Origin of the sequence: Streptomyces sp. NPDC051567 (assembly GCF_044454165.1) — a bacterium.
Classification (GTDB): domain Bacteria; phylum Actinomycetota; class Actinomycetes; order Streptomycetales; family Streptomycetaceae; genus Streptomyces.
This window is the reverse complement of the sequence record NZ_JBITDK010000024.1, coordinates 54,892-104,962: the sequence shown is the minus strand read 5'-3', so window position 1 is coordinate 104,962 and position 50,071 is coordinate 54,892. Positions and strand designations below refer to the sequence as shown.

Below are 50,071 nucleotides of genomic sequence, written 5' to 3'. Positions count from 1 at the left end.
TCGGCCCCCGCCCGCCCCCCCCCCCCCCCCCCCCCACCCCCCCCCCCCCCACCCCCCCCCCCCCCCCCCCCCCCCCCCCCCCCCCCCCCGGCACCGGCCCCCACCCCGCCAAGGCCCGCCCGGACCCCCGCCAAGGCCAAGCCCGGCCCCGCCGCCCCGCCGCGGACCGTCAGGCCAGCGCCGCCCGCCACTCCGCGACCGCCGCCGCCGAGACCGGCTGCTCCCACCCCCGCGGCCTGGCCGCGCCGCCGATGTGGAACGCGTCGAGCCCGGCCGCGCGCAGCACCGGCAGGTGCGCCAGCGTCAGCCCGCCGCCCACCAGAATCCGCGCCTCGTACCCCGGCTCCCCCCGCCGCGCCGCCTCCGCGAGCAGCACCGGCAGCCCCACCTCGACCCCGGCCGCCGCACCGGCGGTCAGGTAGGTGTCCAGACCCGGCAGCTCCGCGAGCGCCTTCCGCAGCTGGTCCCGGTCCGTGGCGCGGTCGACGGCGCGGTGGAAGGTCCAGCGGCAGCCGTCCAGTTCCGCGACCAGGGCTTCGACGGCGGCCAGGTCGGGGCTGCCGTCCGGGTGCAGGAAGCCGAGGACGAACTCCCGCGCCCCCTCGGCCCGCAGCGCCCGCGCCTGGGCCACGAGGGCGTCGACGTCGCCCGCCGCGAACCCGTCCGTCTTGCGGAGCATCACGCGCAGCGGGATGTCGACCGCCGCCCTGATCTCCGCGAAGGTCTCGCGAGGCGGGGTGAGCCCGTCGGCGGCCATGTCGGTGACCAGTTCGAGTCGGTCCGCCCCACCGGCCTGGGCCGCGATCGCGTCTTCCACGTCGAGGGCGATCACCTCCAGGAGCGCACGGTTGCTCATTTGATCCCATCCTTCGGAAAACTGCTCGTGTGACCCTTATGAAAAATAGGTCTAGTCCAATGTCCAGGGTACGGGCCCGCGCCCGCCCTCCACCAGCACAATCACGCCACCCCCACAATGTGCGCATGGACACCGACGCCCCGCACACCGACACCCCGCCCGACCCCGCCCCACCCGCCGCCGGAACCGCCGCCGCGACCACCGCCCGGCTCCGCGCCGCCTGGCAGGCGACCGCCACCGCCGCCGGAGCGCGGCGCGACCCCGCCCCCTACGCGGAGCGGCTCCTCGCCGCCTGGGCCGAGCCGCAGCGCCGGTACCACACCACCGCGCACCTGGCCGACGTCCTCGCGCGGATCGACGTACTCGCCCCGCACGCCGCCGACCCCGTCGCCGTACGGCTCGCCGCCTGGTTCCACGACGCCGTCTACCGCCCCGACCGCTCCGAGAACGAGGAGCGCAGCGCGGCCCTGGCCGAGCGCGCCCTGCCCGAGCTCGGCGTCGGCGCCGCCCGCACCGCCGAGGTGGCCCGGCTGGTCCGGCTCACCGTCGGCCACGACCCCGCCCCCGGCGACACCAACGGCGAGGTCCTGTGCGACGCCGACCTCGCCGTCCTGGCCGGCCCCCCGCACCCCGACTACGCCGCGTACGCCGCGGCTGTCCGCGCCGAGTACGGATTCGTCCCGGACGACGCCTTCCGCACCGGCCGCGCCGCCGTCCTGCGCCACCTGCTCGACCTGCCGCGCCTCTTCCGCACCCCCCACGGCCGCGCCCACTGGGAGGCCCCGGCCCGCGCCAACCTCACCGCCGAACTCGCCGCCCTGCTGCCCCGCGCCTGACACGCCCTGACACGCCCTGCCCCGCCGCCGCCCCGGCCGGACGACCTGCCCGGACGACCCGTACGTACGCCGGCACACGGCCGACACACGGCCGACACGTGCGCGGGAATTCGATCCCGTTCGCGGCGGTTGACCACAGTCATGCCCGCAGCCGCCACACGCACCCGCATGCCCGTCGCCGTCTACGTCCTCGGCCTGTCCGTCTTCGCCCTCGGAACCAGTGAGTTCATGCTCTCCGGGCTCCTGCCACCCATCGCCGAGGACATGGACGTCACCATTCCGCAGGCGGGCCTGCTCATATCCGCCTTCGCGATCGGCATGGTCGTCGGCGCCCCCCTGCTGGCCGTGGCCACCCTGCGCCTCCCGCGCCGCACCACCCTCGTCTCGCTCATCAGCGTCTTCGGCCTCGGCCAGGTCGCGGGCGCGCTGGCCCCCACGTACGAGCTGCTCTTCGCCTCCCGCGTGGTCTCCGCCCTCGCCTGCGCCGGCTTCTGGGCCGTCGGCGCGTCCGTCGCCATCGCCATGGTCGAGAAGGACCAGCGGGCCCGTGCCATGGCCGTCATGATCGGTGGCCTCTCCGTCGCCAACGTCCTCGGCGTCCCCGCCGGGGCCTTCCTCGGCGAGCACTTCGGCTGGCGCTCGGCCTTCTGGTCGGTCGGCGCGGCCTCCGCCGTCGCCCTCGCCGGCATCCTGGCGCTGGTCCCCAAGATCCCGCTGCCCGCCGAGAAGCCCTCGCTCGGCCGTGAGCTGGGGATCTACCGCGACCGCCAGGTGTGGCTGGCGATCGGCCTCACGGCCCTCTCCGCGGGCGGCGTCTTCTGCGCCTTCAGCTACCTGTCGCCGCTGCTCACGGACGTGGCCGGGCTGGACTCGCAGTGGGTCCCGTGGGTCCTCGGTCTCTTCGGGGCGGGCGCGCTGATCGGCACCACCGTCGGCGGCCGGGTCGCGGACGCGCACCTGTTCGGCGTGATGATCTGGGGCATCACCGCCTCGACCGTCTTCCTGACCGCGCTGGCCCTGCTGGCCTCCGTACAGGCCGCGGCGATCGGCCTGTCGTTCCTCATCGGCCTCTCCGCCTTCTTCACCGCCCCGGCGCTCAACGCCCGGATGTTCAACGTGGCCGCCGCCGCCCCGACCCTGGCCGGCGCCACCACCACGGCCGCCTTCAACCTCGGCAACACCGGCGGCCCCTGGCTCGGCGGTACGGTCATCGACGCCGGGCTCGGCTTCTCCGCCACCGCCTGGGCGGGCGCCGCCATGACGGTCACCGCGATCGCCCTCGCCGTCGCCGCCCTGCGCCTGGACCGCCGTACGCCGCCCCGCGCGACCCGGGTGGTCACCGGCTCGGCCCCGGCCACGGCCCCGGAGCTGCCGGAACGGACCGCCCGCGCCTGACCCCGCCCACAAGCCCGGGCGCGGGCGCGGGCACCCGCCCACAGGCCCGGACCGCACGGCGACGGCCCCGCAGCACGTGGCCCCGTACGCCCCGTACGCCCCCGTACGGACCGGCAGCCACGGGGTGCACAGGGGCCACGGGGGCCACGCACCCGGTGCGCCACGGCCGGCCCGTAGGCCCCGCGCGCACCACCCGTACGCCCGCTACGCTGGCCGGCCCTTCGGCCTGCGGAGCCCGGCGGCCGTGAGGCGGCGGACCAGTTCCTTGCTGCCGACCTCCACCGCGCCCGCGTCCACCGCGCCCGGATACCGGTGCGAGGGGACGTCGTAGTGGTCCCCGTCGAACGCCTTCGGCGGGCAGCCGATGCCCGCCGCGAAGGCATGCAGCTCCTCGTACGAGACGTCGCTGACCAGGTGCGACCACATGCGGCCGTGGCCCGGCCAGGTCGGCGGGTCGATGTAGAGCGTCACCGGCGGCTCACCGGCCCGCGCCGCCGCCCGCGCCGCTCTCCCCACCGGCTCCGGCTCCGGCGTCGGCACCGCCGCCGAGGACGAGGCCCAGCGCGCCCACCGCCGCCACCCGGACCCCCGCCTCCGAGCAGACCCAGTGCGGGTCGGGGCCCAGCTCCGGCTCCACGTCCAGCGCGTGCGGGTCGCCGTGCCCGCAGACCGGGCAGAGCGGCCAGCGCCCGTACTTCTCCAGCAGCGCGTCCTGCACGTCCTGGGCGACGAGCCCGGCCAGGTAGCCGACCCCCTCGGGCCACTGCTCCACCCACCACCTGCGGTGCGTGACCGAGTCCTCCACGAGGGAGACGACATCGGCGTCGGCGACCTCACCCGCGGCGAGATCGGCGAGCACGAGGGCGCGGGCAACGTGCAGCGCCTGTTCCAGGGGGGTCGCGTGGTCCATGCGTCCATTGTGGCCCCCCGGCCGCCGGGTGCCGGCAAGTGACGAAGGCCCTCCTCCCGGGCCGCGGAGGTCCCCGGCAACCGGTGTCTTACGGCTTCTTGACGTCCGGCCACGACTGAAAATACGTTTCAGCCATGAGCACGGACGCGAAAGAAACTTTCAGCACCACCGCCGCGCAGGCCCCCCGGACCCCCCGGACCCCGCGGGAACCCGCCCGCACCCCGGCCCCGGCCCCGGCCACCACCCCGGCCCCGGTCCCGGCTCCTGCGGCGGCCCCCGCGACCACCCGCGTGACCACCCGTGCGACCGTCCCCGCGACCGCCCCGGCCCCCACACCCACCCCCGGCACGCTCCGCGCCCGCATCCGCAGCCTCGGCCCCTCCATGACCCGCTCCGTGCAGGCCGTCGCCGAGGCCGTCGCCGCCGACCCGGCGGGCTGCGCCCGCCTCACCGTCTCCGCCCTCGCCGAGCACACCGGCACCAGCGAGGCCACCGTCGTCCGCGCCGCCCGCCTCCTCGGCTACCCCGGCTACCGCGACCTGCGCCTGGCCCTCGCCGCCCTCGCCGCCCAGCAGGAGTCGGGCACGGCGCCCGCCGTCACCGCGGACATCACCGTGGACGACCCCCTCGCGGACGTCATCGCCAAGCTGGCCCACGAGGAGGCCCAGACCCTCGCCGACACCGCCGCCGCGCTCGACCTCGGCCAGCTCGCCGGAGCCGTCACCGCCCTCGCGACGGCCCGCCGGATCGACATCTACGGCGTCGGCGCCTCCTGCCTCGTCGGCCAGGACCTCGCCCAGAAACTGCTCCGCATCGGCCTCCTCGCCCACGCCCACAGCGACCCCCACCTGGCCGTCACCAACGCCGTCCAGCTCCGCCCCGGCGACGTGGCCGTCGCGATCACCCACTCCGGCTCGACGGGCGACGTGATCGACCCCCTCCGGACCGCCTTCGAACGCGGCGCCACCACCATCGCGCTCACCGGCCGCCCGAACTCCCCGGTCACCCACTACGCCGACCTGGTCCTGGCCACCTCCGCGGCCCGCGAGACCCAGCTCCGCCCGGCCGCCATGTCCAGCCGCACCAGTCAGCTCCTCGTCGTCGACTGCCTCTTCGTCGGCGTCGCCCAGCAGACCTACGAGAGCGCCGCACCCGCCCTCACCGCCTCCTACGAGGCGCTCGCCTCCCGCCACCGGGCCCCCGTACCCAGCAGCAGACGCGGCACCACCACCCGCTGAGCGGCACCACCACCCGCCGAACCGCCAGGAGCCCCCGCCATGACCGCGCGCACCGACCGCACCGACCGCACCGACCGCACCGACCGCACCGGCTTCCGTGCCCTCCGCGACCAGCTGGAGACCCTGACCACCGAGGCGTTCCGCCCCGAACTGGCCGGGATCGACCAGCTGCCCACCCTCGACATCGTCCGCCTCATGAACGGCGAGGACGCCACCGTCCCGGCCGCCGTCGCCGCCCGGCTGCCGGAGATCGCCGCCGCGATCGACGCCATCGCGGAACGGATGGCCCGGGGCGGCCGGCTGGTCTACGCGGGCGCCGGGACGGCCGGACGGATGGGCGTCCTGGACGCCAGCGAGTGCCCGCCCACCTTCAACACCGACCCGTCCCAGGTCGTCGGCCTGATCGCGGGCGGCCCCGCCGCCATGGTCAAGGCCGTCGAGGGCGCCGAGGACTCCAGGGAACTCGCCGCCGAGGACCTCACCGCCCTCGCCCTCACCGCCGACGACACCGTGATCGGCATCTCCGCCTCCGGGCGCACCCCGTACGCGATCGGCGCCGTCGAGTTCGCCCGTACCCGCGGCGCCCTCACCGTGGGCCTCTCCTGCAACGCCGGTTCCGCGCTCGCGGCAGCCGCCGAACACGGCGTCGAGGTCGTCGTCGGACCGGAACTGCTCACCGGCTCCACCCGGCTGAAGGCCGGCACCGCGCAGAAACTCGTCCTCAACCTGATCTCGACCGTCACGATGATCCGGCTCGGGAAGACGTACGGGAACCTCATGGTCGACATGCGCTCCAGCAACGAGAAGCTGCGCGCCCGCGCCCGCCGGATCGTGGCGCTGGCCACCGGGGCGCCCGACGAGGAGATCGAGGCGGCGCTCACCGCCACCGGCGGCGAGGTCAAGAACGCCGTCCTCGTCGTCCTCGGCGGTGTAGACGGCCCGGCCGCGGCCGGGCTGCTCACCGCCTCCGGCGGCCACCTCCGCGCGGCCCTCACCCTCGCCCAGACCCAGGCCCGCTGACCCGCACCGCCCTCCCCTCCCCTCTCCCCCTTCCTCCCTCCCCCGCCCGCATTCCCACAGCAAGGCGACCACCACATGTCCACGGACAAGAACCGCGCCACCGCCGCCGCGATCCTTCCTCTGGTCGGCGGCCCGGACAACATCACCTCGATCGCGCACTGCATGACCCGGCTGCGCATCGGCCTGCGCGACCGCTCGCTCGTCGACGACGCGGCCCTCAGGGCGCTCCCGGCCGTCATGGGCGTGGTCGAGGACGACACCTACCAGATCGTGCTGGGGCCGGGGACCGTCGCCCGGGTGACCCCCGAGTTCGAGGCGCTGGTCGCGGAGGGCCGCACGTCCGCGCCCCGCCCCGTCACCGCCGGCGCGCTGGCCTCGCAGGGCGCGGCGATCAAGGAGGCGCGGAAGGCGAAGAACTCCACGCCCTTCAAGCTGTTCCTGCGCCGCATCGCGAACATCTTCGTGCCGCTGATCCCGGCCCTGATCGGCTGCGGCATCATCGCGGGGCTGAACGGCGTCCTGACCAACCTGGGCTGGCTGCCCTCGATCGTCCCCGCGCTCGCCGCGATGGCCTCCGGCTTCATGTCGCTGATCGCCGTCTTCGTCGGCTACAACACGGCCAAGGAGTTCGGCGGGACCGCGATCCTCGGCGGCGCCGTCGCCGCGATCATCGTCTTCCCCGGTGTCGCGAAGATCGACGCCTTCGGCCAGCAGCTCTCCCCGGGCCAGGGCGGCGTCCTCGGCGCGCTGGCGGCGGCCCTGCTCGCCGTGTACGTCGAGAAGTGGTGCCGCAAATGGGTCCCCGAGTCCCTGGACGTCCTGGTCACCCCGACCCTCACCGTCCTGATCGCCGGCCTGGTCACCCTCTTCGGCCTGATGTTCGTCGCCGGTGAGGTCTCCACCGCCATCGGCACCTTCGCCACCTGGCTCCTCGCCACCGGCGGCGCCTTCGCCGGGCTGGTCCTGGGCGGGCTCTTCCTCCCGCTGGTGATGCTCGGCCTGCACCAGGCCCTGATCCCCCTCCACACCACCCTGATCGAACAGACCGGCTACACCGTCCTGCTGCCCATCCTCGCCATGGCGGGCGCGGGCCAGGTCGGCGCGGCCATCGCGGTGTACTGCCGGCTCCCGCGCAACGGCTCGCTCCGCACCACCATCAGGTCCGCGCTCCCGGCCGGCTTCCTAGGCGTCGGCGAACCGCTGATCTACGGCGTCTCGCTCCCCCTGGGCCGCCCCTTCGTCACCGCCTGCGTCGGCGGCGCGGCCGGCGGCGCCTTCGTCGGCCTCTTCAACCAGCTCGGCGTGGCCTTCGGCTCCACCGCCATCGGCCCCTCGGGCTGGGCGCTCTTCCCGCTGCTGGACGGCAAGGCCGGGATGGGTCTGACCATCGCGATCTACGCGGGCGGGCTGGCCGTCGGCTACCTGGTGGGCTTCATCGCCACCTACTTCTTCGGCTTCACCCGCCAGATGCTGACCGACCTGAACACCGACCCCGACCCGGCCACCGCGACCTCTCCGGCCCCGCCCACGGTCCCGTCCCCGGCCTCGGACGGCCCGCCGAAGGAACCGGCGACAGCCTGACGCCCTCCGCGGAAGGAGCAGGGCGGGGAGCCTCGTACCGACGGGGCTCCCCGCCCTCCGTCATCCCGGGACCCGCCCCCTCACCCCATCGGGCGAACCCGCCCTGGAACCCACCCGACGGTGCGCATATGCCGGAAACCTATGCGTATGCATTTCCTCAGCCCACACGCCGAACACGGCGGTAGCATCAGAAGTAGCATGGGTGGCATGAGTGATGCCACCCAGAAGTACTCGATCTCGATGCCCCGCGCCATCGCAGAGGCCGCCCGCGCCCGCAGCGGCCCCTCCGGCCTCTCCGCCTACGTCACCGCCGCCGTGGCCCGCCAGATCGAGCGGGACAACCTCAACGAACTCATCGCCGCGGCCGAGGCCGAAATCGGCCCGATCAGCCAGGAAGAGATCCAGGCCAAGGGGGACATCCTGCTCGGCGTACGCCGGGAGCAGACCATCCCCACCGATAGCCAGCACCCCAGCCAACACGGGGACCCAGCAGAGAGTGACCGAAACGCCGCATGAAGCCACTGCTAGTTCCCCCCGCGGCCACTCTCGTCCTCGACAGCGAGGGCCTCTCCAAGTACCTCCTCAGGGACCCTGAGGTCGTCGGATGGCTCGCGGCTGCCGGAGCCAGGGACGTACGCGTCATCACGAGCACGGTCACCCTGGTCGAGGTGATCCACCCTCGCATCAACCACGCGGCCCTCCAGTGGGCCCTGTCCCGCATCGTGGTCGAACCCGTCACCGAAGAGATCGCCCACCGGGCCACGGCCCTGCTGCGCGAAGCGGGCCTGCACGGGCACAAGTACGCCATCGATGCGATCCTCGCCGCCACCGCGCTCGCCGCGCCGGGGCCCGTCACCGTCCTCACCTCCGACCCCGAGGACCTCGCCGCACTCGGCGGCAAGGACCTCACCACCGTCAGGGTCTGATCCGCGCCGCGCCCGCCGGGACCCGGGCCGGCTCGGGGGCACGGGCCGGGTCCCAGCACTGGACGCCCCTCAGGTCCGGCATGCGGTCGCGGGTGAAGACCGGGTCCAGGCCCGCCCGGCGCTGCGCGAGGTAGTCGTCCAGCAGCCGGAAGGCGATCCCCGCCAGCGGCAGGATCGCGAGCAGGTTGACCAGCGCCATCAGGCCCATGAAGACGTCGGCCAGGTTCCAGACCACCGACACCGAGCCCAGCGAGCCCAGCACCACCGCGCACAGGACCAGCGCGCGGTACCCGGGCAGGACCCACCGCTTGCGGGTGATGAACTGGATGTTGGTCTCGCCGTAGTAGTAGTTCCCGATCATCGAACTGAAGGCGAGCATGAAGACGACCACCGTCAGCAGATGACCCGCCCAGCCGCCCAGCGTCTCGCTCAGCGCGGTCTGCGTGAGGTCCGCGCCCTGGCGCCCGGACAGCTCGGGATTGGTCACGAGCACGACGAAGGCCGTCATCGTGCAGACCAGGAGCGTGTCGAAGAAGACGCCGAGGGCCTGTACGAGGCCCTGCTTGACCGGGTGCGAGACCTCCGCCGTCGCACCCGCGTTCGGGGCCGAGCCGAGGCCCGCCTCGTTGGAGAACATGCCGCGCCGGATGCCCTGCTGGATCGCCACGCCGATCCCGCCCGCCGCCACCTCGCGCAGCCCGAAGGCACCGCCGACGATGTCCGCGACGACCCGGGGGAGCTCGGTGATGTTGAGGAGGACGACCGCGAGGCCCAGCAGCAGGTAGACCACCGCCATCACCGGGACGAGGACGGTGGTCACCGCCGAGATCCGCCGGACCCCGCCGAAGACGGCCAGTGCCAGCAGCGCCGCCAGCAGCACGCCCGCCACCGGCCCGGACCACGCCGTACCGGTCCCCGGCAGCGAGCCGGAGGCCACCGACGAGATGGTGTTGGCCTGCACGGCGTTGAAGACGAAACCGAAGGTGACGGTGATGGTCACCGCGAAGACGACACCCAGCCAGCGTGTACCGAGCGCGCGCTGCATGTAGTACGCGGGACCGCCCCGGTAGGCGCCGGAGGCGTTGCGCACCTTGTAGAGCTGGGCGAGCGCCGACTCCACGAAGGCGGAGGCCGCGCCGATGACCGCCATCACCCACATCCAGAAGACGGCGCCCGCCCCGCCCAGGGTGATCGCGGTCGCCACCCCGGCGATGTTGCCGGTGCCGACGCGCGCGGCGGCGGAGATGGTGAAGGCCCCGAACGACGAGACCTGCTTGCGGCCGTCCGCGCGCGGCGGGGTCTTCTCCTTCACCACGCGGAACATCTCGGGGAGCAGGCGCAGCTGAACACCACGGGACCGGACCGTGAAGTACAGTCCGGCACCGACCACCAGCGGAATCAGCAGGTAGGTCCAGAGGTGATCGTTCACCGCGACGATCAACGAGTCCAGGGTGTCCATGAACGGAAGTGTCCCCGGGGCGGAAGGCCCGCCGACAGGGACCTAGGTCCACGACCGGCAGGACCGAAGGCCCCACAAAAGCCCCCTTCGGTCCCGCACCGCTCCACCCGCCCCCCCGCACGCACTCCCTGCGCACACCCCCCGCACGCACCTCCACGTACGCCACCACCCGCACCCCGGCCACCTCGCGTACGGCCGCGGCGAGGAAGGGGACGCCCCATGAACCACACCCGCTGGAAGCCGGCCCGGGAGAAACGGCCCCCGGGAGAACGCACCGGGCCCGCCGGGGCCGAGGAGACCGAGGCCGAGGCCGAGCAGGCGGAGATCCGGCTGGCGATGGCCTTCGCCAAAGCCGTCTACGACCGCCGCACCGCCCTGGGCCTCTCCCAGGCCGAGCTGGCCGGGCGCGCCGGGCTCACGCAGGCGGAGGTCTCCCGCGTGGAAGGAGCCGACGCCGTCCCCGCGCTGCCCCTGCTGCGCCGCCTCGCCCACGCGCTGGACGCCTCCCTGCACATCACCCTGGGCGAGGGCCACGAGGAGGTCGTCCTCATCGCACGGCCCACCGCCCCGGCTCCCCCCTGACGCGAGCCCCCGCGGCCGACACCCGAGACTGGGGGCATGGGCGGCAACGGAATGAACGGCGCGGCCCACCGCGCGACGGACGGCACGGGCGGACGGTACGACGGACAACCGGGCGGACGGCGGGGTGGAGATCGTCACGGCCGGGGCGGACGCGGAGCTCGACGCGCGGCTGAGCAAGGAACTCGACGCCTTCAACCTCAGGGCGACCCCGGGCAGCGCGCAGGCCGAGTTCACCGTACGGATCACCGACGCGGCCGGTGGACTCGTCGCCGGTCTCAGCGGCTGGAGCTGGGGGGAGCGCGCGGGCATCGGCATGGTGTGGGTCCGTGACGACAGCCGTACGGCGGGCTGGGGCGGCACACTGCTGGCCGCCGCCGAGGCCGAGGCCCGTGCCCGCGGGTGCCGTACCGTCCTCGTCTCCTCCTTCACCTTCCAGGCCCCGGCCTTCTACGCCCGCCACGGCTACACCGAGACGGCCCGCGTCCCGGGCTTCCCCGGCGGCCACGAGGACGTGTACTTCCTCAAGCAGCTGTGAACCGAGGGGCCCGGACCCACCGGGACTCCAGAGGCGCCGGGTCCGCCCGGGAGTCACCCGGGCATCCCCCGGGAACCCCCGGGGCTCCCTGGAAACCGCCCGCCCCCGCCGGACTCAGAGGCCCCGGGCGGCGTCGGCGAAGGCGCGGATCAGCTCCGGCGACTTCACCCCGCGCTCCCGCTCGACCCCGCTGGAGACGTCCACGCCCCACGCCCCGGTGGCCCGTACGGCCTCCCGGACGTTCGCCGGGGTCAGCCCGCCCGCCAGCAGCCAGCGCCCCTCGGGGGCGGTGAACTCCGCAGAGCCCCAGTTCCAGGGCTTGCCCGAGCCCGGGTCGGGGGCGTCGAGCAGCAGCAGGTCCTCGCCCAGCTCGCCGCAGCGCCGGACGTGCTCCGCCGTGGCGCGGATCAGCGTCCGGCCCGGCGCGCGCAGCTCCTCGTAGTACTCGGGCCCCTCGTCCCCGTGGAGCTGCACGGCGAGCACCCCGCTCTCCTCGGCCAGCCGCCCGACCTCCGCCACCGGCTGCCCCCGGAACACGCCGACCGTGAGAATCCCGGCCGGGACCCGCCGGGCGAGCGCCCGCGCCGTGGCGGCGTCGACCGTACGCGGGCTGCCCGGGGCGAACACGAACCCGACGGCGTCGGCCCCGGCCTCCACCGCCGCCTCGACGTCCCGCGCGGTCCGCAGCCCGCAGATCTTGATGAACACGTCAGTCATGACCGCAGTCAACCAGGTCAGGCGGGCGCGTCGACGACGAGTCCGGCATCCCGCGCGGCATCGGCGAGCCGCTTGTCGTACGTGACGAACGAGGTGAGCCGCGCGCCGAGGCCGAGCGCCGTCGCGAGGTGGACGGCGTCCAGGCTGCGCACGGTGGCCGGGCGCACGGTCTGGGCGAGGATGCGGATGCCGGCATCGAGATCGATCAGCTCGATCAGGTCCAGGACCAGATGGAGCCGGACGGCCGCTTGCGGCGCGTAGCGGGCCAGCGCCCTGAAGGACTCCACCTCCGCCAGGACCGAGCTGACCCATCCGGTCTCCGCCCTCTCGTCGAGCCAGTCGCGCAACGCCTGCGACTCGGATTCGGCGTGGACCAGCTTCACGACCGCGGCGGAGTCGAGATAGATCATCAGCGCTCGTCCTCCCGGCTCCGGGAGAGCTCCGCCGCGATGTCGATGCCGTCGGGCTCGCCCAGCGGCATGCGGAGCACCGCGCGCCGCAGCGCGGCGGCGCGCTCCTTGCGCAGAGCCGCTTCGAGCACGGCGGCTCTTATGGCCACGGATCGCGAGCTGCCGTCCCGGGTGAGGACGTCCAAGGCGTGCTCGGTCTCGGAGTCGGTGCGGATCGTCACGGTGTCAGCCATGACAGAAGCGTAAGACGGAACGTCTTACAAGACCAGTCGCCCGTCCGGGGCACCCGGAAACACGCCGTAGCCCCCGGACCGCCCCCTCCGCCCGGGGACTCCCCCGTACCCCGGAGCCGCACCCCGGAGCCGCGCCCGCGAACGCCCGAGGGCGGCACCCCCCGCGGGGGGTGCCGCCCTCGTTCGAGAACAGCCGATCAGCCGGGGCCGATCAGAAGTCCATGTCACCGCCCGGCATGCCGCCGCCCGCGGGGGCACCGGCCTTCTCGGGCTTGTCGGCGATGACGGCCTCGGTGGTCAGGAACAGCGCGGCGATCGACGCGGCGTTCTGCAGCGCGGAGCGCGTGACCTTCGCCGGGTCGATGATGCCCTCGGCGATGAGGTCGACGTACTCGCCGGTGGCCGCGTTCAGGCCCCAGCCCGGGGTCAGGTTGCGGACCTTCTCCACGACGACGCCACCCTCAAGGCCGGCGTTGACGGCGATCTGCTTCAGCGGGGCCTCCAGCGCGAGCTTGACGGCGGCAGCGCCGGTCGCCTCGTCGCCCGTGAGCTCCAGCTTCTCGAAGACCGCGGAGGCCTGCAGCAGCGCCACGCCACCACCGGCGACGATGCCCTCCTCGACGGCCGCCTTCGCGTTGCGAACGGCGTCCTCGATGCGGTGCTTGCGCTCCTTGAGCTCGACCTCGGTCGCGGCACCGGCCTTGATGACGGCCACGCCGCCGGCCAGCTTCGCGAGGCGCTCCTGGAGCTTCTCGCGGTCGTAGTCCGAGTCGGAGTTCTCGATCTCGGCGCGGATCTGGTTGACGCGACCCTGAACCTGGTCGCTGTCACCGGCACCGTCGACGATCGTGGTCTCGTCCTTGGTGATGACGACCTTGCGGGCGCGGCCGAGCAGGTCGAGACCGGCGTTCTCCAGCTTGAGGCCGACCTCCTCGGAGATGACGGTGCCACCGGTGAGGATGGCGATGTCGCCGAGCATGGCCTTGCGGCGGTCACCGAAGCCCGGGGCCTTGACGGCGACGGACTTGAAGGTGCCACGGATCTTGTTGACGACCAGGGTCGACAGGGCCTCGCCCTCGACGTCCTCGGCGATGATCAGCAGCGGCTTGCCGGACTGCATGACCTTCTCCAGGAGCGGCAGCAGGTCCTTGACCGAGCCGATCTTGGAGTTGACGATCAGGATGTACGGGTCGTCGAGGGACGACTCCATGCGCTCCATGTCGGTGGCGAAGTACGCCGAGATGTAGCCCTTGTCGAAGCGCATGCCCTCGGTGAGCTCAAGCTCCAGACCGAAGGTCTGGGACTCCTCGACGGTGATGACGCCTTCCTTGCCGACCTTGTCCATGGCCTCGGCGATGAGCTCGCCGATCTGGGTGTCGGCGGCGGAGATGGAGGCCGTGGAAGCGATCTGCTCCTTGGTCTCGACATCCTTCGCCTGCGCGAGCAGGGCGGCGGAGACGGCCTCGACGGCCTTCTCGATGCCCCGCTTGAGCGCCATCGGGTTGGCACCGGCGGCGACGTTGCGCAGGCCCTCGCGGACGAGCGCCTGGGCCAGCACGGTCGCGGTGGTCGTACCGTCGCCGGCGACGTCGTCCGTCTTCTTGGCGACTTCCTTGACCAGCTCGGCGCCGATCTTCTCGTACGGGTCCTCGAGCTCGATCTCCTTGGCGATGGAGACACCATCGTTGGTGATCGTGGGGGCACCCCACTTCTTCTCAAGGACGACGTTGCGACCCTTGGGGCCAAGGGTGACCTTGACGGCGTCGGCGAGCTGGTTCATCCCACGCTCGAGGCCGCGCCGGGCCTCCTCGTTGAACGCAATGATCTTGGCCATCTGAAGTGGTCCTCCCAGGGGGTCCCTCCCATGCCGAAGGCCATGGGGGAAGGGGTGGATTGCTCCGGACCGCGCCCGCGCCCGCGACGGACGGCCTGCGTGTTCGGCGGTTCCTTCCCGCCGGACCCCGCGGGCCTCACCGGCCCGGTCCTGGTTCTGTTCTGGTAGCACTCTCACCTGGAGAGTGCTAACGCCAATGATTAGCACTCGACCCCCGCGAGTGCAAGCGGCTTGGGACAACGCCCGGCCGGGACACGGCCTCCGCGCGACCCGTACCGCCCGGCAACCGCACCGGAAACGGGCCGGAACCCGGCCGGAACCACCGCCGCCCCGGACCCCTGACGAGCGGCCCGGACCACCGGAGGGCGGCGGCACGACGAGGGGCCCGCATCCCGTGTCCAGGATGGGGCCCCTCGTATCCGTGCGTCTGTTTCCTGCGTCTGTACGCGTCGGTGGCCGATCGCGCCGGGACTAGCCGAGTGCGAGTTTGACCATGTCCGCCTGCGGACCCTTCTGGCCCTGCGAGATCTCGAACTCGACCCGCTGACCTTCTTCAAGGGTGCGGTACCCGTCCATCTGGATGGCGCTGTAGTGGACGAACACATCCGCACCACCGTCGACCGCGATGAAGCCGTAGCCCTTCTCCGCGTTGAACCACTTGACGGTGCCCTGAGCCATGCCTAACTCCCCTATTACTGGCCCTTGCGCAGGAACGCACTTCGCGCTCCCGGGTCAGAACTTGCGTCGGAACGCGTCGACCGAGGCTGAATGTATCCGCGCCAACGCGGTCTGCAACAGGCCGATCCGGCGAGAAATCCGGACACTCGGAAAGAAGGAAATAAAGTGAAAATTTGACATATTCCCGGGCAACTCGGGCCCGGCATATCTCGCCAAAGCCTCATAACGCGCTCGCACATTGACCCGATGTCGACCCTGGCGTGGCCGGCTCATATGCGGCCGGCAAGAACAGCGGAGGGGACTTCCCCAACTCTACCGTGCCCAATCACGCAGAATTGCCCCCTCCGCTTATCGGCGGAGAGGGCAATCGGGGGTCGGCCACGTATGTCCGGGTGGGTCAGCCGCCCGCGACGGCGGGGATGATCGAGACGCCCGCCCCGTCCGGGGTGACCGCGCCGAGCCCGCCCTCGAAGCGCACGTCGTCGTCGTTGACGTAGACGTTCACGAAGCGGCGGAGCTTGCCCTCGTCGTCCAGGACGCGCGCGGAGATGCCCGGGTGGTTCGCCTCCAGCGACTGGATGACCTCGGCCAGGGTCGCGCCCTCGGCCGGGACCTCGGCCTGGCCGCCGGTGTAGGTGCGCAGGATGGTGGGGATGCGGACGTTGACGCTCATGGCGCTGCTGCCTTTCCGGGTACGGGTACGGATGCGGGAGGGGAAGGTCGAGGAAGTGCCGCGCGGACCACTGTCGGCCGGTCGGCCGGAACCGGTCCGCCGGACGTCACTTCGAAGACACGACCTAGACCAGGTTGGCGGCGCGGAACGCGTCCAGGCTGGGGCGGATGACGGCGGTCTGGCCGCTGTCCGCGGCCACCGCCTCCAGCGTCTTGAGGCCGTCGCCCGTGTTCAGGACCACGGTGGTCAGCTCCGGGTCGAGCTGCCCGTTCTCGATGAGCTTCTTCGTCACGCCGACGGTCACACCGCCCGCGGTCTCGGCGAAGATGCCCTCGGTCCGCGCGAGGAGCTTGATGGCCTCGACGACCTGCTCGTCGTTGACGTCCTCGACGTAGCCGCCGGTGCGGCGGGCGATGTCGAGGACGTACGGGCCGTCCGCCGGGTTGCCGATGGCGAGGGACTTGGCGATGGTGTCCGGCTTCTGCGGGCGGACCACGTCGTGCCCGGCCTTGAAGGCGGTGGAGACCGGGGAGCAGCCCTCGGCCTGGGCGCCGAAGATCTTGTACGGCCTGTCCTCGACCAGGCCGAGCCTGATCAGCTCCTGGAGCCCCTTGTCGATCTTCGTCAGCTGGGAGCCGGAGGCGATCGGGATCACGATCTGGTCGGGCAGCCGCCAGCCGAGCTGCTCGCAGATCTCGTACGCCAGGGTCTTGGAGCCCTCGCCGTAGTACGGGCGGAGGTTGACGTTGACGAAGCCCCAGCCCTCGCCCAGCGGGTCGCCGATGAGCTCGGAGCAGAAGCGGTTGACGTCGTCGTAGTTGCCCTCGATGCCGATGAGGTCGCCGCCGTAGACACCGGCCATGACGACCTTGCCCTGCTCCAGGTCGTGCGGGATGAACACGCAGGAGCGGAAGCCGGCCCGCGCCGCCGCGGCGCCGACGGCGCCGGCCAGGTTGCCGGTGGAGGAGCAGGAGAGGGTGGTGAAGCCGAAGGCGCGGGCGGCCTCGACGGCGATGGCCACGACGCGGTCCTTGAAGGAGTGCGTCGGGTTGCCGGAGTCGTCCTTGACGTACAGCTTGCCGGTGACGCCGAGTTCCTTGGCCAGGTTGGCCGCGTCGACGAGCTGGGTGAAGCCCGGGTTCAGGCTCGGCTTGGAGGCCACGTCGGCGGGGACGGGCAGCAGCGGCGCGTAGCGCCAGATGTTCGCGGGACCGGCCTCGATCGCGGCGCGCAGGGCCTCGGGGTCACCGGTCGGAAGGTCGTAGGCGACTTCCAGCGGGCCGAAACACTCGACGCAGGCGAAGATGGGGCCGAGTTCGAATCGGGTGGAGCACTCGCGACAGGAAAGCGCGGTGGCGGGTCCGAGATCGACAGAGGTGGCGGCAGTCTGTGCAGACATGATGGAGAGCCCTTTCTCCTCATCTTCCCCATGGCGCACTTCGCCATGAGACGGAATTGGCACCTTTCCGAGCCGGGAGCTTCGCGGGTGAATCATCGCGAAAACCGACTGGAGGGTTGCCGGGGCTTCAACGGGCCGTGTCCCTCTGCCCCTCTGGATGAGCGGTATGGCACCGGGCGGCGCGCTCTACGGCGTACCCGGGCGTTTGTGCACGAGGACCCCCGACATGCGATGGTCCTTCGCGTTGTTCAAGACTGTAACCGAAGGCATGGGCGGTTGAGACAGTCGTCCGCACCGCGAGATGGATCACATACGGGTCACATCAGGATCGCATTTCGGTCGAAATCAGGCCGATGCCAGGCCGATGTCAGGCTGGAACCAGGCCGATGCCAGGTTCGACACCAGGGAGTACGGAACGTGCTGGAAGAGGTGGAGCGCTGGCTGACGGCCCGCTCCTGGGACGCGGCCGACCGACCGCTCGACCAGCTGCTCGCCAGGAAACGGGCGACGGGCACCACGGTCAGCGTGGTGCTGCCCGCGCTCGACGAGGAGGAGACGGTCGGTGACATCGTCGAGGTGATCCGGCGCGATCTGATCGACGGGCTCCCCGTCCCGCTGGTGGACGAACTGGTCGTCGTCGACTCGGGTTCGGCCGACGCCACCGCGCGGGTCGCGGCCGAGGCCGGGGCCCGTGTGGTGCACCGCGACGCGATCCTGCCCCGGCTGCCGGCGCTGCCCGGCAAGGGCGAGGTGCTGTGGCGCTCGCTGCTGGCCACCACCGGGGACGTCGTCTGCTTCGTCGACGCCGACCTGCGGGACTTCTCCTCCTCCTTCGTCTCCGGGATCGTGGGGCCGCTGCTGACCGAGCCGGACGTGCAGTTCGTCAAGGCGATGTACGACCGCCCGCTCGGCGACGCGCCGGGCCAGGGCGGCCGGGTGACCGAGCTGGTGGCGCGCCCGCTGCTGAACCTGCACTGGCCGCGGCTGGCCGGCTTCGTGCAGCCGCTGGGCGGGGAGTACGCCGTACGCCGCCGCCTGCTGGAGCGGCTGCCGTTCCCCGTCGGGTACGGCGTCGAGCTGGGCCTGCTGGTGGACGCGCTGCACACGGTCGGGCTGGACGCGCTGGCCCAGGTGGACGTCGGGGTACGGCTCCACCGGCACCAGGACGGGCAGGCGCTGGGGCGGATGGCCGCGGCGATCTACCGGACGGCGCAGCTGCGCCTCTCGCGCGGGCACCTCGTCCGGCCGGAGCTGACGCAGTTCGAGCGGGGTCCGGAGGGGTTCGTGCCGCACACGTACCCGGTGGACACCGAGGAACGGCCGCCGATGCGCGGGATCGAGGAGTACACGCGGCGCCGCGTGGCGTGAGCGGGCGTGGCCGGCGGAACGCATGGCAGAACGTTTGAGCGGGGGCGGGCCGGGCTAGGTTGGCCGCATGGCTTCCCAGGTGCTCGTCGCAGCGAACCGTGGCCCGCTCTCCTACGCCCTCGGGCCCGACGGCGCCCTCAGCGCCCGCCGGGGCGGGGGCGGGCTCGTCTCCGGCCTCTCGGCCGCCCTCGCGGAGCAGCCGGGGGCGGTGTGGATCTGCGCGGCCCTGTCGGAGGCGGACCGGGAGGCGGTCCGCCGGGGCGTCTCCGAGCCGGGCGTCCGGATGCTGGACATCGATCCCGCGGTGTACGACGACGCGTACAACGGCATCGCCAACTCGGTGCTCTGGTTCACCCACCACCACCTCTACGACATCCCGCGCGAGCCGGTCTTCGACGCGGAGTTCCGGCGGCGCTGGGAGTCGTACGTGGCGTACAACGGGGCCTTCGCGCGGGCGCTGGCGGACGAGGCGGCGCGGGGGGCCCGCGTCCTGGTCCAGGACTACCATCTGGCCCTGGTCCCGGGGCAGTTGCGGGAGTTGCGTCCGGACCTGCGGATCGCGCACTTCACGCACACGCCGTGGGCGTCGCCGGAGTTCCTGCGCATGCTGCCCGACGACATCCGCGAGCAGCTCCTGTGGGGGATGCTCGGCGCGGACCGGCTGGGCTTCCACACCTGGGCGTGGGCGGCCAACTTCATCGGCGGCGCGCACCTGGACTCCGCGAGCGGGACCGCCGAACCGTCCTACCCCCGCGACGGCCTGGCAGGGGTGTGGCAGCGCAGGACGCTCCCGGACGGCGGCGGGTCCGGGCCGAAGCGGTTCACCGCGGTGGGCCACTACCCGCTGGGCGTGGACGGCGAGGAGATCCGCGCGCTGGCCCACCGGCCGGAGGTGGCGGAGCGGCTGGCGGAGCTGCGGGCGGAGCTGGCGGGGCTGCGGACGATCGCGCGGGTGGACCGGACCGAGCTGTCGAAGAACATCGTGCGGGGCCTGCTGGCCTACCGGGAGCTGCTGGTCTCCCGTCCCGAGTGGCGCGGCCGGGTGGTCCACCTGGCCTCGGCCTACCCGTCCCGGCAGGACCTGGCGGTGTACCGGGAGTACACGGCGGCGGTGGCGGAGCTGGCGGACCGGATCAACGCGGAGTTCGGCACACCGGGGTGGCAGCCGGTGGTGGTGTCGGTGAAGGACGACTTCACGCGCTCGCTGGCGGTGTACCGGCTGGCGGACGTGGCGCTGGTCAACCCGGTGCGGGACGGGATGAACCTGGTGGCGAAGGAGATCCCGGTGGCCTCGGACGCGGGCTGCGTGCTGGTCCTGTCCACGGGTGCGGGGGCGTACGAGGAGCTGCGGGAGGACGCGCTGACGGTGAACCCGTACGACGTGACGGAGACGGCCGAGGCCCTGCACCGGGCCCTGTCCATGCCGGACGCGGAGCGGGCGGAGCGGACGAAGCGGCTGGCCGCGGCGGCGACGGCGCTCCCCCCGGCCCGGTGGTTCGCGGCCCAGCTCGCCGACCTGGAGGACTGACCCGGAGGACTGGCCCGGAGGACTGGCCCGGACAGGGCCGGGCCGGGCCGGGCCCGCAGAGCCCCGGCCCGGCCCTGACCCCGGCCGCGGCCCCGGCTCAGTCCCGCAGGGCGGTGGCCAGGGCGGCCAGGAGGGCGACGACCCCGGCCGGGCCGTCGAGGACGAGGTCCGCGCGGGAGGCCAGTTCCGGGACCTCGGCCGAGCCGCTGCACACCAGCAGCCCCGGCAGCCCCTCGGCCCGGCGCTTCTCGACGGCGGCGTACGCGGCGAGGTCGCCCAGGTCGTCCCCGGCGTACAGGACCGCCCGGGCGTCGCGCTCCGCGAGGAACTCCGTCAGGGCGACGCCCTTGTCCGTGCCCGGGGGCCGCAGTTCCAGCACGGCCCGGCCCGGTTCGACCGTCAGGCCGTGGCGCGCCGCCAGCTCGGCCAGGGGTTCGCGCAGGGCGGCGAAGGCGGCCACGGGGTCGGCGGCGCGGCGGGTGTGGACCGCGAGCGCCTGGCCCTTCTCCTCGATCCATGTGCCCTGCCAGGCCCCGATCGCGTCCAGGAACCCCGGCAGCTCCGCCCGGACGGCCGCCACCCCGGGGTGCGGGGCGGGGGCGTGGACGGTTCCGGTGACGGCGTCCCACCGCTCGGCGCCGTAGTGGCCGAGGACGACGAGGTGTTCGAGTCCGGGGACCCCGGCGAAGCCGCCGTAGCGGACGGCGACGCCCGCCGGGCGGCCGGTGACCACGGCGACGGAGTCCACCTCGGGGGCGAGCCCGGCCAGGGCCGGGACGGCGCCCGGGTGGGCGCGGGCCTGGTCGGGGTCCGGGACGATGTCGGCGAGGGTTCCGTCGAAGTCGAGGGCGACCACGGACCGGTCCGGCGCGCTGAGCAGGGCGTGCAGCCCCTCGCGTCCGGCGGCGGTGACGGGCATCGGCAGGTCGTGCGGACGGCTCCCCATGCGGACGACCCTAACGGCCCCGCCCGCCGACGGCTACGGCACGGCGGCGGCAGAGCCGAGGCCGTGGCGGCGGTCGGCTACCGGCGGGCGCGCTGGGCCTCGCGGATGCGGCGCAGGCGGTTGACGGTGCCCGGCGCGTGGGCCAGCGCGCGGGGGTCGTCCATCAGCGCGTTCAGCAGTTGGTAGTACCGGACCGGGGTCATCCCCAGCCCTTCCCGCACGGCCCGTTCCTTGGCGCCGGGACCGGGCCAGGTCCGTCCCTCGTACGCGAGCACCGCGGCCTCCGTGGCCGTCAGCCGCCCCTCGTCCGTCATACGGCCAGATTAACGCCGCGCACTGACACCGGCCCGGCCGCGGCCCCGGCTCCGCACGGGGCGAGAAGCGGGGGCGCGGCCGGGCCGGTGTCAGTGCGCGGTGGGGGCCGGTTCAGCGGGGGGCGCCGTCGGCCTTGCGGGCCGCCTCGGCGATGGCCTCCAGGACCTTCGCGGGCTGTCCGCCCGGCTGGACGCTCTTGCCGATGTTCTGCTTGATGTCCTCGCTGACGCCGGCCCACGACTTCTTGCCCACCGGGTACAGCCGGGAGTCGGGCAGCGTCGTCAGGAAGATCTTCATCTGCGCCGCCGCTTCGCCCGTGCTCGCCTCCATGGCCCGGTAGCCGCTGGTCGTGACGGGCAGCAGGTTGTACATGCTGGTGAAGGCGGTCACGTTCTTGGCCTCGTACAGGTAGTCCAGGAACTGTCCGGACTCCTTGCGGTGGCCGTTCTTGAAGGCCATGACCCAGTCCGTGACGCCCATCGCGGGGTGTTCGGTGCCGTCGACGGTCGGCATCGGGACCATGCCGAAGCGCACGCCCCGTTCCCCGGCCTGCTTGAGCAGTTTGGGGTGCCCGTGGAGCATGCCGACCTCGCCGCGCGCGAAGGCGTCGAAGGCGGCCTGCCGGTCCAGCTTCCCCGGCTCGACGGCCCCGGTGAGGTTCTGCCCGACGAGCTTGTCCCGCAGGAACTCCAGGGTGCTGATGTTGTCGGTGGAGTCGATGGCGTACGACTCCTCGTTGTCGGTGTAGCCACCGCCGCCCGCCAGCAGCCAGAGCATCGTCTCGGCCTGGGCCTCCTCGCGGCCCAGGGGCAGCGCGAAGGGGGTCGCGACGCCCGCGCCCTTGAGCTTCTTCGCCGCCGCTTCGAGGTCGGCCCAGGTCTTCGGCTGCCAGCCGCCCTTGGCGTCCTTGCCGATGACCCCGGCGTCGGTCAGCAGCTTCTCGTTGTAGAAGAGCGGCCGGGTGCTGGCCGTGAAGGGCATTCCGTACTGGACCCGCCGGACCTTGCCGGCGTCCGCGAGGGGGCCCAGGAAGTCGGCCTCGGTCTTGACGGAGAGGAGTTCGTCGACGGTGTGGAGCTTGCCCGCGTCGGCGTAGTCGGCGTAGGCGCCGATCTGGGCTATGTCGGGTGCCTTGCCCGCCTTGACCATCGCGGCGACCTTGGCGTCCACCTCGGTCCAGGGGTAGACGTCCACCTCGACCTTGGTCCCGGGGTGGCTCTTGGAGAACTCCTCGGCGAGGTTCTTCCAGTACGGCACCGAGGAGTTCTGCGGATTGTCCCCGTAGTCGGCCGCCACGACCCGCAGGGTCACCTCGTTGTCCCCGGTGAGTCCGTCGACGGCGCCGCAGCCCGTCAGTGTCACGGTCAGGCACAGCGCGGCGACGGACGCCGCCAGGCTCAGGTAACGGCCCTTCACAGTTCTCCATCCACCCCTAGTCGTACGTACGATCCACGTAAGGTCTACACCACTTTGGCGGCTCGTTCACATCCAGATCCCGCACTGGTGTCCGGTTCGTACCCGGCCCCGGGCCGGACCTGGGCAGGACGGACGTCCCGAATTTGTATAACCACTCAACAATCCCCCCCAATGGACTAGACCTTTCCCTCCTGCGCACGCGAGACTGTCTCCTGTGAAACCCGTGAAACACGTCATCGCCCTCGATGTGGGCGGCACCGGGATGAAGGCCGCCCTCGTCGCCGAAGACGGCACCCTGCTCCACGAGGCGCGCCGGGCCACCGGCCGCGAGCGGGGAGCCGAAGCCGTCGTCGAGACGATCCTGGACTTCGCCGCCGACCTCCTCGTCATCGGCCGGGAACGCTTCGGCCGGTCCGCCTCGGCCGCCGGGGTCGCCGTGCCCGGCATCGTCGACGCCCCGAACGGGATCGCCGTCTACGCGGCGAACCTGGGCTGGCGCGACGTACCGATGCGCGAGCTGCTCAGCGAACGGCTCGGCTCGATCCCGGTGGCCCTCGGCCACGACGTGCGCACGGGCGGACTCGCCGAAGGCCGCATCGGGGCCGGCCGGGGCGCCGACCGCTTCCTGTTCGTCCCGCTCGGCACCGGGATCGCCGGGGCCATCGGCATCGCCGGCCGCATCGAGGCGGGCGCCCACGGGTACGCGGGCGAGATCGGCCACATCGTGGTCCGCCCCGGCGGCCCGGCCTGCGGCTGCGGCCAGTACGGCTGTCTGGAGACCCTCGCCTCCGCCTCCGCCGTCGGCAGCGCGTGGGCGGCGGCCTCCGGCGACCCCGAGGCGGACGCCGCGGACTGCGCCAAGGCCGTCGTCTCCGGGGACGCGGCCGCCCGTGAGGTGTGGCTGGCCGCCGTCGGCGCCCTCGCCGACGGCCTGGTCACCGCCATCACCCTGCTGGACCCCCGCACGCTGATCATCGGTGGCGGACTGGCCGAGGCCGGGGAAACCTTGTTCACACCACTACGGGCGGCAGTGGAGGAACGCGTGACGTTCCAGCGACTGCCCCACATCGTTCCGGCTGCCCTCGGGGACACCGCCGGATGCCTGGGCGCAGGGCTGCTCGCCTGGGACCTACTCGCCACGGAGGTACCTGCCTGATGTCCGGAAGCGCGCACAGCACCGTTCTCTCCGGCGCCAGAGTGGTGCTGCCCACCGGGACCGTGGCCAACGGCCGCGTCATCGTCGACGGCGAGCGCATCGCCGGCAGCGCACCGGAAGGCACCCGGACCCTCGACCTGTCCGGGCACTGGATCGTCCCCGGCTTCGTGGACATCCACAACCACGGCGGCGGCGGCGCCTCCTTCACCTCCGGAACGGCCGAGGAAGTCCTCAAGGGCGTCCGGACCCACCGCGAGCACGGCACCACCACCCTGGTCGCCTCCACCGTCACCGGCGAGCTCGACGCACTCGCCCGGCGCGCCGGGCTGCTCGCCGAGCTGACCCAGCAGGGCGAGATCGCGGGCATCCACTTCGAGGGGCCGTTCATCAACCCCTGCCGCAAGGGCGCGCACAAGGAGGACCTGCTCCGCGACCCCGACCCGGCCGAGGTCCGCAAGCTGATCGACGCCTCGCACGGCGCCGCCCGCATGTTCACCCTCGCCACCGAGCTGCCGGGCGGCCTGGACTCCGTACGGCTGCTGGCCGAGCACGGGGTCATCGCCGCGATCGGGCACACGGACTCCACGTACGAGCAGACCCGCGAGGCCATCGACGCGGGCGCGACCGTCGCCACCCACCTCTACAACGCGATGCCGGGCATGGAGCACCGCGCCCCGGGTCCGATCGCGGCGCTGCTGGAGGACGAGCGGGTCACCGTCGAGCTGATCAACGACGGCACCCACCTGCACCCGGCCATGCTGGAGCTGGCCTTCCACCACGCGGGCGCGCACCGCGTCGCGCTGATCACCGACGCGATGGACGCGGCCGGGTTCGGCGACGGGACCTACCACCTCGGTCCGCTGGCGGTCGAGGTCAAGGAGGGCGTGGCCCGGCTCGTCGAGGGCGGCTCGATCGCCGGTTCGACGCTGACCCTGGACACCGCCTTCAAGCGCTCGGTCCTCGTGGACCGGCTGCCGGTGGAGTCCGTGGTCCAGGCGATCTCCGCCAACCCGGCCCGGCTGATCGGCCTGGGCGACCAGGTCGGCTCGCTGGAGCCCGGCAAGTACGCGGACCTGGTCGTCCTGGACGACGCGTTCGACGTCAAGGGCGTCATGCGGCGCGGCGAATGGATCGTCACCCCGGCCGTGTGAGGTCCCCGACAGCCGGACGGCGGCGGCCCCGGAGAACCGGGGCCGCCGCCGTCCGCGCGTACGTACCGTCACCGGGTCGGGCCCGGTCGGCGCCGGTCAGTTCGGCGTGATCCAGAGCTGGTCGATGTTCACGTTGCACTTGTTGCCGGTCTCGCACGACATCTTGATCGTGTTGGTGCCCTTCTCCAGGGTCACCTGGCCCCACGTGCTCTGCCAGCCCTTCTCCCAGTCGCCCTTGGGCGAGTTGGCGAAGTTCCGCATGCTCAGCGGCGTGCTGTTGGCCTTGCCGTTCACGGCAAGGGTGCTGTTGGCCTCCTCGCCGGGGATGCCGAACCGCACGTAGAACCGGTAGGTCCCGGCCTTGGGCAGGTCCAGGGTCCAGGTCAGCGCCGCACCCGGCTGGCTGAAGTTGCCCACGTACTGGCCGCCCGCGCTCTTCGCGCCCGGGACCGCGTTCATCAGCACCGCGCCGCCGGTGAGGGCCATGCCCGTGCCCGAGGCGTCCGCCTTCGGCAGCGGGTTCTGCGACGGCTCCGGGGAACCGCTCGGCGGCGGGCCCGACGGTTTCTGGGGGGACACCGGCTGCTCCGGGCCGGTCGCGGCGGGGGGCGTCTCGCCCTCCTTGCCCTTGTCGTTGTCGCCGACGATCAGGGCCACGCCGATGCCGACCGCGACCGCGGCGACCACCGCGACGGCCGCGACGAGCAGCCCCTTACGGCTCGACCCGCCACCGCCGCGGGACCCGGCCGGCGGGGCCTGGTGCTGCGGCGGGGCGCCGTGGCCGGCCGCCTGGAGCGCCTCGGGGGACTGGTACTGCGCCTGGTAGGGCGGCGGTCCGGGCTGTGCGGGAACCTGGCCGCGCTGGCCTCCGTAGGTCCCGCCGACCGTACGCACCTGGTTGTACGAGGTACGGGGGACACCTGGCTGACCACCGGCCGTCGAGCCGGGGTAGCCGTATCCACCACCCGAGGAGGGCGGGGTGGCTCCGGCCGCCTGGCCGTCCGCGTAGAGATAGCCGAACGGGTCGTCGTCCTCGGGCTTGTTCGCCCCACCGTGCGGGCCGTTGTTCGCGGGCGTCGTCATCGCAGGTCACTCCTTTCGACCCACGGGAGCCTACCCCGAACACGTGCGCCCACGGGCGGCCGACCGGCTCAGCCGGCCCGCCGGTGGGCCTTGGAACGGGACCTCTTCTCGATGTACATCCGCTGGTCGGCGGAGCGCAGCACCTCGTCCGCCGACATGCCGCAACTGGCCCAGCCGATGCCGAAACTCGCCCCGACGCGGACCGCCCGGCCGTCCACCCGGATCGGCGGGATGATCGCGTTGCGCAGCCGGACGGCGAGGTCGGCGGCGTCGGCAGCGCCCAGCCCGTCGGCCAGGACGACGAACTCGTCACCGCCCAGACGGGCGACGGTGTCCCCGTCCCTGACCCCGGTCGTCAGCCTTCGGGCCACCTCGATCAGGACCGCGTCGCCCGTGTGGTGACCGAACCGGTCGTTGATCGACTTGAAGCCGTCGAGGTCGCAGAAGAGGACCGCGAGGCCCTTCGTCCCGTCGTCGGCCTCGGGCTCGGTGACGGGCGCGACCGTGTGCACGTGGTGGTCGTACGGGCCGTCCGCCTGGCCCGGGACCCCGCCCGGGTACTCGAAGGGCTCCGGATAGCCGTCGGCCGGGAAGCCGTGCTCGCCCGCGCCGCCCGGTTCGCCCCGGGTCCCGGACCTCTCGTGTCCCGCCCGCGCCTCCCGGCCCTCGCCGCCCTCGCGTCCCTCGAAGGCGGCGTCGAGCACCTCGACGGCGGTGGCCCGCACCGACTGCGGGCGCCCGCACAGCCGCGCCCCGAGCCGGGCGCGCAGCTCGGCGCTGTTGGGGAGGCCGGTCAGCGCGTCGTGGCTGGCCCGGTGCGCGAGCTGGAGCTCGTGCCGCTTGCGCTCCTCGATGTCCTCGACGTGGGTGAGCAGGAACCGGGGTCCGTCGGCGGCGTCCGCGACCACGGAGTTGCGCAGCGAGACCCACACGTACGTGCCGTCGCGCCGCCCCAGCCGCAGTTCGGCCCGGCCGCCCTCGGCGGAGGTCCGCAGCAGGGTGCCGATGTCCTCGGGGTGGACCAGGTCGGAGAAGGAGTACCGGCGCAGCACGGAGGCGGGGCGGCCGAGGAGCCGGCACAGCGCGTCGTTGGTCCGCAGCAGCCGGCCGTGCTGGTCCCCGCCCATCTCGGCGATGGCCATGCCGCTCGGCGCGTACTCGAACGCCTGCCGGAACGACTCCTCGCTGGCGCGCAGCGCCTGCTGCTCGCGCTCCAGCCGGACCAGGGCGCGCTGCATGTTCGCGCGGAGCCGGGCGTTGCTGATGGCGATCGCCGCCTGGAAGGCGTACATCTGGAGCGCTTCGCGCCCCCACGCGCCGGGGCGCCGCCCGTTGCGCGGCCTGTCCACCGAGATCACGCCCAGCAGTTCCCCGCCGGAGGCGTACATCGGGGCGTAGAGCCGGTCCTCGGGGTGCCACTCGTCGGCGAACCGGGGGTCGGGGCCCTCGGTGTGCCACTGGGGGACGTCGTCCTCCATGAGGACCCAGCCCTCGGTGTGCGGGATGAAGCGCAGACCGTCCCAGTCCTCGCCCATCGTCAGCCGGCGCTCCCAGGAACCGCGCGAGCCGACCCGGCCGGTGATGAGGGCCTCGGCGGCGGGGTCCCCGGCGAAGGCGGCGACGACCAGATCACCGTCCGGGCGTACGAGGTTGACGCAGGCGAGTTCGTAGCCGAGGCCCGCGACGATGCCGTCCACGACGGTCTGCAGAGTGTCCGCGAGGCTCCTGGCCGTATTGAGTTCGGCCACCACCCGGTGCAGCTGCCGCAGGGTCGCAAGACGGACGTACGGCTCCGACTCGGTCTCCATTGCTCGCTCTCCCCGAGACCTCGACAGCAACTCCAGGTTTGTCATCGGCGTTTCGTTGCGGTGTGCCGTCCACTGAATCACAGTGAGCTGTGCGGCAGGTACACAGGGTCAACAAATCTTGCCGTCTGTGACTCAAGTCACATGAACCGAATAATGGCGCGGAACCGCCCCTCCGGTGACGGGACGCGCCCCCCTGCCTTCCCGGGAGCAAACGGTGAGCGAGCGGACGGCGAAGGAACGGGGAAGGACTAGGACGAGGGGCGGGGGTGCGGCTCGGGCCAGCGCCCGATGTGCGGGGCGGGGGCGCGGGACTAGCGTTCCAGAGTGCCGAAGACGACCGCCGTACCCCACGTGCCCTCCGCAACCTCCCCGACCCCCGCGCCCGCCGGGGCCGCCGCGCCGCCGCCGGGGGTCCCGCTCCCCCGGCCGACCCCCCATCCTGAGGGGGTGAGCAACGACGAGTTCCGGGCGGCGATGTCCCGGCTGGCGGCGGGCGTGTGCCTGATCACCGCGCACGAGCCCTCGCTGACGACGGGCGGGCCGCGCGGCGAGGACGCCGGGATGACGGCGACCGCCTTCCTCTCCGTCTCCCTGGACCCGCCACTGGTCCTGGTGAGCCTGCGCGAGGGCTCCCGGATGGACGACCTGCTGGCCGAGCAGCCGCTGTGGGCCGTCTCGGTCCTCGCCGACCACCAGCTCCAGATCGCGGGCCGCTTCTCCATGAAGGGCCGCATCAGCGACCGCCTGCTCTTCGCGGACCTGCCGTACGTACGGGGCGAGGTCTCGGGCGCCCCGCTGCTGGGCGGCGCCCTCGCCACCCTCGAATGCCGTACGGAGAACCGGGTCACGGCCGGGGACCACACCCTGGTGATCGGCCGCGTCCTGACGGCCGCCCTCCCCGCCCCCGACGCGCCACCGCTGACGTACTTCCGGGGCCGCTACCGGCACCTGAGCGGCTAGCCGCACCCTGAACGGGTGACGGGCGGCGGGGTGGCGGACGTACGGGAGCCCGCGCGGCGACGGCCCGCGGGAGCGGGCGGCCCCGCGCGGCCGGTCGCCGCTACCAGTCCCGGCCGGTGCGCCCGCGCTTCGTCTCGGCCCGCGCCTTCTTCTCGCGCAGCCGGCGTTCGTTGATCCCGCGCGGGATCTTCGTCGCGCGCCGCTGCTTCGGCGGCGGCGCCGTGGCCTCGGCCAGCAGCGAGGTCAGCCGGACCAGCGCCATCTCCCGGTTGCGGAACTGCGAGCGGTGCTCGGACGCCTTCACCGTCACCACCCCGTCCACCAGCCGGGAGGCGAGCCGCTCCAGCGCCCGCTCCTTCCACACCTCCGGCAGCCCCTTCGTCGCCGCGAGGTCGAACAGCAGCTCCACACGGGAGTCCGAGGTGTTCACGTGCTGCCCGCCCGGTCCGGAGGACCGCGAGAAACGCCAGGCGAGCTCGGCCTCGGGGAGCACGACCGAGCCGCGGATGACATGGGGAGCAGACATGCCTCCTATGATCCGCTCCCGGCCGCCCCGGAGTCACCCAGATTTCCCGTGGGAACCCGAGCGCCTCCTCCTCTCGTTAGAGGGGGCAGCGGTAACTTGACCGCAGCTCGCGGTCTCTCCACGCACGCAGGACGAAGAAAGGGACATTCCGATGGCTGTAAGCCTGTCCAAGGGCGGCAACGTCTCGCTCACGAAGGAGGCCCCCGGCCTCACCGCCGTCACGGTCGGCCTCGGCTGGGACGTCCGCACCACCACCGGTGTCGACTTCGACCTGGACGCCTCGGCCATCGCGGTCAACGCGGCGGGCAAGGTCGTCTCCGACTCGCACTTCGTCTTCTTCAACAACAAGGCCACCCCGGACCAGACCATCGTCCACACCGGTGACAACCGCACCGGTGAGGGCGCGGGCGACGACGAGGCCATCAAGGTCAACCTCGCCGGCCTCCCGGCCGAGGTCGACAAGATCGTCTTCCCGGTCTCGATCTACGACGCCGAGTCCCGCAGCCAGAACTTCGGCCAGGTCCGCAACGCGTACATCCGCGTCGTGAACCAGGCCGGCGAGGCCGAGATCGCCCGCTACGACCTCTCCGAGGACGCGGCGACCGAGACCGCCATGGTCTTCGGCGAGCTCTACCGCAACGGCGCCGAGTGGAAGTTCCGCGCGGTCGGCCAGGGCTACGCGTCGGGCCTGACCGGCATCGCGCAGGACTTCGGCGTCAACGTCTGAGTCCGAGCGCCGGCCCGAGTCCGGGCCTGATTCCGCGTCGGAGCCGGAGCCTGATTCCGACTCCGAGTCCGAGTCCGAGGTTCTGACGACGGTGCCGGTGAAAGGCCCTCCCCGGGCGGGGAGGGCCTTTCGCTACCGTTCGGCAGATGTTCCTCCAACCGCTCGCCCCCCTGGACGGCGCCCTGCCGGGCACGGTCCTCACCGAGATCGCCGCCCTCTACGCCACGAACCACGCCTTCTTCCGGCTCAGCGGCGACTTCCCCGACCCGGACCGCATCACGGTCGAGCAGGTCGCCTCCGCCCTCGCCGACGAGCTCGCCCATGACGGCGCCGAGGTGCTCCTCGCCCGCTCGGCGGGCCGTCTCGTCGGCCTGGCCGCCACCGTCACCCACCACCCCGACCCGGCCTCCGACGACCCGGACCCCTGGATCGGGCTGCTGATCGTCGACGCCACCGCGCACCGCGCCGGGCACGGCCGCGCCATGGCCGACCTGGTCGAGGACCGGTTCCGCGCCGCCGGCCGGTCCGGCGTACGGATCGCCGTCCTGGACGACAACCCGCAGGGCCTGGCGTTCTGGCGCTCGCGCGGCTACCTCTTCCTGCGCCACGCCCCGAACCGCGAGCGGGGCCGCGCCTGCACGGTGCTGCGCAAGCCCCTCGAAGCCCCGTCACCGCGGAGCGACGTCACCCCGTAACCGTCGGGAGCCCGCACCCGACCCTGCGGAAGCGAACGGCAAACGCGCACGACGGCACCGGACGGGACGGGGCCGACCGGGTATCAGTACCGGACACCGGTACCAGCCATCGTGGCCGCTAACGCGGCCGTTCGGTGCCGTACAGCCAGACGTCCCAGACCTTCTTCAGGTCGTGGCCCGTCCGCTGCTCCGCGAAGGCGGTGAAGTCGGCCGTGCTCGCGTTGCCGTGCCGGTGCGCGGCGGCCCAGTCGCGGAGCAGGGCGGAGAACTTCTCGTCGCCCACCTCCTGGCGGACGCGGTGCAGCACCAGCGCGCCCCGGTAGTACACCGGGTTCGCCGAGATGTCCCGGGCCGTGGGCGGATCGGCCGGCGGGAAGGCGTACCAGTCGGAGCCGGCGTTCGCGTCGACGCGCGTGTCCCCCGCCAGGAAGGCCGTGAACCGCTGCTGCGCCGTGGTCCGGCCGTGGTCCTCGTCCCACAGCCACTCCGCGTAGACCGCGAAACCCTCGTTGAGCCACATGTCCTTCCAGGACTTCGGGGACACCGAGTCGCCGAACCACTGGTGGGCGAGTTCGTGCACGACGAGTTCCTCGTCGGCGGGCGCGCCGGGGAAGAGGGGCCGGGTCTGCGTCTCCAGCGCGTAGCCGAGGCTCCCGGCGGGCAGCACGATCGCGCCCGTCGTGCTGAAGGGGTACGGGCCGAACCGGCCGATGCCCCACTCGACCACCTCCGGCAGCCGCGCGAGCGGCCCCGCGCTGCGCGCCGCCTCCCCGGGCGCCACCGCGTTGCGGACGGCGATCCCGGAGGGGGTCCGTCCGGTGGTCACCTCGTACTTCCCGACGACGGCGGTGGCCAGGTAGCTCGCCATCGGCTCGGGGCTGTGCCAGGCGAACGCGGTCCGCCCGCCGCCGGCGTCGGTCCGGGAGCGCAGCTCGCCGTTGGAGACCGCCTCGTAGCCGTGCGGGACGGTCAGGGTGATGTCGTACGCGGCCTTGTCGACGGGATGGTGGTTGCCGGGGAACCAGGCCATCGACCCGACCGGCTCGCCGACGCCGACCGCCCCGTCGCCGGTGGTGATCCACCCCTCCTCGGAGCCGTCCGGGTCCGTGACCGGACCCGGCCTGCCGCCGTACTCCACCTCGGTACGGAAGACCTCGCCCTCCCTCAGCTCCTCGGCCGGGCGCACGGTCAGCTCGTTGCCGGTCCGGTTGTACCGGGCCCCCGCGCCCTGGACGGTGACCTTCCCGACGCGCAGTCCGCTGAGGTCGAGGTTGAAGGCGCTGAGCCGCTGCGTGGCGCGGGCGGTGATGACCGCCGTGGCGTTCAGCAGGCCGTCCGCGGGGTCGTAGTCGAGGTCCAGCGCGTAGTGGTCCACCTGGTAGCCGCCGTTGCCCGCCTTGGGGAAGTACGGGTCGCGCAGCCCCGCCGCGCCCGGCCGCCCCTGCACGGTGGTGCCGGTGCACGCCGTGGTGAGGGCGAGCAGGGCGGCGGCGGCAGGGGCGGCGAGACGGACGAGCGCGCGGTGTTCCACCCGCCGATCCTAGGTCGTGTCTTCAACGTTCCGTCTGGCCGGCGGGGTCCGGCACGCACGCCTGCCGCGTTGTCGTCGGTCGCCGATGCTCCGCATCGACTCCCTCCTCCGCCTTGCAGTCGCGCTCGGCATCCGAAGGATCAAGGCAAGAGCCGAGACGGAGCGAGCGCAGCGAGCGCAGCGAGCGCAGTGCACCAGGCCCCGCCGGCCACCGCCCTCCGGGCGGACGACGCCACTTCGAAGACACTCCCCAGGCCGTGCCGCGAGAGCGGCACCGGGCCCGCACGGCCGCCGGGCCGGTCGCCGGGCCCGCCATCGGGTCGATCTCCCGGACGGTCGGCCGGTCACCGGGTCAGGGAGTCGACGCCCGCCTTCGCGAACTTCTCGTCCAGGTCGCCGCTCGGGGCCCCGGCCACGCCGATGCCCGCGACCGGGGCGCCCTTGGCCTGCACCGGGGCGCCGCCCGCGAGGAAGAGGGTGCCGGGGATGTCCTTCAGGTTCGGGGTCTGGGCGAGGCGGCCCACGAGCACCGAGGTCGGGGCGTTCCAGGACACGGCGGTGAACGCCTTGCGCTGCGCGGACTCGTACGACTGCGGGCCCGCGCCGTCGCCGCGCAGGGTGACGACGGTGTTGCCGTTGCGGTCCACGACCGCGACCGTCACCTTCTGGTTCTCCTTCTCGGCGGCCCGGAGCGCGGCCTGCGCGGCGCGGGTCGCGGCGTCCACGGTGAGGTGGGAGGAGGTGGTGAGGTTCCTGTCGTCGCCCTTCTTCGCCGGGGCCGCGGCCGGGACGGCGCCGGTGGCGGCGCTGGCGCTGACGGCGCCGAAGGTCCCGGCGCCGAGCGCGACGACGAGAGCGGTACCGGTGAGAACGCGGGTGCGGGTGTTCATCTCTGCTCCTGGAAACGGGTACGGATACGGATACAGGTGGGACGCGGCCCGGCCGGGCCCGGCCCGCCGGGCGGCTGGTCCGCTGTTCCCAGCCTGCTGCCCGGCGCCCCGCCCCCTCGTCCCCGTACCGGCTCGCGCCGCCGACCGCACCGGCTGACCCGGGGGTCCTCCGATCGGTCGATGCGCGCCACCACCGCCCCCGTATTGGCTGGTGCGGTGACCGGTGACCGGCGCGGCCGGACACCGCCCGCCCCGCCCGCCGGGAGCCGCGCCCCCGCGTCCCCGGCCGCAGGGCACGATGGACGTACGCACCACCCACCCCAGGAGCACCCGTGAGCCACCCCCCGCGGAAACCCGACACCCGCGTCCTGGCCACCGTCATGCACACGGCGTTCTTCCTGCTCCTCGGCGCCTCCGTGGCCCGCTTCCTCCTGCGCCACCCCGGCGAGCCCCGCACCCCGTGGGTCATCGCCCTCAGCATCGCCCTGGCCCTGCTCTACGTCCTCGGCCCCGCCGTGGGCATCGGCGCCGGACGGGAGGACGACGCGGGGCAGGACGACGCGGGGCAGGGCGGCGCGGGGCGGGGTGGCGCGGGGCAGGGCGGCGCGGGGCAGGGCGGCGCGGGGCAGGGCGGCGCGGGGCAGGGCGGCGCGGGGCAGGGCGGCGCGGGGCAGGGCGGCGCGGGGCGGGGTGGCGCGGGGCGGGGTGGCGACGCCCCCGCGCCCACCCTGCGGCGGCTCCTCTGGCTCGGCCTGGTGGTCGCCGTCTGGGTCGTCCTGGTGCTGCTCGCGCCGAGCTTCGCGTGGTGCGCCGTCCCGCTCTTCTACACGGCCCTGCGCACCCTCCCGCCGCGCGCCGCGATCGTCCTCGTCGCCCTGCTCACCGCCCTCGTCGTCACCGCGCAGCTCCGGCTCGCCACCGCCTTCGACCCCAACCTGCTGCTGGCCCCGCCCGCGGTCGCCGCGCTCGCCACCGCCGTCTTCGTGCACATGGAGCGCCAGGCGGGGTCCCAGCGCGCGCTGATCGACGATCTGATCCGGACCCGCCGGGAGCTGGCGGCCACCGAGCGCCGCGAGGGGACCCTCGCCGAACGCCAGCGGCTCTCCATGGAGATCCACGACACCCTGGCCCAGCACCTGTCCAGCCAGCGGATGCTGCTCCAGGCGGCGGACCGCACCTGGGACACCGACCCGGACACCGCCCGCGCGCACGTCCGTACCGCCACCGGCATCGCGGCGCGCGGCCTGGCGGAGGCCCGTCGGCTCGTCCACGACCTGGCCCCGCCGGAGCTGGCGGGCGGCGGCGGGCTCGTGGACGCCCTGCGCGCCCTGGACGCGGGCCCGGACACCGCCGTCCGCTTCCACCTGGAAGGCACCCCGGCGGTGCTCCCGGACCGCGTCCAGTCGGCCCTGCTCCGCATCGCCCAGGGCGCCCTGGCCAACGTCCGCGAACACGCGGACGCGCGCACCGCCGCCCTGACCCTGAGCTTCCTGGGCGACCAGGTGGTCCTGGACGTCGCCGACGACGGCCGCGGCTTCACCGAGCCCCGCGCCACCGTCGGGGAACGCGGCCACGGCCTCCCGGCGATGCGCGCCCGCGTCCACGGCCTGGGCGGCACCCTGACCATCGAATCCGCGCCGGGCGAGGGCTCCGTCCTCTCCGCGGCCGTCCCCCTGGAGCCTCCCCGATGACGACGATCCTTCTCTGCGACGACCACGCCGTGGTCCGGGCGGGCCTGCTGGCCCTGCTCGGCAGCGAGCCGGAGATCGAGGTGGTCGGCGAGGCGGGCAGCGGTGAGGAGGCGGTCGCCCTGGCGGGCCGGCTCCGCCCCGAGGTGGTCCTGATGGACCTCCAGCTGGGCGAGGGCATCGACGGCGTGGAGGCCACCCGCCGCGTCACGGCCCTCCCCGACCCCCCGCACGTCCTGGTGCTCACCACGTACGACACGGACGCGGACATCACCCGGGCCATCGGCGCGGGCGCCACGGGATACCTCCTGAAGGCGGAGCGCCCGGAGGAGCTGTTCGCCGCCATCCACGCCGCCGCCCAGGGCCGCACCACGCTCTCCCCGCCCGTGGCCAGCCGCGTGATGGCCCACATGCGCGGCACCCGGCCCACCCTGACCGAACGCGAGCTGGACATCCTCGGCCAGCTCGCGCGCGGTCTGGGCAACCGCGACATCGCCCGCGCCCTGTTCATCAGCGAGGCCACCGTCAAGACCCACCTGGGCCGGATCTACGACAAACTGGACGTCGACACCCGCGCGGGCGCGGTCGCGGTGGCCAAGGAACAACGCCTGCTCCCTTCTTGACGCGCCGCTGGCACGGCTCGGCCCCTGGGGGCCTCACCGGCTTCGCGCCGCTGCGCCGGACTCCGTCCGTCGGCCCCGGGCCAGGGGCAGGGGCCAGCCGTTCCGGGTACCGGCCGGGCAGGGGCGGCTCGGCCGGGCGGGGGCCCGGACTCCGTCCGTCGGCCCCGGGCCGGAGCCGGGGCGGGCCGTCACGGGTACCGGCAGGGCCGGAGGCCCTGCCCCGCGGCTGTGCCGGGCCCGGCCGGGCCCGGCGCCACCGGACCGGCCGGACGGCGGACCCGCCCCGCGCACCGCCGCACCCACACACCGCACCCACACACCGCACCCACCCATCGCTCCACCCATCGCTCCACACACCGCTCCACACACCGCTCCGCGACCCGCTCCGCGACCGGTGGCGCCGCGCCCCCGCACCCGTGACACCATCGGGTACGTGCTCGACATCGGCTATTCCCTCTCCCGGCGCTTCCCCGACCCCCCGCAGACCGACTACCGCTCGGCGGACGTCCACACCCTGCGCCACGACCTGTTCTGCGGGGACGTCTACCTCGCCGACACCAGCGCGGACCGGGAAGTGTCCACAGCCTGGGGATGGGTGCCCGTACTGGACTTCGCCTGGGCGCTCTGCGACATCGTCGAGCAGCTCGACCAGGACCCGCGCGGCAGCCGTTCCTCGAACCGCCAGTACGCCGAGCTGGACTTCACCGAGTCCGCCGACCGGATGCTCTTCCAGCGCCGTTTCGGCTGGGTCGACGTCGAGGCCGACTGGATGCCGGCCGAGGAGGCCCCGCTGACCTTCAGCCACCGGCTGCTCCGCCGTGAGGCCCGCGACTTCCTGCACGACCTGATCGCGGACCTCGTGGACATGCACGACGGCCTCGCCGACAACCCGGTCGTCTGGACGCTCCAGTCCCGCTTCCCCCGCGTCCCCGCCTGACCCGGCCGGCGCCCACGGGCCCGCGAGCCCGGCCGGGGCACCGCCCGCACCCCGGCCACCCCTGCCCGGGCCGGCACCTGCCCCGGCCGCCCGTACCCGGCCGCCCGTACCCGGCCGCCCGTACCCGGCCGCCCTCACCCCCGCAGCAGCTCCTCCGCCACCAGCAGCTGGTCCTCCCGCATCCGGGGCTCCCCGTCGGCCACGTCCCACAGGCAGTTCTGCACCACCCGTCCCAGCGTCCACGCGCGGGCCCGGTCCCGGTCCAGGCCCAGGCCCAGGGCCTCCGTCAGCAGGTCGAACCGCCACCGCACCTCGTCCGCGCGGAAGTGGTTCCCGATGGCCGGCAGCAGCTCGAAACCCGGGTCGCCGGAGAGCGGCTTCGGGTCGATCGCCAGCCACGGTTCCCGGCCGCCCGCCAGCACGTTGTCGTAGTGCAGGTCCCAGTGGAGCAGCCGGTCCCCGGGCTCGCCCGCCACCTCCGCGAGCGCCGCCGCGCACTCCCGCAGCACCTCCCGCGACCGCCCGTCCGTCAGCTCCGCCCGGGCCCGGTCCACCCCGTCCAGCAGCCCGGCGGCGATCTCCCCGAGCCCGCGCAGCCCCGCCGGGGCGGGCACCGCCGTCAGCCGCGCCAGCAGCCCCGCGACCACCCGTACCGCCTGGCGGGAGTCCCGCCGCGCCAGCGCCGACAGGTGCCGCCCCTCGTCGAGCCGCTCCAGCAGCAGCGTGCCCGTGACCCCGTCGTCCTCCAGCAGCCGTACGGAGCCCTGCCCGTCCCACGCGCGCAGCGCGGCCGCCTCTCCCGCGCTCTCCTCGTCCAGCAGCTGCGTCTTCAGGGCCGCCGGGCGTCCGTCGGCCCGTTCCACCGGGAGCACCAGGGAGGCCGTCCCGTGCAGCGCGGGCCCGGTGCGCCGCAGCTCCCACCGCTCCAGGAACTCCGCTGCCCGCGCGGGCAGCGCGGCGACGAACGCCCGCCCGGCGGCCCCGTTGTACCGGAGCTGCGTCCGGACCAGTCCGTCGGGAACCTCGGTCATGTCCCGCCCCTGACTGCGGACCGACGGCGGTCCGGCGGTCCGTACACCCCGCCATCCCACCCGAATCCGCCACAAATCGCCTGCTCGTCCGCCGGCACTAGTGCTGTGACCGGAAAGGTTTGCCGGTAGGCCCGCGGCGTCCGGTGCGGTGGATCGCAAGGCGGAGGGCCACGGCTTGTACTGGACGTACTTGCGTGGTCCGACAACGCGGCGAGGCGCCGTGCCGGGCGTCGAGGGCCGGTGAACCTTTCCGGTCACAGCACTAGCTCCCCCGCCGCCCCGGCCACATCAGCCACCGGGCCGCTCCCGCGCCCCCTCGACGCGACGGTCCGTCCCCTGGACACCCGTCCGGGAGGACGTGTAGCAACTCCCCCATGACGATCAACGGCGGCATCTCCTTCTGGCACGCGACGGACACAACGGGCGTACCGACCACGGCGGGCGCGAAGGACCCGGCGGGCGCGGCCGGCACGCCCCCGCCGCCCCGCCCCGCCACCCGCGCGCCCCTCACCGGCGACGCCACCGCGGACGTCGTCATCGTCGGCGGCGGCTACACCGGCCTGTGGACCGCCTACTACCTCAAGCGGTCCGCGCCGGGGCTGCGCGTCACCGTCCTGGAGCAGAAGTTCTGCGGCTACGGGGCCTCCGGCCGCAACGGCGGCTGGCTCTACAACGGCGTGGCCGGCCGCGACCGGTACGCCGCGCTCCACGGCCACCGGGCCGCCCTGCGCCTTCAGCACGCCATGAACGACACCGTCACCGAGGTCATCGACGTGGCCGCCGCGGAGGGCATCGACGCCGACATCCACCGCGGCGGCGTCCTCGAAGTCGCCCGCACCCCCGCCCAGCTCAGCCGCCTCAGGCAGTTCCACGCGGCCGAACGCTCCTTCGGCGAGGACGACCGCGAGCTGTACGGGGCCGCCGCCACCCGCGCCCGCATCGACATCGCCGACGCCGTGGGCTCCACCTGGACCCCGCACGGTGCCCGCGTCCACCCGCTGAAGCTGCTCAAGGGACTGGCCGCCGCCTGCGAACGGCTGGGCGTGGTCGTCCACGAGTCCACCCCCGTCACCGAGATCGCCCCGCGCCGGGCGGTCACCCCGTACGGCACGGTCCGCGCCCCGTACGTGCTGCGCTGCACCGAGGGTTTCACCGCCGCCCTCAAGGGCCAGCGCCGTGCGTGGCTCCCGATGAACTCCTCGATGATCGTGACGGCCCCGCTCCCGCCGGAGACCTGGGCGCGGCTGGGCTGGACCGGCGGGGAGGTGCTGGGTGACATGGCCCACGCGTACATGTACGCCCAGCGCACGGCGGACGACCGGATAGCGATCGGCGGCCGGGGCGTCCCGTACCGCTTCGGCTCCCGCACCGACCACGACGGCCGCACCCGGCCGGCCACGGTCGACGCCCTGACGGCGCTCCTGACCTCCTTCTTCCCCCCGCTCGCCGGTACGGAGATCACCCACGCCTGGTCGGGCGTGCTCGGCGTCCCCCGCGACTGGTGCGCCAGTGTCTGCCTGGACCACGCCACGGGGCTCGGCTGGGCGGGCGGTTACGTCGGCTCCGGTGTCGCCACCAGCAACCTCGCCGCCCGCACCCTGCGCGACCTGGTCCGGCGGGACGCCACCGAGCTGACCACCCTCCCCTGGGTCGGCCACCGCGTCCGGCGCTGGGAGCCGGAGCCCTTGCGCTGGCTCGGCGTCCAGGCCCTCTACGCCGCCTACCGCGAGGCCGACCGCCACGAGAGCGCCACCCACCGCCCCACGACAACACCCCTGGCCCGCCTGGCGAACCGCGTCTCGGGCCGCCACTGAACCCCGGCCCGGCCCCCGCCCCGGACACGCCGAAGGCCCCGGACCCATGACGGGACGCCGTGGGTCCGGGGCCTTCGGTACTGCGCGCGATCCCCGGCCGGTACAGCCCTGACCTGGGATGGAGCCGTGGGATGGAGCCGCCTGTCGGAATTGAACCGACGACCTGATCATTACAAGTGAACTGCTCTGCCAACTGAGCTAAGGCGGCGCGAACCCCACCCGCGAAACCCCGCGCGTGAAGCCGCCATCACTCTACACAGCACCGGATTGCGCGAGCCATCGCGTTCGGGGAGCGCCCGCCGCCCCGGCCCACGGCCCCGGCCCGCCGCGCAGAACCGGAACGGCCGGCTACTGACATATGCCGTCCGGGCGGGTAGCGTCGGGACCAGTCCACCCAGTGGACTAGACCTATCTCCCTCCACTCGGATCGTCCGGCACGTTCCTGCCGGTAGAAGGGGTTCACCACCATGGCTTCTGTGACCTTCGACAAGGCGACCAGGATGTACCCCGGCGGCGACAAGCCCGCCGTGGACCAGCTGGAACTCGACATCGCGGACGGCGAGTTCCTCGTCCTCGTCGGCCCCTCCGGCTGCGGCAAGTCCACCTCGCTGCGCATGCTCGCCGGCCTGGAGGACGTCAACGGCGGCGCCATCCGCATCGGCGACCGCGACGTCACGCACCTGCCGCCCAAGGACCGGGACATCGCGATGGTGTTCCAGAACTACGCGCTCTACCCGCACATGACCGTCGCCGAGAACATGGGCTTCGCGCTCAAGATCGCGGGCGAGGACAAGGCCACCATCCGCAAGAAGGTGGAGGACGCGGCCAAGATGCTGGACCTGGTCCCCTACCTCGACCGCAAGCCCAAGGCCCTCTCCGGCGGCCAGCGCCAGCGCGTCGCCATGGGCCGCTCGATCGTCCGCAAGCCGCAGGTCTTCCTGATGGACGAGCCGCTGTCGAACCTCGACGCCAAGCTCCGCGTCTCCACCCGCACCCAGATCGCCGCCCTCCAGCGCAACCTGGGCATCACCACCGTCTACGTCACCCACGACCAGGTCGAGGCGCTGACCATGGGCGACCGCGTCGCGGTGCTCAAGGACGGTCTGCTCCAGCAGGTCGACACCCCCCGCAACATGTACGACCGCCCCGCCAACCTCTTCGTCGCCGGCTTCATCGGCTCCCCGGCCATGAACCTGGTCGAGGTCCCGATCACCGACGGCGGCGTCAAGTTCGGCGACAGCGTCGTCCCGGTCTCCCGCGAGGCCCTCTCCGCCGCGGCCGACGCGGGCGACCGCACCGTCACCGTCGGCATCCGCCCCGAGCACATCGACATCGCCGAGACGGGCGGCCTGACCCTCACCGTCAACGTCGTCGAGGAGCTCGGCGCCGACGGCTACCTCTACGGCACCACCGCCGCCACCGCCGACGCCAAGGGCCAGGACCTCGTGGTCCGCGTCGACGGCCGCCAGGTGCCCCGGAAGGGCTCGACCCTGCACGTGGTGCCGCGCGCGGACGAACTCCACGTCTTCTCCACCTCCTCCGGCGCCCGCCTCTCCAACTGACGCGGCGGCCAGGAGGGTTCACCGGCCCGGCAAGAACCCTCCCGGCCGAAAGACCGTGCCGCCACGGCGGCACGGCGCCACGGCGGCACGACACGAAGGGGCGCTCCGCGACGGGGCGCCCCTTCCCCGTTCCCCCCGGCGCGCCCGGCCGTATCCCACTCCGCGCGCATCTCCGGCCGCCCTCAGGGCAGTTACCCCGGCAGACCGGACGAATCACCCGCCACTCGTCAACCTCGTATTCGAAAAGCCACGTCGAACCGTCCCCCGACCGGGTGACTCGATGTCGTCAAAACCTCACCGAGCGCTACTCTCGCCCTCGTGACCCACACTGCCCGCCGTATCGGCCGATCCCTCGCCCTGGTCCTGCCCGTCGTCATGGTCCTGTCCGGGACTCTCGCGGTCACCATGGTCCCCTGGGCGGACAACACCCCCGCCCAGATCCTGACCGCCTCCGCGGAGGACGTCTCCGTCCCCGCGAAGCCGCGCGCCCCCCACGAGCTGCTCCGCGACAAGCTCCTCGGCGAGCTGAAGCGGGGCGACCGGCCCAGTGACGTCCTCACCCACCTCCAGCAGGAGGTGGACCGCCGGCCGTCGCTGACCGAGCACTGCGTGGGGATCGCGCGGGCGCTGGGCCGGGCCGCCGTCGACACCTACGGCCCGACGAAGGCCCAGTCCTTCGCCCGCCCGGTGTGCGACACCTCGTACGCCTCCGGCGTCGCCTCCATGGGCTGACCCGCACCACCCACGGCACCACCCACGGCACGGCCGCCGACACGCGCCGGACCGTCCCCCGCCGGGGACGCGTCCCGCCCGGGGGCACTCGCCCTACCCTGGCCGCCATGACCGACGTTCCCCCCGCACCCCGATCCACCGATTCCGCAGCCGCGTCCCCCGCTCCCCCCGCCGAACCGCCCGTCCAGGCGGTCGTCCTGGCGGGCGGCCAGGGTTCGCGGCTGCGCCCGTACACGGACGACCGCCCCAAGCCGATGGTCGAGATCCCCGGCACCGGGACGCCGATCATCGGGCACCAGCTGGCCTGGCTCGCCGCCGAGGGGGTCACCGACGCCGTCGTCTCCTGCGGCCACCTCGCCGGGGTGCTCCAGGAGTGGCTGGCCGGGGCCGACCTGCCGCTCCGCGTGACCACCGTGGTCGAGGACGAGCCGCTGGGCCGCGGCGGCGCCCTCAAGTACGCCGCCCGCCACCTCCCGGACCCGGAAGCGCCCTGGTACGCCACCAACGGCGACGTGTGGACCCGTTTCCCGCTCCGCGAGATGGCCGCCTTCCACACCGAGCGCGGCGCCACCGCGACCCTCGCCCTGGCCCGGCCGCGCATCCCGTGGGGGGTGGTGGAGACCAACGAGTTCGGGCAGGTGCTGGACTTCATCGAGGCCCCGCCGTCGCCCTACCCGGTCAACGCCGGGGTGTACGTCTTCGGCCCCGGGTTCGCCGCGCTCCTGCCCGACGTCGGCGACCACGAGCGCACCACCTTCCCGCGCCTGGCCCGCGAACGCCGCCTGGCGGGCTTCCCGCTGCCCCAGGGGGCCTACTGGAGGGCGATCGACACCGCGAAGGACCTCGCCGAGGCCGCCCGCGACCTGGCGGCCCGGAGCGGCCCCTGAGCCCCTCCTCGCCGACAGCCTGGCCATGGCCAGGCTGTCCCGCCGCACCCGCACACGAAGGGGCCCGGCACGCTCGCGCGCGCCGGGCCCCGGGGCTGTCGGGCCGGTCCCCCGGAGGAGTCCGTCGGGCCGGCCCGCCGGTCTCAGCCGAGGAGACCCCCGACCAGGCCCGGCTTCTTCGACGGGGTCTCCCCGCTCCCGGACGGGCTGGAGCCGTTGCCGTTCCCGGAGGAGGACGACGGCTTCTGCGGGGCCGCGGGCCGCGGCGTGCTGCGCGGGGTCTGCTTGCCGGTGGCGCCCTTGGTCGCGGAGGGCGACTCGGTGCCCGCGCCGGTGGTCTCCCGCGCGGTGGGCGTGCCCGAGGGGCCCCGCCCGGACTTGGTGGCGGGCTCGGAGGGAGCGGCCGAGGGCGCCACCGGCCTCGCGGGCTGCTTCACCGCCTCCGGCTGCCTGGCGGGCGGCTGCGGCAGCGGGGTGCCCGGCAGGTAGTTGCTCGGCGCCCGGCCCGGACCGGGCACGGTGACCACGGTGGTCGAGCGGACGGCCCCGCCGAGGAGGGAGCCGACGAGCAGGGTGAGACCGCAGACGACCGAGGCCATCAGGGCCCCGCGCCGCAGGACGCGCCGCCGCAGCTGCCCGACCCCGGACCGCGGGCCGAGCGTGCGCCAGGCCTCGCCCGCGAGCCTCCCGTCGAGGGAGTAGACGGGCGCGCCCGCGATGAGGAGCGGGCTCCAGGCGGCGAGGTAGATGATGTCGGGCGCGTCGTAGGCCGGGACGGTCTTCCAGCTCACCGTCATCAGCAGCGCGGCGGAGAGCAGCGCCCCGAAGCCGGCGGCGAACCGCTGCCACAGACCGAAGATGGTCAGCACGCCCACGATGACCTGGAGGAACGCCACGCTGAGCCCGGCCCCGACCGGGTGCGCCAGCGCGAAGTCACGCAGCGGCTCGGCGAGGGCCCAGGGGTGCAGGGTGTGCAGCCAGGTGACCATGGAGCCGCGCTCGCCGCCGTCGAAGTAGACGGGGTCGCACAGCTTGCCCATGCCGGCGTAGACGGAGATGAAGCCGAGGAAGACACGCAGCGGCAGCAGCACGACACCGAGGTTCATCCGGCGGCCGGGGTAGTAGGAGGCCTGCGCGCGCGCCTCGGTTCCGGGCCGCCGGCCGTCCGCGCCGGGGGCCCCGCCCCCGTACGCGTCCTCGTCCGGCAGGTCCCGGCCGGTGCCCCGGGAGCGCGCGTCGTCGAGGTCCCCGTAGCTGCGCTGGCCGATGACGGTCGGCGTGGCCAGGGTGTCGGCGGCGAGGTCCTGGTCGAGGTCGACGCGCGGGATGACCTGGGTGGCGCCGCCGTCGTACGGGTCACGGCCGCCGAGCCCGGCCTCCCGTACGGCCTGGAGGAGCCCGCCCATGGCGGCGGTGTCGCCCGGGGCGGACCTGCCGCTCCAGACGACGGGAGCCCGGCGGCGGGTGGCTCCGGCGGCGACGGCCACGGCAGCGCCGAGGACGGGCGCGCGGCCGGGCGCGTACAGGGGCTTGGAACGCGCGCTCGGGCTCGGTGCGAGCCGCACGCGGAAGCTGGCGTGGTTGACGATGACCTGTGCGGGGTCGCACGGCACCTTGACCATGCTCAGCGCGGGCTGGTCGTCGAACCCTGACGTTCTGGTGTCCACACTCATCTAACCGAGTGACGGGTGGTTAGGACACTGTCTTGACATCAGGGATCTGTCCGAGACCCGTCAACATCAAGCCGCCCCGCCCGGAGCGGGCGGGGCGACACGCTCAGGGGTCACTTCCCGTGAGCCAGGTGGATCAAGCGCCGGACGGCACCGGCCCCTGGTCAGGCGCGGCGGCGGGCCGCCTCGTACAGCACGACGCCCGCGGCGACACCGGCGTTGAGCGACTCGGCGCCGCCCGGCATCGGGATGCGGACGAGGTAGTCGCAGTTCTCGCCGACCAGCCGGCCCAGGCCCTTGCCCTCGGAGCCGACGACGATGACGACCGGGCCGCCCAGCGCCGCCAGGTCGGCGACCGAGTGCTCTCCCTCGGCGGCGAGACCGACGATGGTGATGCCGGCCTTCTTGTACTCCTGGAGGGCGCGGGTCAGGTTGGTGACGCGGGAGACCGGGGTACGGGCGGCGGTACCGGCCGAGGACTTCCAGGCACCGGCGGTCATACCGGCGGCGCGGCGCTCGGGGATGACCACGCCGTGGCCGCCGAAGGCGGAGACGGAGCGGACGATCGCGCCGAGGTTGCGCGGGTCGGTGACCCCGTCGAGGGCGACGATCAGCGGGTCCTGCCCGTTGTCGTACGCGGCGGCGGTGAGCTCCTCGGGGTGCGCGTACTCGTACGGCGGGACCTGGAGGACCAGGCCCTGGTGGTTGAGCCCGTTGGTCATGCGGTCCAGCTCGGGACGCGGGGCTTCCATCAGGTTGATGTTGCCGCGCGCGGCCGCGAGCTGGAGGGCCTCGCGCACGCGCTCGTCGTTGTCGATGAACTGCTGGACGTAGAGGGTGGTGGCCGGGACGCCGTCGCGCAGCGCCTCGAAGACCGGGTTGCGGCCGACGACCATCTCGCTGGTGCCCTTGGGACCGCCGCGGCGCGGCGCGGGGCGGCGCTTGGCCGCCTGCCGCGCCATGGCGTTGCTGATGCGGTTCGCCTTGTGCTTCTTGCGGTCCTCGGCCTTGGGCGTCGGGCCCTTGCCCTCCAGGCCCTTGCGCCGCTGGCCACCGCTGCCGACCGTAGCGCCCTTCTTGTTGGACGTGCGGCGGTTCCTGCGCTGGCTGTTCCCGGCCATGACCTCTACCTGTTTTCGTTGATCCTGCGATATGTACGTATGAAGAGTGTGCCGTCCCCGGCCCCGGACGGCACACCACGGCGGTCTGCCCGGGTCCCGCCGGGGACCGGGCTCAGCGGGGGCCGAGGGTCCAGCGCGGACCGGACGGGCCGTCCTCGACGACCAGGCCCGACTGCTGGAGCTGGTCGCGGATGGCGTCCGCGGTCGCCCAGTCCTTGCGGGACCGGGCGGACTCGCGCTGCTCCAGGACGAGCCGGACCAGGGTGTCGACCGCGCCGTGCAGGTCCTCGCCGCGGTCGGTCTCACCGGCCCAGTGCGGGTCGAGGGGGTCCAGGCCGAGGACCCCGAGCATGGCCCGCACCTCGGACAGGCGCGCGATGGCCGCGTCCTTGTCGTCGGCGGCCAGCGCGCTGTTGCCCTGGCGGACCGTGGTGTGGACGACGGCCAGCGCCTGCGGGACGCCCAGGTCGTCGTCCATGGCCTCGGCGAAGGCGGGCGGGACCTCGGCGGCGGGCTCGACGGGACCGCCGGCCTTCTCGATGACGCGCTGGTAGAAGCCCTCGATCCGCGCGAAGGCCGACTCGGCCTCGCGCAGCGACTCCTCGCTGTACTCGATCATCGACCGGTAGTGCGGGGTGCCGAGGTAGTAGCGCAGCACGATCGGGCGCCAGTGCTTGACCATCTCGGAGACGAGGACGGAGTTCCCGAGCGACTTGGACATCTTCTCGCCGGACATGGTGACCCAGGCGTTGTGGACCCAGTACTTCGCGAACTCGTCGCCGTACGCCTTGGCCTGGGCGATCTCGTTCTCGTGGTGCGGGAAGATCAGGTCCAGCCCGCCGCCGTGGATGTCGAAGGCCGGGCCGAGGTACTTGTGCGCCATCGCGGAGCATTCGAGGTGCCAGCCGGGACGGCCGCGGCCCCACGGGGTCTCCCAGGAGGGCTCCCCGGGCCTGGCCGTCTTCCACATCGCGAAGTCGCGCTCGTCGCGCTTGCCGGTCTCCCCGTCGCCCGAGGGCTGGCGGAGGTTGTCCAGTTCCTGGTTGGACAGGGCCAGGTAGCCGGGGAAGGACCGCACGTCGAAGTAGACGTTGCCGCCGGACTCGTAGGCGTGGCCGCGCTCGATCAGGCCGCGCATCATCTCGACCATCTCGGTGACGTGTCCGGTGGCGCGGGGCTCGTAGGTGGGCGGCAGGCAGCCGAGGGCGGTGTAGCCGTCGTTGAAGGCGCGCTCGTTCTCGTAGCCGATGGACCACCAAGGACGGCCCTGGTGGCCGGACTTCGTGATGATCTTGTCGTCGATGTCCGTGACGTTGCGGATGAAGGTGACGTCGTAGCCCCGGTAGACGAACCAGCGGCGCATCACGTCGAAGTTGAGGCCCGACCGGATGTGCCCGATGTGCGGGGCCGCCTGCACCGTGGCGCCACAGAGGTAGATCGAGACGCAGCCCGCTGTGAGCGGGGTGAAGTCACGGATCTGCCGGGCGCTGGTGTCGTACAGGCGAATAGTCACGGCATCCAGGGTAGTGCGCCTACGGCAGTGCCCCGCGACCCTTTCGGGACGCGGGGCGGGTTTGTTGCCGAAGCGACGGGGTCGTTACGTCGCACTCAGACCGGGTTCGTCCGGTACACCAGCGCGGTCGCGATGGCGGCGAGCCCCTCGGCCCGGCCGGTGAGGCCCAGGCCGTCGGTGGTGGTGCCGGAGACGGAGACGGGGGCGCCCACGGCCGCGGTGAGCGCCTGCTGCGCCTCCGCGCGCCGCTTGCCGATCTTCGGGCGGACGCCGATGACCTGGATCGCGATGTTGCCGATCTCGAAGCCCTCGGCGCGGACGATCCGGGCGGCCTCCGCCAGCAGGGTGACCCCGGCCGCCCCGGACCACTCGGGCCGGGAGGTGCCGAAGTGAGCGCCGAGGTCGCCCGCGCCCGCGGCGGAGAAGAGGGCGTCGCAGGCGGCGTGCGCGGCGACGTCGCCGTCGGAGTGCCCGGCGAGGCCGTCCTCGCCCTCCCACAGCAGCCCGGCGCACCACAGCTCACGGCCGGTCTCGAAGGCGTGGACGTCGGTGCCGACCCCGATCTGCGGCAGCGCGGGGGGCGTGGCGCGGGGAGCGGGGTCGAGGGGAGCGGTGTCAGTAGGCATCGGTGGCCCTCCTTCGGGCGAGCACGGCCTCGGCGAGGACCAGGTCGAGCGGGCGGGTGACCTTGAACGCCTCCTCGTGGCCGGGGACCACGACGACGGTGACGCCGAGGCGTTCCACCATCCCGGCGTCGTCGGTGGCGCCCTCGCCCTCGACGGCGATCCGCTCGTGGGCGCGGCGGAGGGTGGCGAGGTCGAAGCCCTGCGGGGTCTGGACGGCGCGCAGCCGGGCCCGCTCGGGGGTGGCGACGACGGGCTCGGGCTCGCCGGGCGGGCCGGGCTCCACCTCCTTGACGGTGTCGGCCAGCGGCAGCGCGGGCACCACGGCGGGGGCGCCGTCGCGGACGGCCCGGTCGACGGAGTCGACGGTCTCGACGGGGACCAGCGGGCGGGCCGCGTCGTGGACGAGGACGCAGGTGATGTCCTCGGGGAGCGCCTCCAGGCCGGCCCGTACGGACTCCTGGCGGGTCTCCCCGCCGGGGACGACACGGATCTCGGTGCGTTCGGGCAGCGCGTGCTCGTCCAGCAGCAGCCGCACCTCGGCGGCGCCGTCGGGCGGGGCCACGACGACGACGACGCAGACCGCGCGGGAGCGGGCCATCGCGCGGACGGCGTGGACGAGCATCGGGATGCCGCCGAGACCGCGCAGGGCCTTGGGGGCGCCGGGGCCCAGGCGGACCCCGCGGCCGGCCGCCGGGATGACCGCGGCGGTGCGGTGGGGGCGCGGGGCGTCCGGGGGGAGCGGGGGGAGCGGTTCGTCAGGCATCGGTAGCTCCGGGTTGGGCAGCCAGGTTTGTGGCTTCGGCCGACATGGGTATGGGCCTGGGTGATGTGCCGGGTGCGACGCCCTCGCCCCTTCCGTGACCACCGGCCGAGCGGCCGTCCGGACCCGGCACGACCCCCGGGGCACCGGGGCGGGGGTACGGACGTGGAGCGGGTACGGACATCCCCACAGGTACGGACATGCCGCGGTGCCCGGCGACAGCCCGCTCCCGGGAGAGGGAAGCTGTCATCGGGCACCGCGGCACAACAGTGTGAACACTGTGCTGATCAAACACTGTGTCGATCGAACGGCGTGTTGATCAAACGGCGTGTTGATCAAACGGCGTGTCGCGTCAGGACGCGAGAACCTCGTCGAGAAGGGCCTCGGCCTTGTCCTCGTTGGTGTTCTCGGCGAGCGCGAGCTCGCTGACCAGAATCTGCCGGGCCTTCGCGAGCATGCGCTTCTCACCCGCGGAGAGTCCACGCTCACGCTCACGACGCCACAGGTCACGCACCACTTCGGCGACCTTGATGACATCGCCAGAAGCGAGCTTCTCCAGATTTGCCTTGTAGCGCCGGGACCAGTTCGTCGGCTCTTCTGCGTACGGTGCGCGAAGCACCTCGAAGACCCGTTCCAGCCCGTCCTGGCCGACTACGTCGCGAACACCGACGAACTCCGCATTGTCCGCAGGCACACGAACCGTCAGGTCGCCCTGGGCGACCTTGAGCACCAAGTAGGTCTTGTCCACGCCTTTGATCTGGCGAGTTTCGATGGCCTCGATCAGCGCGGCCCCGTGATGGGGATAGACCACGGTGTCGCCAACCTTGAACGTCATGTGACAGGTACCCCTTCCGTGGCTATCCAGGGTAACACGAGAACCGACTGTTATGAATGGCGTTTTCGCAGGTCAGGGCACATCTCGGGGCTTGACAACAGCAACAGGAACGTGCTGCGGAGGGCTTCCGGAAGGGGGTATTCGCAGGTCGGGGGCGCTGTGCGGACCAGGCGAAAGGGCCACGCTACACCGGTCGGGCGCGTACGTCAGCGTGACGTACGTCCCGTTTTGCCGGGTTCGAAGCGGGGAAACCGAACTACTCCGTTCGACTGGAGGCCACCCGCGGGGAGCGGGTTCCGGCCCAATCCTGAATTGATCACGGAGTCACGTTCGAAGGAATCCCGGAATTGATCACCTGGCGCCCGGCGCGCGGTTTACGGGCGCCACGTGATCGACGAGGGGAACGACGGGGGAACGGGGACGCGAACCGTGATCGCGGGACGGGCCGAGCACGGCCCCGGCGCTGCGGAGGGTCGGGTGCGGGGGCGGGGCGGCGGCTCGGTAACCTAAGCGCGCTGACACACCCTTAGAGCGGCTTTACCTCGGCCGCCCCGGGGGAACCTCCCGGCGAGAGCCGGGGGAGCCCACCCATCCGTCTCCGTACGTCCAAGGAGTTGCCGCCGCCGTGAGCCGCAGCCTTCGACGCGGCACCCTCGCCGCCACCGCCGTCGTGTTCTCGATCGCCGCGCTCTCCGCGTGCGGAGCGGGCAACGACGCACAGACCCTCCAGATCAAGCCGGACAACGCCGCTGCCACCAAGGGCGAGATCAAGATCCAGAACGCGCTGGTGATCACCCAGGGCGAGAAGGAGAAGAAGGGCCCCGCCGTCGTCTCGGCGACCCTCTTCAACTCCGGCACCAAGCCGCAGACCCTCGACGCCGTCACCCTCG

General features: G+C 73.3%; 50 protein-coding genes, 1 tRNA gene and 1 riboswitch (1 of these 52 cut by a window edge). Of the genes, 24 read left to right on the top strand and 27 right to left on the bottom strand.

Going from position 1 to position 50,071, the window contains the following annotated elements; genetic code table 11:
- Positions 1–169: 169 nt before the first annotated feature.
- Complete coding sequence (locus ACIA5F_RS23815) at positions 170–856, bottom strand: copper homeostasis protein CutC (protein ID WP_399356140.1); 687 nt, start codon at positions 854–856, stop codon at positions 170–172.
- Between the two features lie 125 nt (positions 857–981).
- On the opposite strand from ACIA5F_RS23815, the gene ACIA5F_RS23810 reads away from it, so the two are divergent.
- Both ACIA5F_RS23810 and ACIA5F_RS23805 read left to right on the top strand, forming a co-directional pair.
- On the top strand, positions 982–1,692 hold the full coding sequence (locus ACIA5F_RS23810) for a hypothetical protein (protein ID WP_399356138.1): 711 nt from the start codon (positions 982–984) through the stop codon (positions 1,690–1,692).
- A 168-nt stretch (positions 1,693–1,860) separates the two neighbouring features.
- Positions 1,861–3,087, top strand: a complete 1,227-nt coding sequence (locus ACIA5F_RS23805; protein WP_399356136.1) for a Cmx/CmrA family chloramphenicol efflux MFS transporter — start codon at positions 1,861–1,863, stop codon at positions 3,085–3,087.
- Between the two features lie 204 nt (positions 3,088–3,291).
- Here ACIA5F_RS23805 and ACIA5F_RS23800 read toward each other — a convergent pair whose 3' ends face one another.
- Together ACIA5F_RS23800 and ACIA5F_RS23795 are read right to left on the bottom strand one after the other, a co-directional pair.
- Positions 3,292–3,558, bottom strand: a complete 267-nt coding sequence (locus tag ACIA5F_RS23800; protein WP_399356135.1) for a DUF4031 domain-containing protein — start codon at positions 3,556–3,558, stop codon at positions 3,292–3,294.
- 7 nt (positions 3,559–3,565) lie between these two features.
- Positions 3,566–3,997: a hypothetical protein gene (locus tag ACIA5F_RS23795; RefSeq protein ID WP_399356133.1), complete on the bottom strand. Its 432-nt coding sequence runs from the start codon at positions 3,995–3,997 to the stop codon at positions 3,566–3,568.
- A gap of 134 nt (positions 3,998–4,131) precedes the next feature.
- Between ACIA5F_RS23795 and ACIA5F_RS23790 the strand changes: the two genes are divergently transcribed.
- The 5 genes from ACIA5F_RS23790 (at position 4,132) to ACIA5F_RS23770 (ending at position 8,762) form a co-directional block, all read left to right on the top strand.
- Positions 4,132–5,235 (top strand): MurR/RpiR family transcriptional regulator, encoded by a 1,104-nt coding sequence (locus ACIA5F_RS23790; protein WP_399356131.1) that lies wholly within the window; start codon positions 4,132–4,134, stop codon positions 5,233–5,235.
- A 39-nt stretch (positions 5,236–5,274) separates the two neighbouring features.
- Positions 5,275–6,255: an N-acetylmuramic acid 6-phosphate etherase gene (gene murQ / locus ACIA5F_RS23785; RefSeq protein ID WP_399356129.1), complete on the top strand. Its 981-nt coding sequence runs from the start codon at positions 5,275–5,277 to the stop codon at positions 6,253–6,255.
- A gap of 75 nt (positions 6,256–6,330) precedes the next feature.
- Complete coding sequence (locus ACIA5F_RS23780; RefSeq protein WP_399356127.1) at positions 6,331–7,836, top strand: PTS transporter subunit EIIC; 1,506 nt, start codon at positions 6,331–6,333, stop codon at positions 7,834–7,836.
- 207 nt (positions 7,837–8,043) lie between these two features.
- Positions 8,044–8,352, top strand: coding sequence for a CopG family transcriptional regulator (locus ACIA5F_RS23775; protein ID WP_399356125.1), 309 nt, complete (start codon positions 8,044–8,046; stop codon positions 8,350–8,352).
- Positions 8,349–8,762, top strand: coding sequence for a PIN domain-containing protein (locus ACIA5F_RS23770; protein ID WP_399356123.1), 414 nt, complete (start codon positions 8,349–8,351; stop codon positions 8,760–8,762). The genes ACIA5F_RS23775 and ACIA5F_RS23770 overlap by 4 nt, the downstream gene beginning before the upstream one ends.
- Here the strand turns inward: ACIA5F_RS23770 and ACIA5F_RS23765 are convergent.
- Positions 8,752–10,221: an alanine/glycine:cation symporter family protein gene (locus tag ACIA5F_RS23765; RefSeq protein WP_399356121.1), complete on the bottom strand. Its 1,470-nt coding sequence runs from the start codon at positions 10,219–10,221 to the stop codon at positions 8,752–8,754. The two genes, ACIA5F_RS23770 and ACIA5F_RS23765, sit on opposite strands and share 11 nt — an antisense overlap.
- Before the next feature lie 219 nt (positions 10,222–10,440).
- Here ACIA5F_RS23765 and ACIA5F_RS23760 point away from each other — a divergent pair, with 219 nt between their 5' ends.
- Positions 10,441–10,803, top strand: a complete 363-nt coding sequence (locus ACIA5F_RS23760) for a helix-turn-helix domain-containing protein (RefSeq protein WP_399356119.1) — start codon at positions 10,441–10,443, stop codon at positions 10,801–10,803.
- Between the two features lie 124 nt (positions 10,804–10,927).
- Entirely contained in the window at positions 10,928–11,338 is a 411-nt protein-coding gene (locus ACIA5F_RS23755) for a GNAT family N-acetyltransferase (RefSeq protein ID WP_399356117.1), read from the top strand.
- 114 nt (positions 11,339–11,452) lie between these two features.
- Here the strand turns inward: ACIA5F_RS23755 and ACIA5F_RS23750 are convergent, their stop codons facing one another.
- The 7 genes from ACIA5F_RS23750 to thrC all read right to left on the bottom strand — a co-directional run bounded on the left by ACIA5F_RS23750 (position 11,453) and on the right by thrC (position 17,282).
- Positions 11,453–12,055 (bottom strand): phosphoribosylanthranilate isomerase, encoded by a 603-nt coding sequence (locus tag ACIA5F_RS23750; RefSeq protein WP_399356115.1) that lies wholly within the window; start codon positions 12,053–12,055, stop codon positions 11,453–11,455.
- Between the two features lie 17 nt (positions 12,056–12,072).
- Positions 12,073–12,465 carry a type II toxin-antitoxin system VapC family toxin gene (locus ACIA5F_RS23745; RefSeq protein ID WP_399356114.1) on the bottom strand — a complete coding sequence of 131 codons (393 nt, stop codon included), beginning with the start codon at positions 12,463–12,465 and terminating at the stop codon, positions 12,073–12,075.
- Entirely contained in the window at positions 12,465–12,698 is a 234-nt protein-coding gene (locus ACIA5F_RS23740; protein ID WP_399356112.1) for a hypothetical protein, read from the bottom strand. Before ACIA5F_RS23740 ends, ACIA5F_RS23745 begins: the two co-directional genes overlap by 1 nt.
- 211 nt (positions 12,699–12,909) lie before the next feature.
- Entirely contained in the window at positions 12,910–14,532 is a 1,623-nt protein-coding gene (groL, locus tag ACIA5F_RS23735; protein ID WP_399356110.1) for a chaperonin GroEL, read from the bottom strand.
- A gap of 471 nt (positions 14,533–15,003) precedes the next feature.
- Positions 15,004–15,210 (bottom strand): cold-shock protein, encoded by a 207-nt coding sequence (locus ACIA5F_RS23730; RefSeq protein WP_030009783.1) that lies wholly within the window; start codon positions 15,208–15,210, stop codon positions 15,004–15,006.
- A 397-nt stretch (positions 15,211–15,607) separates the two neighbouring features.
- Positions 15,608–15,883, bottom strand: coding sequence for a MoaD/ThiS family protein (locus tag ACIA5F_RS23725; RefSeq protein ID WP_399356108.1), 276 nt, complete (start codon positions 15,881–15,883; stop codon positions 15,608–15,610).
- A 124-nt stretch (positions 15,884–16,007) separates the two neighbouring features.
- Positions 16,008–17,282, bottom strand: a complete 1,275-nt coding sequence (thrC, locus tag ACIA5F_RS23720) for a threonine synthase (RefSeq protein WP_399356106.1) — start codon at positions 17,280–17,282, stop codon at positions 16,008–16,010.
- 16 nt (positions 17,283–17,298) lie between these two features.
- A riboswitch (SAM riboswitch) is annotated at positions 17,299–17,446 on the bottom strand.
- A gap of 253 nt (positions 17,447–17,699) precedes the next feature.
- Here thrC and ACIA5F_RS23715 point away from each other — a divergent pair.
- Both ACIA5F_RS23715 and ACIA5F_RS23710 read left to right on the top strand, forming a co-directional pair.
- On the top strand, positions 17,700–18,650 hold the full coding sequence (locus ACIA5F_RS23715) for a glucosyl-3-phosphoglycerate synthase (RefSeq protein WP_399356104.1): 951 nt from the start codon (positions 17,700–17,702) through the stop codon (positions 18,648–18,650).
- 67 nt (positions 18,651–18,717) lie between these two features.
- Positions 18,718–20,178: a trehalose-6-phosphate synthase gene (locus ACIA5F_RS23710; protein WP_399356102.1), complete on the top strand. Its 1,461-nt coding sequence runs from the start codon at positions 18,718–18,720 to the stop codon at positions 20,176–20,178.
- A gap of 97 nt (positions 20,179–20,275) precedes the next feature.
- On the opposite strand, the gene otsB is transcribed toward ACIA5F_RS23710, so the two are convergent.
- The 3 genes from otsB to ACIA5F_RS23695 all read right to left on the bottom strand — a co-directional run bounded on the left by otsB (position 20,276) and on the right by ACIA5F_RS23695 (position 22,855).
- Positions 20,276–21,124, bottom strand: a complete 849-nt coding sequence (gene otsB / locus ACIA5F_RS23705; protein ID WP_399356100.1) for a trehalose-phosphatase — start codon at positions 21,122–21,124, stop codon at positions 20,276–20,278.
- A gap of 77 nt (positions 21,125–21,201) precedes the next feature.
- Positions 21,202–21,438, bottom strand: a complete 237-nt coding sequence (locus tag ACIA5F_RS23700) for a DUF3263 domain-containing protein (RefSeq protein ID WP_030766370.1) — start codon at positions 21,436–21,438, stop codon at positions 21,202–21,204.
- Positions 21,439–21,550: 112 nt separating this feature from the next.
- Complete coding sequence (locus ACIA5F_RS23695) at positions 21,551–22,855, bottom strand: extracellular solute-binding protein (protein ID WP_399356097.1); 1,305 nt, start codon at positions 22,853–22,855, stop codon at positions 21,551–21,553.
- A 223-nt stretch (positions 22,856–23,078) separates the two neighbouring features.
- Between ACIA5F_RS23695 and ACIA5F_RS23690 the strand changes: the two genes are divergently transcribed.
- Positions 23,079–24,011 (top strand): ROK family protein, encoded by a 933-nt coding sequence (locus tag ACIA5F_RS23690; protein WP_399356149.1) that lies wholly within the window; start codon positions 23,079–23,081, stop codon positions 24,009–24,011.
- A complete protein-coding gene (gene nagA / locus ACIA5F_RS23685; RefSeq protein ID WP_399356095.1) occupies positions 24,011–25,162 on the top strand; it encodes an N-acetylglucosamine-6-phosphate deacetylase in 1,152 nt (383 codons plus the stop codon). Before ACIA5F_RS23690 ends, nagA begins: the two co-directional genes overlap by 1 nt.
- 96 nt (positions 25,163–25,258) lie before the next feature.
- Here nagA and ACIA5F_RS23680 read toward each other — a convergent pair whose 3' ends face one another.
- Complete coding sequence (locus ACIA5F_RS23680) at positions 25,259–26,245, bottom strand: CBM35 domain-containing protein (RefSeq protein WP_399356093.1); 987 nt, start codon at positions 26,243–26,245, stop codon at positions 25,259–25,261.
- Positions 26,246–26,313: 68 nt separating this feature from the next.
- Positions 26,314–28,053, bottom strand: a complete 1,740-nt coding sequence (gene cdgB / locus ACIA5F_RS23675) for a diguanylate cyclase CdgB (protein WP_399356091.1) — start codon at positions 28,051–28,053, stop codon at positions 26,314–26,316.
- Positions 28,054–28,527: 474 nt separating this feature from the next.
- Between cdgB and ACIA5F_RS23670 the strand changes: the two genes are divergently transcribed.
- Positions 28,528–29,013, top strand: a complete 486-nt coding sequence (locus tag ACIA5F_RS23670; RefSeq protein ID WP_399356147.1) for a flavin reductase family protein — start codon at positions 28,528–28,530, stop codon at positions 29,011–29,013.
- A 100-nt stretch (positions 29,014–29,113) separates the two neighbouring features.
- On the opposite strand, the gene arfB is transcribed toward ACIA5F_RS23670, so the two are convergent.
- On the bottom strand, positions 29,114–29,539 hold the full coding sequence (gene arfB / locus ACIA5F_RS23665) for an alternative ribosome rescue aminoacyl-tRNA hydrolase ArfB (protein ID WP_399356089.1): 426 nt from the start codon (positions 29,537–29,539) through the stop codon (positions 29,114–29,116).
- 151 nt (positions 29,540–29,690) lie between these two features.
- Between arfB and ACIA5F_RS23660 the strand changes: the two genes are divergently transcribed.
- Positions 29,691–30,266, top strand: a complete 576-nt coding sequence (locus ACIA5F_RS23660) for a TerD family protein (protein WP_399356087.1) — start codon at positions 29,691–29,693, stop codon at positions 30,264–30,266.
- Positions 30,267–30,412: 146 nt separating this feature from the next.
- The gene (locus tag ACIA5F_RS23655; protein ID WP_399356086.1) at positions 30,413–30,961 is read left to right on the top strand and encodes a GNAT family N-acetyltransferase; all 549 of its coding nucleotides are present in this window, start codon (positions 30,413–30,415) and stop codon (positions 30,959–30,961) included.
- Positions 30,962–31,079: 118 nt separating this feature from the next.
- On the opposite strand, the gene ACIA5F_RS23650 is transcribed toward ACIA5F_RS23655, so the two are convergent.
- Together ACIA5F_RS23650 and ACIA5F_RS23645 are read right to left on the bottom strand one after the other, a co-directional pair.
- Positions 31,080–32,492 (bottom strand): M1 family metallopeptidase, encoded by a 1,413-nt coding sequence (locus tag ACIA5F_RS23650; RefSeq protein ID WP_399356084.1) that lies wholly within the window; start codon positions 32,490–32,492, stop codon positions 31,080–31,082.
- A gap of 344 nt (positions 32,493–32,836) precedes the next feature.
- Entirely contained in the window at positions 32,837–33,382 is a 546-nt protein-coding gene (locus ACIA5F_RS23645; protein ID WP_399356082.1) for a heme-binding protein, read from the bottom strand.
- A gap of 380 nt (positions 33,383–33,762) precedes the next feature.
- On the opposite strand from ACIA5F_RS23645, the gene ACIA5F_RS23640 reads away from it, so the two are divergent.
- The 3 genes from ACIA5F_RS23640 to ACIA5F_RS23630 all read left to right on the top strand — a co-directional run bounded on the left by ACIA5F_RS23640 (position 33,763) and on the right by ACIA5F_RS23630 (position 36,630).
- Positions 33,763–35,073, top strand: coding sequence for a sensor histidine kinase (locus ACIA5F_RS23640; protein ID WP_399356146.1), 1,311 nt, complete (start codon positions 33,763–33,765; stop codon positions 35,071–35,073).
- Entirely contained in the window at positions 35,070–35,693 is a 624-nt protein-coding gene (locus tag ACIA5F_RS23635; protein WP_399356080.1) for a response regulator, read from the top strand. The genes ACIA5F_RS23640 and ACIA5F_RS23635 overlap by 4 nt, the downstream gene beginning before the upstream one ends.
- A gap of 433 nt (positions 35,694–36,126) precedes the next feature.
- Positions 36,127–36,630 (top strand): hypothetical protein, encoded by a 504-nt coding sequence (locus tag ACIA5F_RS23630; RefSeq protein WP_399356078.1) that lies wholly within the window; start codon positions 36,127–36,129, stop codon positions 36,628–36,630.
- 134 nt (positions 36,631–36,764) lie between these two features.
- Here the strand turns inward: ACIA5F_RS23630 and ACIA5F_RS23625 are convergent, their stop codons facing one another.
- Positions 36,765–37,661, bottom strand: a complete 897-nt coding sequence (locus ACIA5F_RS23625; protein ID WP_399356076.1) for an aminoglycoside phosphotransferase family protein — start codon at positions 37,659–37,661, stop codon at positions 36,765–36,767.
- Positions 37,662–38,035: 374 nt separating this feature from the next.
- On the opposite strand from ACIA5F_RS23625, the gene ACIA5F_RS23620 reads away from it, so the two are divergent.
- Positions 38,036–39,475 carry an NAD(P)/FAD-dependent oxidoreductase gene (locus tag ACIA5F_RS23620; RefSeq protein WP_399356074.1) on the top strand — a complete coding sequence of 480 codons (1,440 nt, stop codon included), beginning with the start codon at positions 38,036–38,038 and terminating at the stop codon, positions 39,473–39,475.
- A 132-nt stretch (positions 39,476–39,607) separates the two neighbouring features.
- Here the strand turns inward: ACIA5F_RS23620 and ACIA5F_RS23615 are convergent.
- A tRNA-Thr gene (locus ACIA5F_RS23615) sits at positions 39,608–39,683 on the bottom strand.
- Positions 39,684–39,942: 259 nt separating this feature from the next.
- Here ACIA5F_RS23615 and ACIA5F_RS23610 point away from each other — a divergent pair.
- The 3 genes from ACIA5F_RS23610 to ACIA5F_RS23600 all read left to right on the top strand — a co-directional run bounded on the left by ACIA5F_RS23610 (position 39,943) and on the right by ACIA5F_RS23600 (position 42,656).
- On the top strand, positions 39,943–41,037 hold the full coding sequence (locus ACIA5F_RS23610; RefSeq protein WP_399356072.1) for an ABC transporter ATP-binding protein: 1,095 nt from the start codon (positions 39,943–39,945) through the stop codon (positions 41,035–41,037).
- 318 nt (positions 41,038–41,355) lie between these two features.
- Positions 41,356–41,769, top strand: coding sequence for a hypothetical protein (locus tag ACIA5F_RS23605; protein ID WP_399356070.1), 414 nt, complete (start codon positions 41,356–41,358; stop codon positions 41,767–41,769).
- A gap of 107 nt (positions 41,770–41,876) precedes the next feature.
- The gene (locus tag ACIA5F_RS23600; RefSeq protein WP_399356068.1) at positions 41,877–42,656 is read left to right on the top strand and encodes an NDP-sugar synthase; all 780 of its coding nucleotides are present in this window, start codon (positions 41,877–41,879) and stop codon (positions 42,654–42,656) included.
- Positions 42,657–42,799: 143 nt separating this feature from the next.
- On the opposite strand, the gene ACIA5F_RS23595 is transcribed toward ACIA5F_RS23600, so the two are convergent.
- The 6 genes from ACIA5F_RS23595 to ACIA5F_RS23570 form a co-directional block, all read right to left on the bottom strand.
- Positions 42,800–44,329 carry a DoxX family membrane protein gene (locus tag ACIA5F_RS23595; protein ID WP_399356066.1) on the bottom strand — a complete coding sequence of 510 codons (1,530 nt, stop codon included), beginning with the start codon at positions 44,327–44,329 and terminating at the stop codon, positions 42,800–42,802.
- 161 nt (positions 44,330–44,490) lie between these two features.
- Positions 44,491–45,447: a 23S rRNA (guanosine(2251)-2'-O)-methyltransferase RlmB gene (gene rlmB, locus ACIA5F_RS23590; protein ID WP_399356064.1), complete on the bottom strand. Its 957-nt coding sequence runs from the start codon at positions 45,445–45,447 to the stop codon at positions 44,491–44,493.
- 112 nt (positions 45,448–45,559) lie between these two features.
- Positions 45,560–46,960: a cysteine--tRNA ligase gene (gene cysS, locus ACIA5F_RS23585; protein WP_399356062.1), complete on the bottom strand. Its 1,401-nt coding sequence runs from the start codon at positions 46,958–46,960 to the stop codon at positions 45,560–45,562.
- Between the two features lie 95 nt (positions 46,961–47,055).
- Entirely contained in the window at positions 47,056–47,586 is a 531-nt protein-coding gene (gene ispF, locus ACIA5F_RS23580) for a 2-C-methyl-D-erythritol 2,4-cyclodiphosphate synthase (RefSeq protein ID WP_399356060.1), read from the bottom strand.
- Complete coding sequence (gene ispD / locus ACIA5F_RS23575; protein ID WP_399356057.1) at positions 47,576–48,349, bottom strand: 2-C-methyl-D-erythritol 4-phosphate cytidylyltransferase; 774 nt, start codon at positions 48,347–48,349, stop codon at positions 47,576–47,578. The genes ispF and ispD overlap by 11 nt, the downstream gene beginning before the upstream one ends.
- 349 nt (positions 48,350–48,698) lie before the next feature.
- Positions 48,699–49,181 (bottom strand): CarD family transcriptional regulator, encoded by a 483-nt coding sequence (locus ACIA5F_RS23570; RefSeq protein WP_050374646.1) that lies wholly within the window; start codon positions 49,179–49,181, stop codon positions 48,699–48,701.
- A 625-nt stretch (positions 49,182–49,806) separates the two neighbouring features.
- On the opposite strand from ACIA5F_RS23570, the gene ACIA5F_RS23565 reads away from it, so the two are divergent.
- Positions 49,807–50,071, top strand: partial view of a DUF461 domain-containing protein gene (locus ACIA5F_RS23565; RefSeq protein WP_399356055.1) — the start only. It continues 353 nt past the right edge of the window; the window shows 265 of its 618 coding nt (coding positions 1–265); the start codon lies at positions 49,807–49,809; its stop codon lies off the right edge, out of view.

Coding starts and splice junctions, on each gene's coding strand:
- ACIA5F_RS23815 (WP_399356140.1), bottom strand. CDS start 856: ATGAGCAACCGTGCGCTCCTGGAGGTGATCGCCCTCGACGTGGAAGAC.
- ACIA5F_RS23810 (WP_399356138.1), top strand. CDS start 982: ATGGACACCGACGCCCCGCACACCGACACCCCGCCCGACCCCGCCCCA.
- ACIA5F_RS23805 (WP_399356136.1), top strand. CDS start 1,861: ATGCCCGTCGCCGTCTACGTCCTCGGCCTGTCCGTCTTCGCCCTCGGA.
- ACIA5F_RS23795 (WP_399356133.1), bottom strand. CDS start 3,997: ATGGACCACGCGACCCCCCTGGAACAGGCGCTGCACGTTGCCCGCGCC.
- ACIA5F_RS23790 (WP_399356131.1), top strand. CDS start 4,132: ATGAGCACGGACGCGAAAGAAACTTTCAGCACCACCGCCGCGCAGGCC.
- murQ (WP_399356129.1), top strand. CDS start 5,275: ATGACCGCGCGCACCGACCGCACCGACCGCACCGACCGCACCGACCGC.
- ACIA5F_RS23780 (WP_399356127.1), top strand. CDS start 6,331: ATGTCCACGGACAAGAACCGCGCCACCGCCGCCGCGATCCTTCCTCTG.
- ACIA5F_RS23775 (WP_399356125.1), top strand. CDS start 8,044: ATGAGTGATGCCACCCAGAAGTACTCGATCTCGATGCCCCGCGCCATC.
- ACIA5F_RS23770 (WP_399356123.1), top strand. CDS start 8,349: ATGAAGCCACTGCTAGTTCCCCCCGCGGCCACTCTCGTCCTCGACAGC.
- ACIA5F_RS23765 (WP_399356121.1), bottom strand. CDS start 10,221: ATGGACACCCTGGACTCGTTGATCGTCGCGGTGAACGATCACCTCTGG.
- ACIA5F_RS23760 (WP_399356119.1), top strand. CDS start 10,441: ATGAACCACACCCGCTGGAAGCCGGCCCGGGAGAAACGGCCCCCGGGA.
- ACIA5F_RS23750 (WP_399356115.1), bottom strand. CDS start 12,055: ATGACTGACGTGTTCATCAAGATCTGCGGGCTGCGGACCGCGCGGGAC.
- ACIA5F_RS23745 (WP_399356114.1), bottom strand. CDS start 12,465: ATGATCTATCTCGACTCCGCCGCGGTCGTGAAGCTGGTCCACGCCGAA.
- ACIA5F_RS23740 (WP_399356112.1), bottom strand. CDS start 12,698: ATGGCTGACACCGTGACGATCCGCACCGACTCCGAGACCGAGCACGCC.
- groL (WP_399356110.1), bottom strand. CDS start 14,532: ATGGCCAAGATCATTGCGTTCAACGAGGAGGCCCGGCGCGGCCTCGAG.
- ACIA5F_RS23730 (WP_030009783.1), bottom strand. CDS start 15,210: ATGGCTCAGGGCACCGTCAAGTGGTTCAACGCGGAGAAGGGCTACGGC.
- ACIA5F_RS23725 (WP_399356108.1), bottom strand. CDS start 15,883: ATGAGCGTCAACGTCCGCATCCCCACCATCCTGCGCACCTACACCGGC.
- thrC (WP_399356106.1), bottom strand. CDS start 17,282: ATGTCTGCACAGACTGCCGCCACCTCTGTCGATCTCGGACCCGCCACC.
- ACIA5F_RS23710 (WP_399356102.1), top strand. CDS start 18,718: ATGGCTTCCCAGGTGCTCGTCGCAGCGAACCGTGGCCCGCTCTCCTAC.
- otsB (WP_399356100.1), bottom strand. CDS start 21,124: ATGGGGAGCCGTCCGCACGACCTGCCGATGCCCGTCACCGCCGCCGGA.
- ACIA5F_RS23700 (WP_030766370.1), bottom strand. CDS start 21,438: ATGACGGACGAGGGGCGGCTGACGGCCACGGAGGCCGCGGTGCTCGCG.
- nagA (WP_399356095.1), top strand. CDS start 24,011: ATGTCCGGAAGCGCGCACAGCACCGTTCTCTCCGGCGCCAGAGTGGTG.
- ACIA5F_RS23680 (WP_399356093.1), bottom strand. CDS start 26,245: ATGACGACGCCCGCGAACAACGGCCCGCACGGTGGGGCGAACAAGCCC.
- cdgB (WP_399356091.1), bottom strand. CDS start 28,053: ATGGAGACCGAGTCGGAGCCGTACGTCCGTCTTGCGACCCTGCGGCAG.
- ACIA5F_RS23670 (WP_399356147.1), top strand. CDS start 28,528: ATGTCCCGGCTGGCGGCGGGCGTGTGCCTGATCACCGCGCACGAGCCC.
- arfB (WP_399356089.1), bottom strand. CDS start 29,539: ATGTCTGCTCCCCATGTCATCCGCGGCTCGGTCGTGCTCCCCGAGGCC.
- ACIA5F_RS23660 (WP_399356087.1), top strand. CDS start 29,691: ATGGCTGTAAGCCTGTCCAAGGGCGGCAACGTCTCGCTCACGAAGGAG.
- ACIA5F_RS23655 (WP_399356086.1), top strand. CDS start 30,413: ATGTTCCTCCAACCGCTCGCCCCCCTGGACGGCGCCCTGCCGGGCACG.
- ACIA5F_RS23645 (WP_399356082.1), bottom strand. CDS start 33,382: ATGAACACCCGCACCCGCGTTCTCACCGGTACCGCTCTCGTCGTCGCG.
- ACIA5F_RS23640 (WP_399356146.1), top strand. CDS start 33,763: ATGCACACGGCGTTCTTCCTGCTCCTCGGCGCCTCCGTGGCCCGCTTC.
- ACIA5F_RS23635 (WP_399356080.1), top strand. CDS start 35,070: ATGACGACGATCCTTCTCTGCGACGACCACGCCGTGGTCCGGGCGGGC.
- ACIA5F_RS23625 (WP_399356076.1), bottom strand. CDS start 37,661: ATGACCGAGGTTCCCGACGGACTGGTCCGGACGCAGCTCCGGTACAAC.
- ACIA5F_RS23620 (WP_399356074.1), top strand. CDS start 38,036: ATGACGATCAACGGCGGCATCTCCTTCTGGCACGCGACGGACACAACG.
- ACIA5F_RS23610 (WP_399356072.1), top strand. CDS start 39,943: ATGGCTTCTGTGACCTTCGACAAGGCGACCAGGATGTACCCCGGCGGC.
- ACIA5F_RS23600 (WP_399356068.1), top strand. CDS start 41,877: ATGACCGACGTTCCCCCCGCACCCCGATCCACCGATTCCGCAGCCGCG.
- ACIA5F_RS23595 (WP_399356066.1), bottom strand. CDS start 44,329: ATGAGTGTGGACACCAGAACGTCAGGGTTCGACGACCAGCCCGCGCTG.
- rlmB (WP_399356064.1), bottom strand. CDS start 45,447: ATGGCCGGGAACAGCCAGCGCAGGAACCGCCGCACGTCCAACAAGAAG.
- ispF (WP_399356060.1), bottom strand. CDS start 47,586: ATGCCTACTGACACCGCTCCCCTCGACCCCGCTCCCCGCGCCACGCCC.
- ispD (WP_399356057.1), bottom strand. CDS start 48,349: ATGCCTGACGAACCGCTCCCCCCGCTCCCCCCGGACGCCCCGCGCCCC.
- ACIA5F_RS23570 (WP_050374646.1), bottom strand. CDS start 49,181: ATGACGTTCAAGGTTGGCGACACCGTGGTCTATCCCCATCACGGGGCC.